This is a genomic window from Listeria valentina, assembly GCF_011800755.1.
Taxonomy (GTDB): Bacteria; Bacillota; Bacilli; order Lactobacillales; family Listeriaceae; genus Listeria; species Listeria valentina.
Genome location: NZ_JAATJW010000004.1, coordinates 1 through 57671, shown reverse-complemented (window position 1 = coordinate 57671; position 57671 = coordinate 1). Strand labels below are relative to the sequence as shown.

The following is a 57671-nucleotide window of genomic DNA, read 5'->3' as shown; positions in this document are numbered from 1 at the left end:
CAGCCGATATTTCGGTGCAAGCGTCTCTGCATCAAATGCCATTCTCGCATTGATAAAGTCTGGATGCGCACCGCCGTAACGCTTAATTGCTTCATAGTGTGTCGAAGCAACCGTTATTCCCCCGCGCCGGTAACATTCCTCTAAAATCGCAACGGCGAGTGCGGCACCTTCATTTGGCTCCGTTCCGCTACCAATTTCATCAAATAAAACAAGCGTTTTTTCATTCACTTGCGCTAGGATTTGCCCGGCATTTTGCATATGTGACGAAAAAGTACTCAGCGCATTTTCTAAGCTTTGATTGTCGCCGATATCCGCAAAAACGCGCTCAAAAATCGCAAGCTCAGAGCGCTCAGCCGCTGGAATGTGGAGCCCCGCCATCATCATTAGCGTAAGTAGCCCAACCGTTTTCAGCACAACCGTCTTTCCGCCCGCGTTCGGCCCCGTAATGATCAAACCACGATAATCTTCGCCTATCGAAAAATCAAGAGGAACTGCAGCTTTCATGGCAAGAAACGGATGTTTCGCTTGTTTCAATTTGATTTGGCCTCTTTCATTCACAAATGGCCTTGTTGCTTCCATTTGCCTTGAAAGCTTACCCTTAGCAAAGATAAAATCAAATTCCGTGAGCACTTCCAAGTTATGCTTGATTCCATCCATTTCAGCAAGAACGGCGCCAGAAAGTGCCGCCAAAATTTGATAAATTTCCGCTTGCTCTTCTGCTTTTAAATTGGCTCGAATCGCACTTAGCTTCGCAATCGTTTCCGGTTCAATAAAAACCGTCGTCCCTTTACTTGAAACTTCGATCACCGTTCCGCGAACAAATTTTTGAAAACTTGCCTTGATCGGAATCGTATCGCGATCGTTCTTACGCGTCACAAAGAATTCTTGAATATAGGATTTGTTTTCCGGATTCTTCATGAATTTATCCAAACGTTCAGCCGTTTTCGCTTGATTTTCCTCCAGCAACTTCCTCGTTTTCCGCAAGTTCGCACTTGCAGCATTATCCACTTCTCCATTACGAATCGCTTGACTGATCGCATCTTCAATCTCGATGAAGCTTTGAATGCTTTGCGCAAATTCAGCAAGCATCGGAGCAATTCCACTATTTTTTTCGAGAAATTGCTTGATTCGCCTTGTGCTCCGCAGAAAATCGGCAATTTCCATTAATTCCGAAGGTATCATCTCAAAGCTTTTTTCTAGTTTTGTGAGCGTTTGTTTCATTTTACTAACACCAAATAAAGGCAAATTCTGTCCGCTATCCAAAATTTTTCGCGCTTCACTTGTTTCTTCTAGCTTAGCTTCAATCGTTCGTTTATTTTTATAAGGTTTTAATCCTCGCGCTTTCTCTTTTGCCGCATCACTGACACAGTTTTCAGCTAGTTCACGAGTAAGTTCTGGGTATTCTAATTTATCAAAAGTAAGAGTATTCATTTCGCGTTCTCCTTTCAAGAAGGAAGACACCTTTAAGCGTCCTTAAGCACAAAAAAACCACAGATTCCCCTGCAGTTTCTAAAAGGTTCATTTTTAGAAAGTGTTGGCATCTTCATTAGGCAAGCAGAAATAAGCCTCGAAACGAGGAAAATTTTTATTTCTACCTATTTAGTTCCTAAATTAAGATCCTACTACACTCACCAAAAGCACCTCGATTAAATTTTTGGACACTTACTTTCTATACTTTTTAGTTTACGGGGCATTGCCGCCGTTGTCAACCCCTTCGTTTCTTGCAAGAAAAAAGGGTTTTTGTTTTCGAATCTTGTTTTTTATAAAAGGGGGTTGCTTTCTTGCCGTATTTGCTTTACTATTGAAAAGGAACTTTTACAATTGAAACACAAATCCTCATCCGCGTTTGGTGAGGTAGAGGTTGCAGCAATCACAAGTAAGTTTTTCGAGGCGCGCGAAACGCCAGTGACAAAAACCGAACAGGAAAGTTGCCGAAGTGAAATGGATTTTTGCGATTCATTTTGCTGGGACAGTTAGCGAAAGCGGCTGGACTGCTACTAAAACAGTCATTTTAGTAGGTGCGCTATCTGACAAGGATGAATTGACGTTAATTAAAATTCGATCCACTCTCTTCTGATAGCGAAGCGAGTGGTTTTTTTATTGACTAATATCCTTTAAAGTGCATGAATAATCGACACAAAAAAGGAGAGTTTGATTGATGAGTAAAAATGAAAATGGCGACGTGAAACGCTCGCTCAAAACACGACATTTATCGATGATCGCAATTGGCGGTTCAATCGGAACGGGGCTTTTCCTCGCAAGCGGAAATGCGATCGCAACAGCGGGGCCGGGTGGGGCGCTTGTCGCCTATATTGCTATTGGATTAATGGTTTTCTTCTTGATGACAAGTCTTGGAGAAATGGCCACTTATATGCCTGTATCCGGCTCTTTTAGCACCTACGCCACTCGCTTTGTTGATCCTGCTTTTGGTTTTGCACTCGGTTGGAACTACTGGTTCAACTGGGCCATTACGCTTGCCGTTGACATCTCAACTGCAGCCATTATCGTCCAGTTCTGGTTCCCTCATACCCCTGCATGGTTATGGAGCACAGTTTTCCTAGTTTTGATTTTCGGATTGAATGCTCTTTCCGTTCGCGCATACGGTGAAAGTGAATACTGGTTCTCGATTATCAAAGTGGCAACCGTTATCGTTTTCCTTATCATCGGTGTCCTTACCATCTTCGGCATTCTTGGTGGTCAGTTTATCGGCTTTAAAAACTTTACGTTTGGGGAAGCACCCTTTAAAGGTGGATTCTTTGCGATTTTAGGAACCTTCCTCATTGCTGGATTTTCCTTCCAAGGAACCGAGCTTGTCGGAATTGCGGCTGGTGAAAGTGCCACGCCTGAAAAAAGTGTGCCAAAAGCAATCAAGCAAGTTTTCTGGCGAATTTTGTTATTTTACATCTTTGCTATTTTCGTTATCGGATTAATTATTCCTTATACAAGTCCAAACTTACTAGGTGGCGAAGCGACAGATGTTGCAATCAGCCCATTCACCCTTGTATTTGAAAAAGCTGGTCTTGCCTTCGCTGCTTCTGTTATGAACGCCGTTATTTTGACGTCCGTATTGTCGGCTGGGAATTCAGGCTTATACGCATCAACGCGGATGCTTTGGTCCATGGCTAAAGATCGCAAAGCGCCGAAATTCTTGGCTAGAGTCAACAAACGTGGTATCCCAATGGCAGCACTTGTTGTGACAACCATCGTCGGTGCGCTTACTTTCGTCACAACGCTAAGTGAAAATGGCACGATTATCTATACATGGTTGTTGAGCGCTTCTGGATTAACAGGCTTCATTGCTTGGGTCGGGATTGCGATCAGCCATTACCGATTCCGGAAAGCCTTTTTAAAACAAGGTCATGATTTAAGCGAATTAAAATATCGCGCGAAATTCTTCCCATTCGGACCAATTCTTGCGCTAATCTTATGTATCCTTGTCATTATCGGACAAGATTATCAGTCTTTCTTAAATCCTGATTTCACGAACCCCGCTTGGTGGCAAAAAATTGGTATTTCTTACATCGGCTTACCAGTTTTCTTGATTTTCTGGTTATCTTATAAACTTGCAAGAAAAACAAAAATGGTTCCACTTGATAAAGCAAAGTTCGATCATCGTGAAAATTAGTAAAAAGCAAGCAGGCTCTTATTCCTGCTTGCTTTTTCATTCTAAATAATAGCCTTCAGAAGTCATCAAGTGAATCAATCGCGTAATAAAGTCAGCACGGTTTTTACTTTTGTTCAAATAAGTAACATTTATTTCTTCCGCTAGCAGTTCAATCATTCTTGGGAAAATTTTATTGAAAGATTCCGAATCATCTTGATCTACCGATAAAGCAATCACTAAGTTCACCGAAGTGCCGTCCCACTCAATCTTTTCGCGCGAATGAATGATGAATAAACCGGTTTGATAAGAAACATATTTAATCGAGTGCGGAACAGCCACACCGCTCGGAAAAGAAGTCGAAGATAATCGTTCTCTCTCCGTAAGTTTTTCTAAAAAATTGGCAGGAACAAACTGTTTTGCGAGGAATCCCGAAGTAATAATCTCGAATATTTCTGCTTTATCAATAACTTCCGTTAGTTCCAAATAAAAGTCTTCACGAATCAATTGTGGTAAAAAATTCTCCAAAAAGGTTTTGTACTTTTCCTGCTTGATCTCCTCAACCGTTTTACGAATTAAATTCAAATCCTTGGTTGTTAGAAACTCCTTCACTGTGACAGATTTTGCTTGAGAAAGGAAATCTCGCTTTTTTTCCTTTGTCATTTGCGTGAAAATAATGAGTTCAGGCTGAATAGACAATTCTAAATCCAGTATATCTTGAACGACTGCTACAACAGTTAGTTCTTCTTCCAGTTCCTTTTTTATCCGATTTTTTATCCGTTCTTCATTCGAATTATATCGAGGCGTTACAATCACTGTTTTTATTTTAGCTTCAGCTTTCTTCTGACTATCTACAAATGATCCAATATGTAGTGCTAGAAAAGCCATTTCATCATCTGAAATCGTTATTTCTAAGTCGTTCGCCAGAATGGAAGATAAATAAATAGCCATATCAAATAAAACCGGGTACTTCACTTTAATCTCAAGCAAACTTAAATTACGAGAAAACTTTTGTTGTTTGGATCGTACATATAAATTTTGAACATGCAGAAGCAAACGTTTTTTAAAAGCATCATCATTAAAATCTAACAGGTATACCTCTTTGATCTCGGCTAGTGCTCGCTCTAGAGATGTGATGACTTGCGGTTCCACGAATTCTAGCAACTCCATATCCGTATGATGAAATTCGCCTTCACACAATAACCGTAATTCCTGACTATCCTCTTGCAGTAATTCAATCCCAAATTGCTCAAATAAGCGCTGACTAATTTCTTGAATTGCATCTTCTGTGATGTCTGTGATTTGGGAACGTAGTGTTGCTCCTTTTGCACGGTCGATAGCAATTGCCAAATGCAAGATAAAGTTTTGTAAGAAATAAGAATTCGGTTTGAGTTGGAATTTTTCAAAAGCCTTAGCCGTAATACTTGTGACTTGTTCTAAAGAAATCTCATCCAGAAATTTTTGGATATCGACTTCAAAGCCATTATCCCCCTGACCAGTAGAGCGAACGAGTTGGACCATCAAACGCCGTTTATTTCGATCCTTTCCTTCCAAGATAAAGCGCCCTTGACGCTGCCTAATGATTAAGTCGTATTTCCCTGCTAAGTTACGCAGTGCAGCTAAATCCGCACGAATACTCGCATCTGATACATAGAGCGTATCTGCCATATCGAGCACATCAATTCCCCGATCTGCATTTTTAAACAGTCTTCGCAAAATATAGAAACGCCTGCCATCAATAGACTGTTCCACTAAATCTGTCGTTTGCACATCTTTATTTTGCACAAAAAGCCGATAGCCTTCCCTACTCGTTTCAATTAAAGGGGCAGAACCCGCATTGACGGTTTTAACATAGTTTCGGATTGTTCGATCAGTAACGCCTAACACCTCGGCTAACTCTCTCGCAGAAACAAATCGTGCACCCGAAATTTTTTTTAAATAAGCTACTAGTCGTTCTTTGTTAGGCATATATTTCACACCCTTACACTAACGAGCGAAAAAACTAGCCGTCCTTCAAATGCTAGTTTTCGCTCTATCTTTTCTTTAAATTTGTTCACCATTTGTCTCGATGACCTCTTGATACCAGTTAAAACTATCTTTTTTAATTCGTTTGCCACTTCCTTGCCCTTCATCGTCAAGATCTACATAAATAAAACCATAACGTTTTGACATTTGTTGCGAAGAGCAACTGACAATATCAATTGGCCCCCAAGCACAGTAGGCAATGACATTTGCGCCATCATAGATTGCCCTGCCAACTTGCTCAATGTGCTTACTCAAATAATCCACACGATAATCATCGTGAATCTCGCCATTTTCCACTTCATCGTAAGTACCAAAACCATTTTCAGCAATGATAATCGGCTTTTGATAGCGATCTGCATATTGTGAAAGCGTATTGTAAAGCCCTTGTGGATCAATTTTCCATCCCCACGGACTTTCTGAAAGCATTGGATTTGGAGTAACAGATTCAGGCTTGTCCACATCCTTACTACTATCTACCATTTGCGAGAAATAGTAAGAAATCGCCAGGTAGTCCATCGTATTTTCTTTTAACAGCCGCTTTTCGTCAGCAGTCACTTCAATCGCTAGCTTATTTTCTGCAAAATAGTTCAGCGCATACTGGGGATAAGCACCATTAAACTGAACATCCGTAAAGAAATATTGCATCCGGTTATGTCGCATTGCTAGAACTACATCATCCGGTTTACAAGAAAACGGGTAAACCGTACCATCCGCGACCATCGTTCCAATCTCTAGATCATAGGGCAGCCCTTTTGCGTGTTCTTTTATTTTTGCACTTGCCACCATTTGATTATGAACGGCTTGATATTCTGCTTCTTCTATATTTTCGAATTGATCGGAGCAAATTGCAAGCGAGAGAAACGGTTCGACTTGAATCATATTAATTTGATTAATGACAATCCAATATTTTACTTTGCTACCAAAACGATCCAACAAAATTTTGCCATAGCGAGCAAACATATCAATCACTTGTTTATTTTGCCAGCCGCCATATTGCAAAGTAATCCCAATTGGCGTTTCATAATGAAGCATCGTAATGATTGGCTCCATATCAAGTGAAATCATTTTATCAATCATGCGCTCATAATAGGCAAGTGCTAATTCGTTTGGCTCCTTTTCATCCCCATTTGGAAAGATTCTTGACCAATCAATCGAAGTTCGAAACGTTTTAAAGCCCATCTGAGCGAGCATCTCTAGGTCTGATTCATAAGTATGATAAAAATCAATCCCATGTCGTTTTGGATAATAATGGGTTGTGTCATTTAGATGCTCACGAACTTGTTTAAGCGTCATCCCTTCCTTTTCTAGCTCCTGAATTTCTTGATTTGACAGTCCTTTTAAGTACGGCTGAACATCTGAAGTATTCGCCTTTTTGCCGTCAGCCGTAAAAGCACCCTCGGCTTGATTAGCTGCAATCGCACCCCCCCACAAAAAATTTTCCGGGAAATATGGATAATTATTTCTTCTCACAACAATCATTCTCCTTCCATTTCAAGATCTTGTTCAACTGCTTGTTTATCGTAAACTTTGAAAAACGGATAATAAATCAGCCATGAAATCACGAATAAAACAACAATAAGTAGAATTCCAGTGATGGACTTTGTCGTCACCCATGCAAGTATCGGCGCTGGCAGATACCATAATTGAAAGGGTTCATACGGAATGGGGACAATCCCAAATTTCATCACAAACCAAGTTATGATCGGACCAACTAAACCATTAATCCACATTGGAACCATTAAAATCGGATTGAACGCAATCGGTGCCCCGAACACGACCGGTTCATTGATGTTAAAAATCGAGGGAATAAGTGACGCTTTCCCAATAATACGTAAGCGATTGGATTTAGCCATGAAAGCAAGCATGATACATAATGACAAAGTCGCTCCACCGCCACCGATCAAAAAGAGTTGTCCAGCTTCAGAAGTAAAGATATTAGTAACCGCTTCTCCTGCTGCGTGATTAGCTTGGTTTTGCGCAATAGCCGGTAAAGCAATCGCAACTTGAACCGGATAAATAACCCAGCTGGAGATCCCGAATGAATATAAAAATGAAAAGCCCAAGAAATAAATAATAACAAAACCCCAAAAACTCGAACCCAGTTGAATGAGTGGTGAAAAGATACTATTTACAACATCATATAAGCTAATTTTCAATTCAAATGTGAATAGCCAGCCCACCAGAAGGACCACAATAATTGGTAAAAGCGTATTAAACCAAACTGCAACAAAATCTGGAATAGGTGAATCATCACTGATGAATTTAAGTTTAGCAAAAAGAGTCATAACTAGACCTACAAACAAGCCAGCGATAAGAGCAGCGATCATACCACCAGTTCCAAAAGCGTTTAAATCAAAGATGATTTTTCCTCCATCATTTGAAAATGTTGGGAAAATCATGATTAAGAAAAAAGCGACACCCGCCAGTCCTGCTTGTTTTTCAACGCCTTTAATCCCTTTATGCTTCATGACCGACTGAGGAATCAGAAAAGAAATAAATAAGGAAAATAACCCGAATGAAAACGTACTAATCGGAGATAAATCTGGAAAAGCGGGCCAATAATTTTTGATGATCGCCAAAATCGTAGCAAACGACCCGATAAAAACCATTGGCATAGCTGTTAAAATGGCATCCTGAATCGAAGCAACCCAGGCGTTTTTAGCAATTTTATTTACTTTTGGAGAAAATTTATCTGTCATCCACGTCATAAATTTATCCATGATGCTTGTCACCTCTCACTTGATTTTTTATACAACTTTATAAATTCTCGAATCAAATTAAATTCCGTTTTTACAGTCATTAGCGTGTCTTGCGCATGCCCAAATAAAGGTGAATAGGGAATTTCAATTCCTTCCGCTTCTTTTTGTAACGTACTCGTTTGCTCGCGGTGGGCTTGATGAATTTCTTCATTCGCTCGTTCCATCAAGCTATCTGCTTCCGCAAAATCCCCATTTGCAGCTTGTTCAATCGCTTTAAAAACAAAATCTCTTGCATTCCCAGCATGTAAAATAACTTCCATAGAAAGCAAATTTAGTTCTTCTTTTTTTACTTTTTCCATACTAATTCCCTTCCTTTAAAACTTCTTCAGCAAATTCAACTAGTCCCTTTCCATCAAGCGAACCATAAACTTTTTGAGGAATAATACCATATTTCACGCCTTTTTCCGTACAGACATCTTTTACTTCGTCGATCATGTATTTCAAATGCGGTGCCACTAAAAGTAAATCCGTAGTATCCAAATTATCATTTAACTCCGACTCACTTTTAGCCTTTATTTCAAAATCAAAGCCACCTTTTTTTGCAGCTTTTCTAGCCGCCGCTGCAACAAACCCTGAAGAAGCTCCTGCCCCACAAACAAGTAAGATTTTTTTCGTCATCGTCCATTCCTCCTTTGTTAAATCAAGCATACCAACTATAGAAAACGCATTCATTTAAATTTTTTTCCTACTAGCAGGAAACGCAGGGAACAGACTTATAAAAATTGATTGAGACTTGTCACTTTAAGACCCTCTGACAATGCTGGATGCTAAAACTTTAAAAGAAATCCCTATTCAGCGAAAAGCGGAACTTAGAAGCTTTTATCAAAAAAACCAATAAAAAACTCGCCTCTCTAAATAATCTAGTGACCCTTTAAAATGCGTAAGAGACCACAATAAAAGTAAAAGAAGAAAAATGCTTATCAAGCCCGTTTCACCTCACAAAAATATAGCCCAAATACGCAATGCTTTTTCTCCTAACGTGGCCGCTTTCTGCATCTCGTTCGTTGTTTGCGCAAAAACATAAAAACACCCTCAACCGTTAAATATCTAACGATTAAGGGTGTTTAGAGAGGCTTCATTCCACAATATGTCCTTCTAATTGAAGCAAGTATTTCTTGCGCCTAACGCCACCGCCATAGCCGCCCAGTTCTCCACTTGTTTGGATAACTCGGTGGCAAGGGATAACAATCGCGATTTTGTTTAGTCCATTGGCATTTCCAATGGCCCGGACGAGATTCTTATTGCCAAGTGCCAGTGCGATATCTTGATAGGACCTCGTTTCGCCTGAGGGGATTTCAAGTAGTGACTGCCACACTTGTTTTTGAAACGGAGTGCCATCCACATGTAGCGGTATCGTAAAACTCGTCCGTTCTTGCGCAAAGTATTCATCTAGTTCTTGCTCGAGCTTCGAGTTTATCTCTGTTTCGCCGACTAATATCCGAGCGTTGTGCTTCTTTCGGAGTTGTTCGATTTCCCGCTCCAAACCACGCCGATCCATGAATTCAAGCAGGTAGAGCGCTTCTTCATCCGTGATGCTGAACATCCGCCCAACTGGTGTTGCAATAATATTCACGTAAAGCGGCTTCACTTCGGTTTTTTTAGGCGGGTTCCCCATGATTTTAGTGAAAGCATCGTTAAAAGCACTCGGAGATTCGTAGCCAAGCGAAACTTGCTGATCGATCACTTTTTCACCTGCTAAAATTTCTTTGAAAGCAATCCCCATTCGTCTGGAGCTCGCGTATTGCACAAAAGTCATCCCGTAAATTTCCTTGAACTTGCGTCGCGCTGTGGCCGAATGAATGCCTAGTTCGTGAAAATCTGCTTCTTTCCAGCGCTTTTCCGGATGAGCTTCAACGGCGGCAACGAGCGTTTCCACTTCCTCTGGGATGCTGTTTGGATAAGAAAGCGGCCTACAGCGTTTGCAAGGCCTGAATCCAGCTAGCAAGGCTTCTTCTGCCGTCAAAAAGAATTCGCAGTTCTCAAACTTAGGCTTCCTAGCCGTACAGCTCGCATGGCAAAAAATCCCCGTTGTCTTGATTCCTGCAAAAAAAGTGCCGTCATATTGTTGGTTTTTTTCGAGCAGCGCCTCATAAAACTCCCGCGCTTTTGCTTCTGAAATCGCCATTTTGTCTCACTCCTTTACCTTTTCTTCTATTATAACGCTTTTTTTCGGAATTACTTTCGAAAAATGAACAACTATTTTTCCACATCAAAAAGAAGCCGCCCGAAAACGACTTCTTTCTTTTTTTTGCAAGAACACAGCGGATTTTGGCGGGTTTTATGCCTTTTCCTCGTAGTCCCCTGCTTTTTTAAGGCTCGTATCGAGTTTCACCTCGTGGCCTTCGCGAACAAATAAAGGTAAACTTAGGAAACTGTGGATTTCTTCAAACCATTCGCCATCTGATTCGACCACATCAGCCATGCCTTCATCCTTAACAAGGCGTGTCCATTTTCCTTTCGGCAAGTAAAATCTCGCCTTGCCTTCCTTATTGAAAATTGGTGCGACCAGTAAACTATCCCCGAGCATATACTGCAAATCAAGCCCGTATGTGTTAGGATCATTCGCAAATTCAAGGAATAGCGGACGCATCAAAGGAATTCCCTCTTCCACAGCCTTGCGCGCTTGCGTATACAAATAAGGCATCATTTGTACTTTAAGCTTCGTAAATTTGCGAGTTACTTCGACCGCTTCCTCATCAAACAACCATGGCACACGATACTGAATGTTGCCGTGGTAACGTGAATGCGAGGATAATAGTCCAAATTGCGTCCAGCGTTTGTACAGATCTGCTGGCGTACTTTCTTCAAATCCGCCAATATCATGGCTCCAGAAGTTGAAACCACTTAATAAGAACGATAAACCGCCACGTAACGTGTCTGCCATCGACGTATAACTTGAAACGTTATCGCCGCCCCAATGAATTGGAAATTGTTGCCCGCCGACAGTGGCACTTCTTGCAAATACAACGGCTTCACTATCGCCTTTTTCTGCTTTAAGCACATCATAAACTGCTTCATTATAAAGATGTGTATAGAAGTTATGCGCGCCTTGCGGATTCGAATCATCATGGAACTTCGCATCATGCATTGGCACGCGTTCCCCAAAGTCCGTTTTAAAGCAATCCACGCCCATGTTAAGCAAGCGTTTTAAATGATCTTGATACCAGCGAACCGCTTCCGGATTGGTAAAATCAACATAAGCATTGCCCGCTTGCCAAAGATCCCACTGCCAAGGCGTTCCGTCTTCATGTGTGATGAAATAGCCCTTCTGAACGCCTTCTTTAAAGAGTGGAGACTTCTGCGCAATATATGGATTGATCCACACGCAAACCTTCAAACCCTTGTCATGCAAACGGCTAAGCAACCCTTTCGGATCCGGGAATGCCGCCTTGTCCCACTCGAAATTGCTCCACTCAAAACCCTTCATCCAGAAACAGTCAAAGTGAAACACATCTAGCGGCAAATCGCGTTCTTCCATGCCGTCGATGAACTTCATCACCGTTTCTTCCGAATAATCCGTCGTGAAGGAAGTCGAAAGCCAAAGCCCAAACGTCCAAGCAGGAGGAAGAGTGCCGCCACCCGTCAATTTGTTGAACTTGCCGAGTACCTCTTTTGCAGATTCCCCTGCGATGACAAAGTATTCCAGATGCTCACCTTCCGTCGCAAACTGCACGCGCTGCACGTTCTCGGATGCAATCTCGAAACTGACTGGCTGACTGTGGTTGACAAAGACGCCATAATAAAGACCGTTTTGCTTTTTAAGCCCAGGCTTGCACGCTAAGTAAAAGGGGATATTTTTATAGGATTGCTCCGAACCCGTTCCGCCATCTTTATTGATAATTTCCACCGATTGGCCATTTTTCACAAACGGCGTAAACCGTTCCCCAGTCCCATAAATTTTCGTATCGACATCAATATTCAACATTTCCCGCATAAAATGCTTCGAACGCTTCAAAATCATCCCTGCTTGACGTGCATCTTGATAGTTCGCTTGTGCTCCCGCAACACTTAGCGGGTAGAGCGATCCAGCTGTGAGGTCATCAATGGATGCTTGCGCTGCTGGCTCTGAAGCCGTTAGCTCGTTTCGATGACCTGATTTGTCTGTAAAATGAAAAGCCATCCTAAAGTCGCCGTGTAGCGGCAGTTCCACATCAAGCCGACCGGAGCTCAGTTTCGTGTTTCCTGCCCGAACGCCCGCGCCTTGCCCGTTTACTTCGCCTTCCTCAATTTCAACTTTCGGCGCCACTGTTTTTTCCGGATAAAGCGTGTAGCGCGGATTTTTGTCATCCACATCGAAGTGCGTCAGCCGAATGCCAATCACGTCTTCCATCGGCGAGAACGCGCGAATCGTAGTATTCCCCACGTTAAGTGTGTTGCCGCGTTCGATAATTTTTCGGTACGTTGCGTAAGCAAGCAGCGAGTCATTTCCGGCTTCATCTTGCACGGCGGAAGCTTCATAGACCTCGACTGGATTTTCAATTTTATACTGCTCTTTATTTAACCAATAGCCATCTGTAAATTTCATCTTCATTCTCCTTTAACGTTGATTTTACTCGGATAATTCTCGAGCGTGTTTTTCGTCTAATTCGGATGCCATTTGGTCTTCAAATTTGTCCAAATTATTGAAGTAAAGGGCAATCGCGGATAGAATGTAGCCAATCAGTGGGATCCAAATGAAGCCAAGCGAAATCGCGTTTAAGGCTGTATCTGGCTGACTCGTCACGTTTGCGCCCGTCGATTCGATGTAGTGCCCCATCGCGAGTACCGCTGAGAGAAGCATCGAACCAAGTCCCATCCCCAGTTTCGCGGAAAAAGAAGAGAAAGAAGTAACAAAACCTTCAGCACGAATGCCATTTTTCCATTCTCCGAAATCCACTGCGTCTGAGAGCATTACGGCAATTAGTGCCCCAATCAAGCCTTGGCTTAAGTAGAAGAAAACGACCGCGGTCAAAATAATAGGAACATTGCCGCCCATTTGTTCGGATAAAAACAGCAAGAGCTGGGACACGATCGTTCCAATCATTCCGATCATCATCGTATTGCGTTTCCCGATTTTGCCGACGAAAAATGGAACTAACGCGGTTGTAGCCAGTTGAAGCGTAGTTCCAAGAAGTGTGAGCGAACCGAGCGCTTCTTGCCCTAGATTATATTTGAAGTAGTAGGGAAGCGCACTTGAACGAATCGCGAAAGCTCCCCAAAAAACAAAGTTGATGAAAATAATGATAAACCATGGATAATTCCCTTTGATTGCCTTAACGCTTTCACGCATGGGGACAGAACGTTTAGAATCTCGTGTGACAACGCGTTCTTTCGTCCCGAAAAAGGCTGTGAACATTGCAATAATCGTAATAATCCCAAGAATAACTGCCCAAATGGTCCAACCAGCAGCTGATTTCGATCCACTCGCGCCATCGCCCATCAATCCGCCAAAGAAAACGACAGCGGGAAGGGTTAATGGCAAGAATAGCGCCGACCCAAAGTTTCCAAAAAATTGACGGATCGTAGAAAGCGTTACTCGTTCTTTTGGATTAGATGTGAGTGCCGGTAAAATCGAAGTTACGGGGATATTAATGGCTGAATAAAGGACTTTCGCGCCAATATAAGCGATATAAATCCACACGATTTTTGCTGTTTCGCTTCCCATAATGAAGCTTGGTGCCGAAAAAGCCATAACACAAAAAATTGCAAACGGAATCGTGAACCAAAGCCAATACGGTCGTGATTTCCCCCATTTTGTGTGCGTCCGGTCGATCAATTGCCCCCAAAAAATGCCGTCCACCGAGTCAATGATAGCCGTTAGCGCGAAAAGCCCCGCAGTCGCTGCCGCTGCAACGCCTAACGTATCCGTACAAAATACAAGGAAATACGTCCCGAGGATTTGAAACACCGTATTACAACCAAAATCACTCATCGCATAAGCAATTCGCTCTTTCCAAGGCACTTGATTCGCCCTGACCGTTTTCGCCGGCGTGCTGATCGCCCCGCCAGCCACGTTTTTTTGATCTAGATTTTGTTCCACTTTGCTCCCTCATTTCTGTTTTTATCGTTAAGTTTCATTGCTAGAACCCGCAAGTGAGCGCTACAACAATTTATTTGCCTTTCTAAAGGTAACGCTTTCAAAAAATGGGATTGACTTTGAATAAAACCTTAAAATCTACTTCTCGTTGATAGCGTTTTCAATTCCATTGCTATTTTACTTCATCGTATTTTCGTCCGAACCAGTTGTACTCACTCACATCCTTTCCATTCAAAGTTGACTTAGGTTTATTTGTACGATAAACTAACTTACAAGAACTAATATAAAAGATTCTAAAATAATTGTCAACCGCTTTCAAAAAATATATGCTATGATTATAGACGAAAGCGAAAGGAGCCACCCTATGATTTCCAGTAAATACACCATTCGTGAACAAAATGAAGCGAAAATATTAAATTTTATTATTCAAAACAAAGAAATTTCGAGAGCGAAACTATCCGAGTTATCCAAACTCAACAAGGCTTCCGTTTCGTCGATCACGAAAAAGCTCATGGATATCGAGCTTATTTTCGAAACCCGCATTGGGGATTCTTCCAATGTTGGCGGAAGAAAACCGATCATGTTATCCTTCAACAAAAAATCTTCCTTACTACTCGCGCTCGACATCGGCTACAATTACATTGAAGCTGCCTTAGCATATATCGATGGGACGATCGTCAAAAGTCTTAGCCAAAAAGACAAGTTGATTACTTCAGAAAATGCGATTTCTGTTATCGAAGAAACGGTGCGCAATTTAACAGCAGATCTCCCAGAAACCCCGCATGGCATTGTCGGAATGACGCTTGCGATTCACGGGCAAGTATCAAATGAAGAAATCATTTTCACGCCTTACTACGATCTCGACCAATTAGACTTATTCACCGAGCTTGGCGCGCGATATGCCTTTCCGATTTACCTTGAGAACGAAGCCAATTTATCAGCACTTGGCGAATACACGTTTTCATCGGAATATGAAAAATTGATCGCGATCAGCATGCACAGCGGAATTGGAGCTGGAATCGTTGAATCTGGCAAGCTTCATCTCGGGAAAGACGGGAAAGCTGGCGAAATTGGGCATACGATTTTCCAACCACACGGCAAAGCTTGTCCTTGCGGGAATAATGGTTGCTTGGAACGCTATGGAGCGAATGAAGTGATCTACGACGAACTTCGCGAATTAAAAGGACTTGAAAAAGTCAATTCGAATGTGCTCGTCCGTTACTATGAAGAAAACGATCCAGAAACTTTCACCCTACTTCGAAAGTATTCGGATATTTTGAGCGTTGGCATCAATAATATCATCATGATGTACGCACCAGAAATTGTCGTAATCAATAGTTCGATTACACGAAAAATCCCGATCACGATTGATTTCATCAAAGACCGCGTCAAAAATCGCCTCGCTACCGATGTCATCATCAAAAATACTTCCCTCGGTGAGAATTCCACGCTTTACGGGGCACTCGCCTTCACCGCACAGAAATATCTGAATATCGAGCGGTTGAAGCTTGGGGAATAACGTTTAGAAAAGCCAAAAAGGCCTTCGCCTTTTCGGCTTTTTATTTATCTGTATTTTCATTTTTGTCTACTTTCTATCCTCAATATCAAAAATCCTACCCTTAAATTTATCCTTCGTAAATTCAATCACAAGCTTAAAACAAAAAACACCCCTAAACAACACAAAAAACGTTCCTACTCTGCCGTTTAAACTAGCTATAATAAGGATGTCATTATCGATTATTCATTTTTATAGGAGGAAAAAATCATGAACGACATGAAAGAAGAACTTTTTAAACGTTTAGACGACAAAAAGGATCGGATTGTGAGCATCCGACGTCATTTGCATGAACATCCAGAATTATCCTTCCACGAAGCCAATACCAAACAATACATCGTCGATTTCTACCGTGACAAAGATTGCGACGTTCAAACCTTTACTGGCGGAAATGGCGTAGTTGTCACGATCGATAGCGGGAAACCTGGGAAAGCCCTCGCTATTCGCGCCGACTTTGACGCGCTTCCAATTAAAGAAGAAACGGGCCTTCCTTTTGCTTCGCAAAACGAAGGCGTGATGCATGCTTGCGGCCATGATGGTCACACAGCTTACATGCTCATCCTCGCAGAAACTTTAATTGAATTAAAAGATCAATTTACAGGTAAAATCAAAGTGTTGCACCAACCTGCCGAAGAAGTTCCTCCAGGTGGCGCGCTTCAAATGATCAAAGATGGCGTCTTAGAAGGCGTCGACAACGTTCTTGGCATCCACGTGATGAGTCCAATGGAAACAGGCGGCGTTTTCTACCGTGAAGGTGCTATCCAAACCGGTCGCTCTTACTTCAACGTGACCATCCAAGGAAAAGGCGGACACGGCTCATCGCCTCACATGGCAAATGATGCCATCGTTGCAGCAAGCTATTTTGTAACCGCGATTCAAACTGTCATTAGTCGCCGCTTAGATCCATTCAGCGTTGGCACCATCACAATCGGATCTTTCGATGGCAAAGGTCAATTTAACGTCATTAAAGATCATGTTACACTTGAAGGTGATGTGCGTGCGATGAACGAAGAAACACGCAAACTAATCCAAACTGAAATTACACGTATTTTAGACGGCATCAAAGCCATGTTTGGCGTTACTTACGAACTCGACTATCAAAATGACTATCCCGTTTTGATGAATGACGAAAAATTGACCGATTTCGTTTCCCAAACACTAAAAGACGCAAACATCGAAGAAGTAACCGAAGTGACTCGCTGTGAGCCACAACCACCTTCCGAAGATTTTGCTTACTATGCTGAAAAAGTGCCAAGTTGTTTCTTCTACGTAGGCGCAAAACCAGCAAACGGCGTATTTTACCCACATCACCATCCAAAATTTGACATTAACGAAGACTGCTTGCTAATTGCTGCTAAATCAATGGGCGCAGTGGTTTCTGAATACTTGAAAGGAAGTGCAAACTAATGCAACAAGAACAAACCACTTATAAAGGAACGAACCGACTGATTATCGGGATCGTATTTGGAGTACTTACCTTCTGGCTCTTCGCTCAGTCCATGGTAAATATCGTCCCCGCAATTCAAAGCGATATTGGAATTTCTTCTGATTTACTCAACATCGCAATTAGTCTTACTGCCCTTTTCTCCGGTATTTTCATCGTTGTTGCTGGAGGACTAGCAGATAAATTTGGTCGAATGAAACTTACTTACATCGGGCTTATTTTAAGTATTCTTGGCTCACTTTTAATCGTTTTAGCGCACGGCCCACTTCTTCTCATTATCGGTCGTGTTATTCAAGGACTTTCTGCAGCTTGTATCATGCCAGCAACTCTTTCTCTCATGAAAACGTACTTTGACGGAAAGGACCGCCAACGTGCCTTAAGTTATTGGTCGATCGGCTCTTGGGGCGGATCCGGATTCTGTTCTTTCGTCGGTGGTGCGATCGCAACTTACATGGGCTGGCGCTGGATTTTCATCATTTCGATTATCATCGCACTTCTTGGTATGCTTCTCATTAAAGGCACACCAGAAAGCAAAGTGGCTCAAACAGAAAGTAAAGGTCGCTTCGATACATGGGGTCTTGTTACTTTCGTTATCGCAATGGTTTGTTTAAACCTTGTCATCACACGTGGCTCAACATTTGGTTGGACAAGCCCAACAACGATCATCATGATTCTTGTTTTCCTTATCAGTGCCTTTTTCTTCTTCCGCATTGAATTACGCCAAACAAGCGGCTTTATCGAATTCAGCCTCTTCAAAAATATGGCTTACAGCGGCGCAACACTTTCTAATTTCTTGCTAAATGCGGCAGCTGGAACACTCGTAGTAGCAAACACTTACGTCCAAGTAGGGCGTGGCTTCACTGCTTTCCAATCAGGCTTACTCACACTCGGCTATGTCGTTTGCGTGCTTGCAATGATTCGTGTTGGTGAAAAATTACTACAAAAAATCGGGGCAAGAAAACCAATGATTTTCGGCTCCCTAATAACGGCAATCGGGATTGCGCTCATGGCCATGACCTTCTTGCCTAATTTGATTTACTTGATCTTTGTCTTCGTAGGATATGCTTTCTTCGGCCTAGGACTTGGCATCTATGCAACTCCTTCGACCGATACAGCCGTATCCAATTCACCAGAAGATAAAGTCGGTGTGGCATCAGGAATTTACAAAATGGCGAGCTCGCTAGGCGGATCTTTCGGTGTTGCCATTTCAGCAACCGTTTATGGCGTTATCGCAGCAAGTGGAAACATCGAAGTAGCAGCTATGGTCGGCTTACTTACCAATGTTGCTTTCTGTGTTCTTTCCCTAATTGCCGTCATCTTCATGACACCACATACAAAAAAAGCTGTTCAAACTGTACAAACGAACGAATAGGAGTTGTTTCGAATGCGTGATAAATTAATGAAGATGCTTGATGAGCGTCAAGATGAAATGGTCAAAATCAGACGCCATCTCCACAATCATCCCGAGCTGTCCTTCCAAGAAGACAAAACGGCTCAGTTCGTGCTTGATTTCTATCAAGGAAAGCCCGTTAAAATCGATCAAGAAGTCGGAAACGGTCACGGCATCATCGTAACCATCGAAGGTGCTAAACCTGGTAAAACAATTGGCCTTCGTGCTGATTTCGATGCGCTTCCAATCGAAGAAGAAACAGGTCTTCCCTTTGCTTCATCCGAAAAAGGCGTGATGCACGCTTGCGGTCATGATGGGCATACGGCGTATTTGCTTGTCCTTGCAGATTGCTTGATCGAACTAAAAGATGAACTAAAAGGTACGATTAAAATTATTCATCAACATGCCGAGGAGCTTCCTCCAGGTGGAGCCAAAAGCATGGTAGAATCCGGTTTACTAGATGATGTGGAACACATTTACGGCATTCATTTTTTCCCATTCAAGAAAGCAGGCGAAGTGGCTTACCATCCCGGCTACGCAATGGCCGGCCGAAGCTACTTCAAATTGCGTGTCCAAGGAAAAGGTGGTCACGGCTCGTCGCCGCACATGGCAAATGATTCAATCGTTGCGGGTTCCCATTTTGTGAACGCCGTCCAAACGATCGTTTCTCGCTCACTAAATCCTTTTGATATGGGGGTTGTGACGATCGGTTCGTTTGATGGTGCGGGACAATTTAACGTCATTAAGGATCATGTGACGCTTGAAGGCGATATGCGCTACATGACAAACGAAGTGGCAGACAAACTTGACGAACGCATTCGCGAAATCGTAAAAGGCATTGAAACAGAATTTGGTGTGACTTGCGAGCTTGAACTTACTCGTGACTATCCACCACTTTACAACAACGAAAAAATTACTATGGAAATTGCCAAAACGCTTGAGCAAAAAGGCATTGGTGACTATCTAACCTCCGTTAGCGAGTTCCCACAACTGTCCGGCTCCGAAGATTTTGCTTACTATCTAGAAAAAATTCCGGGCTCATTCTTCTATGTCGGTGCCGCTCCTAAAGGCGTCGAAAATCCTTACTTCAATCACCATCCGAAGTTTGATATTGATGAAGACGCCCTCCTCGTTGCAGCGAAATCTGTTGCAGATGTGGCGCTTGCCGATTTGTTTGCTTAAACAAAGAAGCAGTTTTTAAGGTTTTAGTTAGAGAGAACCATGCGCGTGCATGGTTCTCTTTTGCTTTCAGTATTGGCTAATTAATTGCTAAAAAGCTAATCTAATTTCGAAACTGACCAAAAAAGTGGAATAAATAGATTTCTTATCCCTTGTTCAGTACAGATAATAAGAAACCTAACTAGTAGGCTTTTTATTCGAGTCTCATTAATTTTGAAACACCATACCTTGATAACCACAAAAAAGCCTAGAATGTTTTTCTAGACTTTCTCGCACTGCACTCTTCCCTCACTAAGCATCTCCTGTTACTCGGTAAATATGAATCGTCAAATAAACCTGCTCATCACGCGTGAGCTCAGCTTGGTGAGTGCTTTTCAAATACTGATCTACTTTAAGCATACAGCGAAACGCTTCCGGGTACTTGATTTGCACTTGTTCATACAAAAAATCATCGCCCGATTCTTTGATCTCGTCCGTCAGCATGCGCTGCGCAAAGTACTGCAAATGCGTCACAAAACGCGTATAATTTAAAGACGTCTCATCAAGAACCATACCATAGTGATACGTCACGATATTTAAAATGTCTTGCACGATCTTTGTCATCTGCACCGTTGTCCGCATCTGCTGACCGTCTTGCCTTGCATTCACAATGTGCAGTGCAATAAATCCCGCTTCGTCTTCGCCAAGAAGCACGCCCAGTTCGTCTTGAACAATTCCGAGCGCCTTTAAGCCGACACGATATTCCGCGTGATAAAATCGCTTAATTTCAAACAATAATGCGTTTTTCATATCCATCCCTTGTTTGTGACGCGAAACCGCAAAATTGATGTGATCCGTGAGCGTGATGTAAATATTGTCGCTCAGCTCTGCGCCCAAAGCTTCTTTCGCATATTGAATGATATCATCCGCAACTCGAAACGTTTCTGGCGAAATTTCACTTAAGAGTTCCGTTAGCCGTTCTGACATTTCATCCGACTGCATCACAAACGTTTTTTCAATTTTTGTCTCATCGACCTCATCTCCGACTTTCTTTTGAAAAGCAATCCCCCGGCCATCACAACAATCTCTTTTGCATGTTCATTTTCTGCCCATACTACATTATTATTCAGTACCTTTTTTATTTTCATGCGGTTTACCCGTCCTTTCAAAAGAAAAAAACCTCAATCAATTTAATCACTGCATACCAAAAACAGCTCTTAAATTAACCCAGGTTTTGCCTGCCGAACAGTAACAATCCTTTTCATTATCCTTCTTTATTATAGTATACCAAGAAACCGTTTGCAAGCTTGTTTTCACTGGTTTTAGCCACTTTTTGTCCGTTACTTTTTTATTTTTGGGTTTCGTTCTTTTTCCTTCGGGTATATCAAGACTAGTTCGTAATTTTAAGGAGGATTTTAACGATGAAAGATGACTTAAAACCCAACTTGAAGGATTTACCGAAGGAAAAGAAGCAGCAGCCGGACATTAAGGATATTGCTAAGCAAAATGAGCGGGAAGATCCGCATGCTGAGCAAAATCAAATAAAACAAAAGCAACAGCAAGAAGCAAAACCTCATTTTCACAGACGAATATTAGATTAAATAAACTGCCCCGGATCATTTCGTAACAGATTGACCGGGGCTTTAAAATTGGAGGAGAATAGTATGGCACGACGTTTTGAAAATATCTTTGTCAATTTGCCTGTTAACAATCTCGATGAATCCATTGCTTTTTTCACAGAACTTGGTTTTGAATTCAACCCGGAATACACCGATGAAAATGCAACTTGCATGGTGCTCGGCGATAATTTATTCATTATGTTGCTGACAACTGAATTTATGAAACAATTTACGAAAAAACCAATCGGCCCGTTTGACACTGAAACATCTGTGATCACGGCTTTAGGCGCGACCTCCAAAGAAGAAGTAGACGAACTTTATGAAAAAGCCATTGCAGCTGGAGCAGAACGCGGCATGGAAATGAACGAAGGCGGGATGCTGAGCAAGAGTTTTTACGATCCGAATGGGCATTTGTTTGAAATTATGTATATGCCAAAAAATTGACCCTGACACCGTGTCATCCTTTATACTAGTCTTAAGGAGCTGATATAGATGGCACGACCGAAGACAAAAACCGAACTACTAGATGCTAGCAAGAAACAGTTTGATGGTCTTTTTAAAGAGATCGACACGCTCGGCGCAGAAGCGAAACGGGGAACCTTTCCATTTGAAGACCGCGACCGCAACATTCGCGATGTCCTCATCCACTTGCACGAGTGGCACAATATGATGGGGACTTGGTATGAAGTAGGCATGAGCGGCCAAAAGCCCGCCATCCCGAAAGAAGGCTACACGTTTAAAACGCTTCCTGCGCTTAACCTTGAAATTTGGAAGGCTTATCAGGATACGGACCTCGAAAGTGCTGAGCGTTTGCTTAAGGAAAGCCACCTTCGGATGATGGAATTAATCCGCGCACATACGGATGAGGAACTATTTACGAAGCGTTACTATCCTTGGACAAACACCACTTCACTCGGATCGTATTTGATTTCGAGCACTTCAAGTCACTATGACTGGGCAATTAAGAAAATTAAAAAGTATAAGCGGGAACTTGCGTGATCGTCAGGACGATCGCGCAAGTTCTTTTTTTGGATGGGTATTGATTCACGATTGGAGCTTTCTTCGTTATACTTAGAGAACAGTCATTATTCATTTTTCACAAGCCCTCTAAAATGTAAATGGCAAATGGATTCTCCCCCTTAGACTCTCTCCATGATTCCTTCCCATTTTTTCTGTCATTCACATGATTTTGTCCATTTCAATTGCTTTTTTTTGGACAAATTGGCAATTTGTTTATATTGCTTATTAATTAGCGCGGTCATAAGATATAAATGTAGAATAAAGCAGCCAAGTCTACACCAGCAGTTCTTGTAAATGGCAGAATGACCGGCGTTTTGGAAAGGAAGAAACCTGATGTATTTGTCCGCAAGAGCACGCATTATTCTCGAGAATATACTTTCTAAAAAACAGGATTTAAGTGTTTCTGAGCTTGCTCACTGGTTAAATGTTAGTGAACGCACGGTTCGCCGCGATCTAGAAGAGGTGCGCCAAACTTTGGCTCAATTTGAGCTTGTACTCGACAAGAAAGGTGGCCGTTTATCTGTAACAGGTGCCGATGAAAACCGTGAAGCGATTCTTCGGACGTTGCTTCAAAATGGTAAACATGAATTTACGCCTTTCGAACGAAAGCAACAGTTGCTCCAGATTTTGCTGAAAAAGACGGAACCGGTCAAACTCGTTTCGCTTGCTTATGAACTCAGCGTTACGGTAGCAACTATCAGCAGCGATCTTTCTCGTATGGAAGAAGATTGGCACGGCAAATTGCAAATTAAACGGCGGCGCGGAATCGGCGTAGTGCTTGAAGCGTCCATTGCGACAAAACGTGAGCTTATTCGTGAATTGATTTTTCAAGTGATTCCTAAAACGAAGTTGCAGCACTATTTCAGCGATTTAAAGGCATCTGCTTCGTCATCTGAGGAATTCACTTTTTTAAGCGCTTTCATTAACTTTGATTCGCTTAAAAAAACAGATTATGTTTTGACGCGCTGGATGAAAAAGCTCCCCTACGAAATCCAAGAAGATTCTTATCTGCATTTACTGCTTTATCTACTGATTGCTGTGAAACAAATTGAACTCGGTCAGTTTGCAGCGGAAAAGGACGATTCACCCATTTTTATTCAAGATTATCCAGAGTATGATATTGCCGAACGAATTTTGCAAGATGCCCTTCCGGAATTTTCTATTCCTGAAACAGAAAAAACGGAATTGACGATGCAAATTCTCGAATCGGAAATTCATACGGGAGAAGCGGTTTTCTATCGTAACGAAAAGGTTCAAGCCATTCGGATTGCTAAAAAGTTGATTTCACGTGTGACGCGTGAACTAGGGCTTCCACTTGCTGAGATGCCACTTCTTTTAGGGCTTTCTGAACACATTCAATACTCGCTTGTGCGGCTGAAAAAGAATCTGCCGCCAAACAACCCGCTACTCAGTTTGATCCGCTCCGAATTTGGCGAGTTGTTTGCTTCGGTACACAAAATTGCGTCAGAACTCTACCCGTTTCCTGACTTGCCAGAAGAAGAAAGCGGCTTTATCGTTTTGCACTTCGAAGCGGCGATTTTGCAGGCGGAAAACTTGCGTCCGTATAGCGCGCTTGTTGTGACTTCAAGAAGTAACGGCGTCGCTACTTGGATACGTGCCAAATTTAAGAAATTGCTTCCAAAATTCCAGAAAATGAAATTTGTCACGCCACTTGAACTCACGAAAGAAACGGATTTTGAGAAATACGACATCATTCTTTCTACAACGGAGTTAAGCGACTTTACGATGGATTACGAGTGGATTAGCATTTTCATTTCTGATGAGGAAATTGCAAAAATTGAAGCGAAACTTGAGCAAAAAGTAAGCACGAAAAAAAACAAGCAAGCTGTTCAAAATCACTTATTTGACACAAGTTTACCAAGTACTATTGCGGAACTGAAGCGTGTACATAATTATTCTGAGCTCGTTCTCTCGTTTCTTGAGTCGATGGTATTTGAGCAAGAAAGCTCCATGACGCGGAACGCGGAAGACAATCTTCGGAAATTAAGTGGGCGCATCGCGGAGTTGAACGAAAAGATCGATGGAACTGCACTTTTTAAAAAGCTAAACTCGCTTGAAGCGAAGCGGAAAATGATTTCTGCGGGGATGAACACGGGGATTTTTGTTGTGAATGCAAATGTGGACCGAGCCGCTCTTTTCACCTTTAAATTAGCCCATTCGATTGATTTTCAGGTGAGTGCCGAAGTGAAATCTGGAGTTTCGCTCGTGATGATTTTTGTTTTACCTTTTGAGCTTAATGCGGCGGAACTCGAAATTGTGACTTATTTGCTAAATATGCTCACAGAAGATGATAGTCTCGTGCCTCTAGCTGAGTCTGGCGGCAAGAAAAGCTTGGAAGCCTTTTTTGCGGTTAGTCTACGTGAATTTCTGGAACAAAAAAAGACACCAAACTTTTTTCATAAATCATATTTCTAAATAAATAGGAGGAATTTAAAAATGACAAGCTCAACGTTACATGATTTTTTAGCACCAAATTTGAAAGCGCTTCGCGAACAAGGATTATACAATGAAATTGACTCGCTGCAAGGTCCAAACGGTGCAGAAATTGAAATCAATAATAAGGACCTTATCAACTTATCATCAAACAACTATCTTGGTTTTTCAAATGATTCTCGCCTTAAGAAAAGTGGCATAGAAGCAACGGAAGAATTTGGGGTCGGTGCGGGCGCTGTACGTACGATCAACGGAACAATGACAATTCACGATCAACTTGAAAAGCGCATCGCGGAATTCAAACACACTGAAGCAGCTATCGCTTTTCAGTCTGGCTTCAACTGTAATATGGGGGCCATTTCTGCTGTCATGACGAAAAAAGATGCCATCATTTCGGACGAGCTGAACCACGCTTCGATCATTGACGGTTGCCGTCTTTCTGGGGCTAAAGTCATCCGCGCACGCCATCAAGATATGGATCATTTGCGTGAACTGGCAAAACAAGCAACGGAAAGTGGCGAATACGAAAAAGTTATGTATATCAGCGATGGTGTCTTCTCTATGGACGGCGATGTGGCTAAAATTCCAGAAATCGTTGAAATCGCACAAGAATTCGGGTTGATTACTTATATTGATGATGCACACGGTTCAGGCGTTATGGGTGGCGGTGCTGGAACAGTCAAGCACTTTGGTTTATCAGACAAAATCGATTTCCAAATTGGAACTCTTTCAAAAGCGATTGGCGTTGTTGGCGGTTATGTTGCGGGCTCTAAGGAACTCATCGACTGGCTTAAAGTTCGCGCTCGTCCATTTCTATTTTCTACTTCGCTTACTCCTGGTTCGGCTGCAGCTTGTATCACAGCCTTTGACTTGATGGAAAAAGAACCAGAAACGATTGACAAGCTTTGGGAAAACGGAACTTATTTGAAAGCTGGCTTAAAAGAGCTTGGATTCGATATCGGTCACTCGGAAACTCCGATCACACCTTGTATTATCGGAGACGAAAACTTAACACAAAAATTCTCACGTCGTTTGCTCGAAGAAGGCGTTTATGCAAAATCAATCGTCTTCCCTACTGTGCCTAAGGGAACAGGTCGTGTACGTAACATGCCAACTGCGGCGCATACGAAAGAAATGCTCGACCAAGTACTCGCGATCTATGAAAAAGTTGGAAAAGAACTTGGTGTAATTAGCTAATTAAAACACAAAATAAAGTTAAGCAAGAAAAGCAAGTTAAACTTGGAGGAAATTTGAATGAAGAAAATTTTAATTACCGGATGCCTTGGACAAATTGGTTCAGAATTAACTACTCGCTTGCGTGAAGACTATGGAACAAATAACGTGGTTGCAACAGATATTCGCAAAATCGATAGCCCTGTTTGCAATGAAGGAATTTTTGAAATCTTAGATGTGACAGACAAAGAAAAAATGCAAGCTTTAGCTGAAAAATATGAAGTAGATACTTTAATTCATTTAGCAGCACTTCTTTCAGCAGTTGCTGAAGCCAAACCTCAACTTGCTTGGGACCTTAATATGGGTGGTCTTATGAATGCACTTGAAGTGGCTCGCGAACTCAATTTGAAATTCTTCACACCGAGCTCGATCGGCTGTTTTGGACCAGGAACACCAAGTAAAAATACGCCACAAGATACTTTGCAACGTCCGACAACTATGTATGGGGTAACCAAAGTAGCTGGTGAACTTCTTTGCGATTATTATCATACAAAATTTGGCGTTGATACACGTGGCGTTCGCTTCCCGGGACTTATTTCTTACAAAACACTTCCTGGCGGCGGAACCACTGACTATGCTGTGGATATTTACTACGAAGCGCTTAAAAAGGGACATTATGATTCCTTTATCGGAAAAGGGACTTTCATGGATATGATGTACATGCCAGATGCAATTGATGCGATCGTTCAGTTGCTTGAAGCTGATCCAAGTCGCCTTGTTCACCGTAACGCTTTTAATATTACGGCAATGAGTGTGGATCCAGAACAAGTGGCCGCTTCGATCAAAAAGGTAATGCCTGACTTTACGCTTGGATATGACGTTGATCCAGTTCGTCAACAAATTGCTGATTCTTGGCCAGATTCGCTCGATACAAGTTGCGCAAAAGATGAATGGGGATTCGCACCGAAATATAATCTTGATCGTATGACACAAGATATGCTTGAAAAATTATCAAAAAAAATGCAGAATACTAGTATGGCAAATTAAATACGTTTTGCTTACAGCATAAAAAATGAGCTGGGGAAGCAAAATCAACTTGCTTTCCTAGCCAGTTAGGGGAATTTATGGAACAACAAAAACTAAAAAAAGAGATTGGGTTTTTCACGGCACTGACTGTTGTTGTCGGAACTGTAATTGGGTCGGGAGTATTTTTCAAACCAGAAGCCGTATTTTCTGCAACTGGAACGGCAGGGCTCGGACTTCTTGCTTGGATACTCGGTGGTGTCATTACGATTTGTGGTGGTTTGACGGCAGCAGAATTATCGGCAGCAATTCCTGAAACTGGCGGAATGGTCGTTTATCTTCGCAAAACTTATGGGAAGCTTGCCTCATACATGTTGGGGTGGGCACAGACGATCATTTATTTTCCAGCAAACATCGCTGCCCTCTCGATTATCTTTGCAACACAGGTAGCCAATTTATTTGGTACAAGCGACAACATTATCATTCCCGTTGCGATAGCAGCAGCCGCATTTATTATGCTCATGAATTTTCTCGGAGCCAAAATTGCGGGTTCTTTCCAGGCGATCACAACGATTTGTAAGCTCGTTCCTTTAGCACTTATTATTATTTTTGGGTTATTCCATCAGGGCGATGTAGCATTTCGTTTGTTTCCAATGAGCGTTGAGGATCATCCGTTTCTCACGAGTCTCGGTTCGGGGCTTGTAGCTACAATGTTCGCGTATGACGGCTGGATTCACGTTGGAAATATTGCGGGCGAAATGAAAAATCCGAAAAAAGACTTGCCAAAAGCGATTGTAATTGGGCTAACAAGCGTCATGGTCGTTTACTTACTGATCAACATTGCATATCTAATGGTCATGCCAGCAGCATCTCTTGCCGCAACGGCAACACCTGCAGCAGATGCAGCTAACTTGATCTTCGGTTCTATCGGCGGAAAACTGATCACAATAGGTATCCTTATTTCCGTGTTTGGAACGATCAATGGGTATACAATGACAGGAATTCGGATTCCATATGCGATGGCGTTACAAAATCAACTGCCATTCAGCGGCTGGTTCCGTAAACTTGGAAAAACAGCGGTTCCTTACAACAGCGGGATTATTATTTTGATCATTTCGATCATCATGATTTTCTCTGGTCAATTTAACCAATTGACTGACATGTTGATTTTTGTTATTTGGATTTTCTATACGTTGATTTTCATCGCTGTCTTTATTTTGAGAAAACGCGAACCAGATCTTGCACGGCCATACAAAGTCCCTTTCTATCCGATCATTCCGATCATCGCGATTCTCGGTGGAGCTTTCATCGTTTTAAACACACTATTTACGCAACCTGCTAATGCCGGCATTGGGCTCTTGCTCACTGCAATTGGGCTTCCAATCTACTTTTATAAGAAGCGCAAAGGGCATTTGAATGATTAAGAGACAACCTAAAAAATGATTCTAGAAGCCAGAAAAACAGAAATTCGGGAGTAAAATACTTCCGGATTTCTGTTTTTTTACCAACTATCAACTTTTGCTTCGCTTCCGGCTTCTGATGACGAAAAACATCAGGATTCCGACCACAGCAACAAGCCCGCCCGCTGCAATCAAGCTGCTTTTTAAAATGGAATGTTGCTCTTTCGGAAGTAAAAGCGCCTCTTTATTAAGCTCCTCGTCTTTCTCGCGGATCACAAAGCCCTTCCGAAAATCCCACTTGTGCCCTGCCCCGTCGTGTGCCTTCAGTCGCAGTAAGTATTTCCCTGGCGTAAGTTTTTCACCGTCCCACGGAATCGTAAAATCATAATTGGAATTTGGCGCCATCGCTTGATTGTCACGACTCGCGCTATGAAGTACACGCTCTTCTCCGCGCTTTAAAACCTGCGCCTCTACATGCAAATCTGAAAGAATCGTCGGCGCAGTGTTTTGAATGTTTGCCGAAACCATCGTCTGATAATTCTCAAGCCCCGGCTTCACTTCATTTAATCGCAAATCTGGCGTCACCGGTTCATCCGATTCCGTTAATTTCACCCCGATCACGTAGGAAAAATCATTTTTCACTTGAACCTTTTTCGCTTCCGACGTATCTGGATTCGCCTCTTTTTTGTGCACATAAAAACCACCCAAAACCATTCCAGAAAACGGCCGCGCCGGCATTTGAAGCGTGAAATCTACCTTTTTCTCCTCGCCTCGTGCTAGCTTCACTTCTTTTTTGCTAGAAATCAATTGTTCAAAGTTTACCTCGAGCGAATTATCCGGCTTGTCATTTGATGCCCCGTAATTGATCACACCATTTCGATTCGTCGTCGCCCGGTTCGGCTCCACCAAAATGGTTGCCGATTCTCCCGCCTTATTTTTAAGCGTTAGCGAAATTATTTGCTTTTCTCCCGACTTCATCCGCAAATCAAAAAATGTTTTCGTTTTATCCAGTTGATTAGCAGGAATATTCGCTTGGACACTATAATTCATATTGCTTGCCTCTGCATGTACCATTAACTCTAAAAAAATCCCGATCCCGATGACTACACCACTTAAAACCCGATTTATACCCATCCTCATTTCCTTCCTATTTCAAATGGCAATTAATCTAAAAGAGACTAATTGCCATTTAAATTTGTTTGATTTATTTTGTTGGCGCGTCAAACAAGCTCCAGCTTAAAGTTGCGCTATATTCCCCCGAATAATTACCAGCAGGCACTGAAAGTTTGATTCCTTCCCCGTCTAATACATCTGCCCAAGAACCCATCCCAGAATCCTTGTCCGCTTGCATCAAAGTAGCCGTACTTTGCCCGTCCGCTTCCAGTTTCACTGCAAATTCTTCCGGTTTTTTCGAAACGTTCCCAGCAGTCGTTTGCAAATGCCCATCCGGAATCACAAGCTCCGCACCTTTTAGTACCTTATCCGTATCCTTCGCATTCGAAAACGCAGAAAGTCCTACTTGAAGCGCCCATCCTTGTCCTTCACCACGACGGTCCGAAACTTGGATATTGGGATTTTTTGCCGTGATCGAAAAAGTTTCCGCGTCTTCCGTCAATTCATGCTCGCCAAATTCAAACGGCGTCACCTTATCAATTGTGAGTAAGCCCACATCCCCTGTTTCCCCCGTGTGATCGTTTGGGTCTTCATTCGGAATAACTGGATCTACTGGTTTATCGGCATTGCCCGGTTGAAGTTTGACCTGTACTTGTGATGTTGCTGCATCTCCAGCCGCTATACTCGTTTGTGCACCAAGTGAAAGCACCGCTACTCCGCCAAGAATGGCTACTACTAATTTTTCTTTTTTCATGTTAATTTCCTCTTTTCTTTTTATTTTCACAGCAAGTTATGCCGGGGTGTCTTCAAGTACCCACTCAACCGTTCCGCTGTATTCTCCACTATAATTTGCTGGACTAAGTTCAATACCAAGCCCTGCTTTTTCGCCCCACTCTAAACTTTGGAGCGGACTATCCGTCGTTTTCCCCGAGCGAATTTGAATCAAATTATCCTGTTCCAACTGATGAGCTTCACCCGTTTCATCTAAATAATAAAACTGGTCGATCTGATGACCTTCCTTCGAAGCGAGCGGTTCCTTCAAGCGAGCCTTTAAATTCCAGCCGCTACCTTCCCCGCGTGTATCCAAAATCGCCATCTTTTCCGCAAACTTGGCACGAATCATCGTCGGTTTATCCATCGGAATTTCGCTCAGTTCAAATTTAAAATTCGGCAGTTCCGCAAATTTCAAAGTTCCTCGCACAACAAGGACGAGCTTGTCGACATTCGACTTTGCCCCTTCCTTATCCACCGCGTAGACCATCATTTGATGAACACCCAGCTTCAAATTTTCCGAATTCAGATCAATACTAAAATTATGATTGACATTCTTCGGATTATTTTCCTGTCGTTCCAGTTTTTGCAGCTCACCGTCATCAATTTTATAGTACAAATTGACCCAATCGCTGTCTGGATCCGTCCATCCGCCAAGAATTTGCGGCTTCTGAATACCCAAGTTTTCAATATCCACAATCCCGCCAGAATTCCGCAATTTCACAACAGGCGCCACATTACTTTTAACCGTATACGTAACTGGGCTAGAATGGGTGATGAGGTTTTCGCCAACTGAAGTTGCTTCCTCCGTCACCGTGTGGTCTTCCGGAACTTGATGAGGCTGAACCTCAAAACGAATTTTCTTCTTTGCCCCGTCCTGCTTCAAATCGCCAAGCGGGACTTGCAACTGACTACCTTCAAAATAGCTTTCATCAAGACCGATTTCTTCACCGTCCTCGCCAACAAGCCGAAGCGAGCCCGCCACATGACTGACAAACTCATTCAACTTCTTCTTCAAGATAATATTTTTCCAGTTATCTTTCCCTGTAAAATAAGACGTATCAATTTCATAAGTGAGCATTTCGTCTGCATAAACGTCGCCTTTATCAACCGACTTTTTCGACCGCGTATCAAAAACACGTTCCGTCGTTTCGCCTTCAATCCGCCCCGGCAGCTCCTCGAAAATCGCTCTACTTTCCGAAAACTGTGTCCCCGTTGCGCCAGTAAAACCCCAATAAACTTGCCGCGTTCCAAATGTTTTTAATACATCAATCGGCACATGAACATCGCGCAAGTTATCAAATTTATACGTCAACTGCGACAAATCAGCATCCCAGTTTACCGTGAACAAATGCCACTTTCCATCTGATAAATAATCCCCATTTGGAAAAACGGGATCCCCGTGAATAAGTGAACGACTGGAACCAAGTAGTGACCACTCATCCTTGTAGGTCTCCTCTTGATCCGGATACCCCCAAGCGATGTGATTACGATCCTTCACAAGCATGCCATCAAACTTGCTATCATAATGCGTATCAAATTCCACTGCAAAAGAACGCTTAATCGCAAGCCCAAACTTCTTATAACTGAGCGAATCCCAAACTCCAAGCCGCGCGCTATCACCCGTTCGGAAAGCATCATTTTTAAACGGATCCGCCTGCATCACAAAAGCAGCACCATCCGCAGCTCGCTTCCCTTTGTTTCCAAAATTTAGGTACATCGACGTCTTAAAATTCTTCGTGAGATCCATCTCGTAGCCATCCAAATTCCAGATAGCCCCTACTTGATTTTTCTTGTTCGCCGTAATTTCAGCAATATCTTGATTTTCCGCTTCAGTCACCGAACTATTTGTCCCTTGCGGCGCCTTAAAAACATCTTTCAGTTTGATTCCTTCTGGTGGTGTACTTTCTCCACTTGCATAAGCCACAACAGGCATCCCCATACAGATTACGAAAGCAAATAAAAAAAGCATCCAAGCTCGTTTCACTCTTGCACCTCCTTAGTCATTCCTGAATTCGGTACGGCTCTTTTTGCCGCGAACTCTATTCTTGCATGCTTGCGTAATTTTCAGGTGTGGCTAATGTGTAGTTAATGTAAATTTTTCTATCTTTCAATGACGAGGCGAATTTAAATACCTAATATCTCTTCAACGTGCCTGCTTAGATTCAGATAGGACAACACATAAATTTGTTCCATTTTCAAAACGATATTTTGATTGACCAAATAAAGTAAAAACTTCTCTTTTTCCTTATTTGTCAGTGAAGTTGTACAAAATAATCGAAGAAATTCTTGTTCATCCATTGTTTCAATGGATTTTTTGGTTTGTTGCATCCGAATGATCAATTGCCACAAACCTTTCTGAGCTATTCTTTCTTGCTTCTCCGCTAAGCCTAACCACCTGCTGTAACGCTCTGCATCTCGACAGGAAATCCTTACTAACAGACTCATTGGACAACTTTTAACTGCAAACTCAAGTGGAATTTTCCAAAGTACTGCATCTGTCACTGGCTTGTAAATCTTTTTTTCCTCAGAATGAAAGCCAAAATAATCACCTTCACCGATAAACGCATGATGTTTCTCTACATTCATCTCCCAGAAAAAAGCTCCCTCATCAATCAAATAAAGCATTTCTTTACATGGAATAAAGCTTTCGTTTTTCGATAAATAAATTAGTTCAGCATCATTCAAAAAATCTTGATGATCCATAAAGCAAGGAAAAAATTTCTTTTTAAATTTATTCATTTTCTTACCTGCCTTGACCTATTTATCTCAAAATCAATTCTTTTCCTTTGCCTATCTCTTCATTGTTACGATTTATTGTTTCACATTCCTATGATTTTCAAATGAGGTCAATATGTAATTTATGTAAAAAATATATTGTTTTCTACTATTCCTTTTGACTATTAAAAAATTATCGTTTTTAAGTCTATCTTAACTAAAAGCACTCTGTTATAATCTTTATGCGCGGAAATACGATTACAAATTTAAAAACGCACAAGAGGACTTTCCAATTGTTGTAAAAATACCTTTTGGAGGAGATAATTTTGAAATACCGAATTTTAGTGGTAGAAGATCAAGCTGACATTTGTACGGCTATTCAAGCTTCGATGACTCGGATGGGCTATGACATCGTTGCAGTAGAAAATGGCGAAGAAGCTTGGGATTTATTCCGAAACGAAGAGTTTCACGTCGTCCTAACCGACATGATGCTACCTGGAATGTCTGGTGAAGAGCTGATCAAGCGAATCCGCGAAAACAGTGATATCCCAATTATTGTTATCAGCGCTTTAACTGATGAACTATTCCAAATCAATGTCTACGAATACAAAATTGATGACTACATCAGCAAGCCTTTTTCCATGAATTTACTTGCTTACAAAATTGAAGCCGTTATTAGGCGCACTTATACAGAAAGCCTGACAGAAATCGACTACAGAGGCGTTCACTTGATCGTCAACAATTATGAAACTTTTTATCTAGGAAAGCTTGTTGATTTAACAGCTAAAGAATTCGAATTACTTCAAACTCTCTTACTCGGAAAAGGGAAAATCTATACACGCGAAGAATTGCTCGATATTATTTGGGGCTATCATTATTTAGGAGATACAAGAACAATCGACATGCACATCAAAAATATCCGAAAAAAGCTTTTCCCAGAATTGATTACAACCGTCAAGGGAGTTGGATATCGTATTGAAAGAAGCTAATCGTCGCACACCAATAACTTTATTTTATCGAAATTGGTTCACGAACTTCATTAGTGTCGGTCTGACTTTATTTCTTTTCTTTCTCATTATGGCCTTACTACTGATTACAAATATTCAAAAACAGCAGCAAGAAGCCTTCAAAAAAGAATCTGAAAAAATTTTTTCTATTTATAAACAACAAGATATCGCTCAAAATATCGACAATATGTCGATTAAACAGGACTATATTATCTTTATTTTTAAAAACGGCAAGCTTGATTACACAAATTTAAACATCAAAAAAGATCCAAATGGCAATCAATTGACCGTTTCTAGTTACAAAAATTATTTTAATTCGCTAAACTCCGATTATTTAAAATATGAAAAAACCGAGTCACCCTATCACATCTTCATTTCCACCATCAACGATCTTTCACCTCACGCCATACTAGCGATATCAAAAGAAGTTATTCTTTACGGATTGCTTTTGGGCATTCTTGTTTCCTTTGTACTTTCAGCCATTTACTCAAGAAACTTAAAAAAACAATTTAACGAATTAAACACATTCATTGACTCCTACAAAACCATTTCGCCCGATCAGCCATCCAAAAAGCGGACGTTAATTTCCGAATTTCAAGTCCTCGAAGAAAACATCTCAGAAATGTTCCGCAAACTCGACGAAGCTTCGCGCAATCTAGAATCTCAATACCAAAAAGAACAGAAAAAGCAAACCGATCGGATTGACTTCATTCGCGGGAGCAATCACGAACTTAAAACGCCAATCATGTCGCTCCGCCTCATCTTGGAAGGCATGCTAAACGATTTCCCCGAATACGCCGATAAGCCCTATCACATGCAAGTGGCAATCAAAAAACTGGATGACATGACTAGCCTCGTTAACGAAATCATGGATGCTTCGCGGCTTGAAATCGAATTTACAGAAGGAAAAACCGACTTAGCGGAAGCGGTCAAGAACACGCTGGAATGGTTTGAGCCAATTAGTTTGGACCAAAATATCACGATGGACTTGAGCAAATTAGATCGCGAAATGACGATCAACATTCCAGATAAGCATCTCAAGAAAGTCTGCTCCAATTTGATCAGCAACGCTTTAAAATACTCCCCGAGCGACTCCACCATCAAGATTGGCTACCGGCCCAGCCGCAATATTTTTTATATCAAAAACAAAATTAACAGTCCCGTTCAGCTGGACGTAAAAGAAATTGTCCGACCTTTCCACACCCAAGATTCTAGCGAAAACTTCCCTAGCCACGGTCTTGGCTTGTTCGTCGTCGATAATATCCTCGCCAAATATGATTATCGCTATCAAATTGTGCAAAATCCTGACGAGTTTATCTTTATGATTAAACTCACGCAAAACAACTCGTTCTGAAAAACTCAGTTCGGGTTGTTTTAAATTTGTAAGCCTTACACACTAAAAAAGCAAATAACGCCAATTTTTGATTTTCATTTACTAAAAATCCATGTTTTCCGTGAATTTAGTTATGGTATACTTTTTGGATGAAAGCACATTGCAAGCTGAAAGGCGGCGGAAAAATGAGTGAAATTAAATCAAGTTTGACTGAGGCGGAACAACTTACAGGGAAATTACAGGCAGCTTGTGATGAAATCCAACATACGAGTAAGCTTTTTGCGATCGGAGAGTTTTCGACTGTGGTTCCCGCTCAGGAAATGAAAAATGCATTTAGCAACAGTTTGCTTTACACGGAACAATACGCCAATCATTTGCAGGAAAGCATTGAAAAAATTCGCGCAACGGCCACAAGCTTTTCTGAGCAAGATCAAGCGCTCGCTTCTGAAACACCACGAATGAAATAAGGGGGATTTTTTTGAATTCGCGGTCGGAGAATACCTACGAAAAATTACAAAGAATTCGCTACCAGTTGCAAACAGCCGAAGAAGACTATGAAAAGCACAAGAAAGAGATGGAAAACTTAAAAGAAGCACAAGAAAATCATGCCCAGTTGTTAAACCGCAGCAAACAATTACTTGATGAACTGAACACGTGTTGGCAAGGGGATAGCGCTCAACAATTCCTGATTGAATCTCAGGATGCTATTTTTCAAGAAGAAAAAAAGATGAATGAAAGTTTCTACAACCGTTATGACGAGATGCAAAAAGAAAAAAAAGAAGCGGAGCGCCATATTCTGGAAATAGAAAACAACTACAGAGAAACAGCAAGGGAGGACAAAAAATAATGGGATTAAAAATTGACATGACCGAGATTAACACGCAAATCAAAAGCATCAATGTCATTTTAAAACAAAAAAATGCCGCTAATCATCGACTAGAAGCTTCCATAATAGACTTAGGACAAGCAGATGAATTAAGCGGTCAAGCTTACGAACGAATGAAAACACATTTTCTGGACTATCACTTGCCCATCGTCAGGGGGATTATCGCCGCAAACGAAGCGATTCTCGAAGCAAATCAAATTTTCAAGCAACAATTTGCGCTACAAGTAGACACCTCGGAAGGAGCTCGAATAGACGAAGATCACTTGCAATCCCTCGTTGTGCAAATGAATTCCTTATCGAATTATTTAAATGAAGCCCAGTCAAACAATCAAACTTACATGACTGACTCTCAAAATCCGCTTTTACATACTCAAAAAATCATCGAACAAATCCAAAAGCTCCATGATTTTAATTTTAGTTGTGCTCAAATCTACAACCTTGCTAACCAATTGCTGGAACAAGTGGCAGCTGGTATTACTTATTTAAATAATGGGACTTATAATGTGAAAACACAAACTTTCAAGCCTGCCCCTGGTGCTTCGACAAGTTGGCTAAACAAATTGAGTCAATTAAATACGGTTTCGAAAGCAGAAATTGAGACGATCGCGAAAAGAATCCCGAATTTAACTAAACAAGATCTGCGACAATTAAACAACTATCTCGGACAAAATCCTAGTAGCCAACTGCCCGAGTCGATACTGGCTCATTTGCGAGAAAATCAAGTAACGGTTGCCGCTGACCCTAAAAATGAATTACTATTAGTAGCGCTGAGTCGCTCCGGCAAATTTATAAATGTTAGAGCGGCAGAAGCTGAATCCATTCATTTTCAAAAAAACTTGGGAAAAGTCACAAAGCACAGTAAATCTTCCATAATCGCAGCCAAAATGAGCAAGTCTTACTTATCCGAGGGAACAAACATTGGGCAAGGAATCACGTATGACGTTGGCATTGCAAGTAGCGAAGCAGTCATTGCCAGCTTATTTACCAAACATTCTCCCTTATCTTTTCACGTTGGAATCGCAATAATTGCAGATATTGGTCAGCAAAATAGCTTTGGCGAATGGAAGCATGACGAAGTTGGTCAGGGAATCTCTGGACACTGGGAAAAATTCCGTTTTTTGAGACCGTTTGAACCAATCGGATAGGGATGGACTCATTTCGTGCTAATGAATAAAAACAAAGTAACGCCCTTAAATGAGCAAGTTCGTATAAGAAAATCCAATTTTAAAAAGGAGAAACGCCATGTTAGAACTCGGAACAATCATTTACTTAAAAGAAGGCAATAAAAAAATCATGATTATCGGTCGTGGCCAAACGATCGAAAAAGACGGCGAAGAAGCCTTTTTCGACTATGCTGGCTGTCTTTATCCCGAAGGCATAAATCCGAAAGAATCGCTCTTTTTCAACGAAGAAAACATTGATCGCGTGGTTGCACTTGGCTATTCCGATGAAGAAGAATTGCGATACAAAGAATTAGTATCCGAATGGAAAAAGACAAACAGCTTCACGCAATACCGAATTCAATAAAAAACAAAGCCGGATTTCTAACGAAAGCGTTAGAAATCCGGCTTTTAAAATCCACGGACAAGTAAAAATCAATTGACAGAAAAAAACGTATAGAACAAGCGACATCACAAACTTTTTTTCAAAAAATATTTAACCAAGTATTTACGGACATTTCCGCGCGGTACTTCTGAGCTTCAGGTTGAATCCTATCAAAGAGTTTCGTCAGCGCTTCTGGTGATTGCAACTTATGCGTTACTAAGTACCGAGAAATCGCATTACTAAGTTTCACACAAACGAGTTTATGTTCCGCCCCCTCTTCGAGCATTTTCGCATACTTTAAAAGCAGCTCAGCTAATTCAGTATTACTTTGAATTTTTTTATCCGAATAGGCCTCACTAATATAATGAAAAATCTTGGTTTCCTTTTCATTCATAATAATCACCTTCAATGGTACCTGATATTCCTAGGTAACACTCTCGTCGAGAAAGCAAACAAATGCAATCAGTAGCTACCTTTAAATTAATTTTTTTCATGATGTATCCGCCACCTTTTCTTTTGGACTATCTTGGTTGTACTGATTAACTTTAGGGGATTTTTGACAGTAACAACTTTTTCATGTGACTTGGCATAATGAAAAGTGCAACGATTTTCTATAATCTTTTCACTAAAAATTGAAGCCCGTGCCTAAGAAATTGAAAACATTTAGAATAGCACAGGCATCAGTGTAGTATAGCTCTTTACAATAGAGACTAATCGGGAACAACCTTGACTCCCTTATCTTAATTTAATTGGCGAGGAATATAAAGCGCTCTTATAACAACTCATTAAGAGGACAGTGCTTCCTCAAATAAGGCTCACCTAATTCTACGAATAAAGCTTTCATTTCTCCTTCTTTTGGAACAACCACTACTTTAATTCTTTTAAAATATGGCGCAAATATTTCTTGAACGAATTCATTTATTTCTTTTGTCATCTTTCGACAAATTGGAAATATTGTTGCCATGTCCTCTTCCTCTAAGTGAGGATGTTCATTCGCAGACATATCATACTCATATAAAATTTGATCTATAAAAAAAGGAATACTCTTTTCTAGATCAGATAATAAAACCTCTTCTTTCAATACTAACCATTTATAAAACGCAGCATACCCTTTCGGGAGTCTTTGTGTTTTAAACAAATCATTCAATTGCTCTATAATATCCTGTTTAACATCTCTTACACTCAACAATTCTATGTCTTCAACAATTTCCACTTCTTTAAAAAAAGTCTGCCAATACAAGAAAGATTCCGAAACATAATTCTTAGGAAGTGGGTATTGAAAAGTTACTGTTGCTTCATGCTCGATATCTATAGGTGTCAAGTTCCTTTGCTCAACCACCATTATAAATAATGAAAAAAAGATAAAAGGCTTTATTTTATTTAATTGAATTAAATCCTGATTTACCTCACTGGAATCCATATTGTTTTCGCTCCTGAAACAATCATCGCAGGACCTCTTGTTGTATAAGCTTGTCCTGTGAATTTAACTTTATATATACCCGGTAATTTATAGTACCATGATTTTGAAATGTTTAATTTAGGGCTATTCTGTCTTACGGTATCAGTAACAAATTGTCGTCGATTATTATCATAGTTTATATATATCCTATAGTCAACTTTAGTAATCTTGCAATTCTTTCCAGAGCCAGTAGCCCTCATTGTGGCTCTCATACCAACTTTTGATACGTTATAAGTTCCCATTGCAATGATAGGTGCTGACCTAGCTCTTGATTGAAGCTCAGGTTCAATGACAAAAGGAACCGGTTCATTTGAATTACTCGGGATTTCGACTTTATTAACTGCTTTTCCCAGTGAAGTTTTAGGGCGATGGTTCACCGCTTCATCAGCATTTGCAGTGAAAGTTGGTGCCAATACTAAAATCCCTGCTATTATTGGTGTTACAATCTTTAATGCTTTGTCTTTTTTCATGCTAGATTCCTCTTCTCGTTGTTGTTGTTTTATTGCACCATGAGTATAGCATGAAATGTTTTTGTAAAACCAAAAATGTAATGAAATGTCTGATTCTTATCGCGAATGACCAAAAATCTGTAGTTTCTCTATTTTTTTGAATCATATAGAGAATATTCAAATTTTAATTCTAATTATTTTAATTATCGGGTATAAAAACACCCCACTCAAAATGTAGTGCCCCAAAAGAGTAAGGTAAAGATTCAGCTTTTGCTTTAGATCATTCAGAATAGCATAGCTCTAAAACCTCGGAAAATTTTTCCGAAATTTCGTAATCGCGCCACTCGTCCCTAGCCAGGTCCTCATCCTAATGGTTTTCTATCAATTCACAAAAGCCACAACTATTCCACACATAAATTCATTTCCGCACTTGCGTCTTCACTATCTTTCCTACCCATCATAAAACTTTAACAAGCTCCCCTGCATCACGCTCAAAAACAAAAAACTCCCGAATTGCTTAACACCAAGCTTTCGGAAGTTTCAACAGCAAGTATCCTGTTTTAAAATATGGAGCTGGCGGGAGTCGAACCCGCGTCCAGAAATATCGGCACCCAAGCCTCTACGCGTGTAGTTGCAGTATTCGAATTTCGCTTGAAGCTCGGCCCCGCAACAGGCTTCCTTTCAGCTAGCTTGATTGATCTCTTCCTAAAGACTACAAACGGAAGCCTTTAGTCGTATCCCACTTCGAGTAAGACCCTTACCGTAGCACATGGGCGATGCACGGAGGATCAGCTTAAGCGGCTATTACGCTGCGAAAGCTAAAGATTTGTTTTCTTTGCCAGTTATTATTGGCTTTTGCGTTGTTAACGAGGACGACACCCCCGACGCGCAACCTGAGCTCGACCTATCCCTGTCGAATCCGTAACAGCCCCGAACTCATTAATTATACTAAAAGACTGCTTTAGTTTCAAGAAATGCCGGCGAATTTTTTTCTTGCCGCCCGCATGTTTCTCCTATACGAATTAGCGCTGCCTTTCCTTAAACGCCCGCTCAATATCGCGTTTCGCTTCTTTCCGCTTCAAATCTTCGCGCTTATCATATTTCTTCTTACCCTTCGCAACGCCAATCAAGATCTTCGCATAGCCATCCTTGATGTACATCTTAAGCGGCACAATCGAATACCCAGCTTCCTTCGTCTCACCGATCAAACGGCTAATTTGCTGTTTATGCAGCAAAAGCTTTCGTGTCCGGAGCGGATCATGGTTAAAACGATTGCCCTGCTCGTAAGGACTAATGTGCATGTTGTGCAAAAATACCTCGCCACGGTCAACGCGTGCATAAGCATCCTTCAAATTCACACGCGCATTCCGAACCGATTTAATCTCTGTTCCCTGCAGAACAATTCCCGCCTCAAACGTCTCCTCAATCGAAAAATCATGACGAGCTTTCTTGTTCTGAGCGATGAGCTTTCCTTCACCCTTTGGCATCTAAAAACGCCTCCTTCCTATCTGCGTTTTTTCTTCTTCTTATTCTTCGGTTGGTTCCCTTTCGCTACACCTTCATAAAAAGCTTTCTTGCGTTTTTTCTTCTTCGGCTTCGTGTACCATTCCTCATCAGAACCCGCTTCTCTTTTCGGTTTGTTACTTTCCTTCCCTTGATGCTTCTTGTTCACAGACTTATAACTGCGCGTCTTGTTGATAGGCTTTTTCTTCTGCCGACTTCCTTTCGCGCGCTCCGAATCCTTGCCTTCACTAAGAAGCTTAAAGTCAATCTCGCGACCATCCACATCCACTTTTGCCACTTCGACCTCAACCTCATCACCAATCCGGTAAGCCTTCCCGGTGCGTTCGCCGATCATCGCTAGCAGATTTTGGTGGAATTGATAATAATCGCCCTTCATCGCACTAACATGCACCAAACCTTCAATCGTGTTTGGCAGTTCAATAAACAATCCAAAATTTGTCACCGAACTAATAATCCCTTGGAATTTCTCGCCAACCTTGTCAACCATGAATTCCGTTTTCTTGAGTTCATCCGTTTCACGTTCCGCATCGACCGCGCGACGTTCCATTTTCGAAGAATGCTCCGCAATTTCAGGAAGCTGTTCCGCCCGTTTTTCAAGCGTTTCAGGTCGGACATCTCCTTTAATCAAGTATTCCCGAATCAAGCGGTGCACAATCAAATCCGGATAACGCCTAATCGGCGAAGTAAAGTGCGTATAAAAGTCCGTCGCAAGCCCAAAATGCCCCGCCGAAACCGTATCATACTTCGCTTGTTGCATCGAACGCAGCATTACCGTTGAAACCACCATTTCTTCCGGTTTCCCTTTCACTTCATCAAGCACTTGTTGAAGCGCAGCCGGGTGAATTTGATTGGCGGTCCCTTTCACGATGAGCCCAAAGTTCGTAATAAATTCAAAGAACCTTGCCAATTTGTCTTCCTTCGGATCTTCATGAATCCGGTAAATAAATGGCACATCCATCCAGTGGAAGTGTTCCGCAACCGTTTCATTCGCCGCAAGCATAAATTCCTCAATTAAACGCTCCCCAGCTGAACGTTCCCGCATCACAACTTCTTGCGGATGCCCTTCTTCATCAACAATCACGCGTGCTTCTTTAGCGTCAAAGTCAATCGCGCCACGCTTTTCACGTTTTGCATGCAGACGCTTCGAGAGCTCAAGCATTTGGTCGAGCATCGGCACGATTTCCTGATATTTCTCACGCAGTTGTTCATCCCGATCCACAAGAATCGAGTTGACATCATCATAAGTCATCCGTTCCGTCGTCTTAATCACACTTTCAAAAATCTCATGATTCACAACGTGCCCATCCGCATCAATTTCCATCGTGCAGCTAAGCGTAAAGCGATCCACTTGCGGATTAAGCGAACAAATCCCATTCGAAAGCTTATGTGGGAGCATCGGAATCACCCGGTCCACCAAATAAACACTCGTTCCGCGTTCAAAAGCTTCCTTATCAAGCGCCGAATCTTCCGTCACATAATACGAAACATCCGCAATATGAACACCCAGTTCAAAATTACCATTCGGAAGTTCGCGCACCGTCACCGCATCATCAAGATCCTTCGCGTCTGCACCGTCAATCGTGATAATCATTTGATCACGCAAATCGCGGCGTTCCCCGATATCCATACCCGAAAGATCACTTGGCGCTTCCGCTGCTTCTTTCATGACCTCTTCCGGGAAAGTCGATTGGATCCCGTATTTATGAATCACCGATAAAATATCCACGCCGGGATCATTACGGTGCCCGATGATCATCTTGACAATTCCGCGAGCCCGCGTGTTACCATGCGGATAAGCCGTAAGTTCCACGATCACCTTGTGCCCATCCACCGGCTTTAAGCCATCCTCAAGATCGACATCAATTTCGCCTGAAATACGCTTATCATCTGGAATCACAATCCCAGCTCCGGCAAGATCTTCCATATAAGTACCGACCACTTGTGCCGTTTTCCGCTCCACAATTTTTTCAATGACACCTTCCGCAAGGTTATCCCCCTTACGTTTCGTGATTTTCGCAAGCACGACATCATCATTCATCGCATCCCGCACTTCATTCGGCGGAATAAAAATATCATCCAAGTCCTTATTTTCCGGCATCACAAACCCAAAACCGCGTTCATGCGCCCGAAACGTTCCTTGAATCAAATCCGTTTGCGCCGGAATCCGGTACCGATTTCGCTTCGTCCGAGCCACCGCTCCCTTGTCCTCAAGCCGCACAAGCGCCTTCACCATTTCCTTAAAACTTTCCGCATCTTCCGGCTTCAGGGCGAGCTCAAGTTCATCAAGCGAATAAGCCGTATCCTTGTGCTCCTTCAAAAAATTTAAAACAAGCTGCTCCATTTCTAATTCACTCACTCGGATCCCCTCCTTTCCATTTTCCTTATTCCTCTAAACTTGCCAGTCTAATCCGTCAAGAAACTGAAGGATATCGTCTTGCAAAATCTTTCGCTCCTTGTCGATCGTAATGACATGCCCAGAGTTCTCATAATATTTGATGTGCTTTTCATTCGACTGCACCTCGTCATAGATCCACTTAGCGCCGTCCACGTCCACCATATCATCTAGCCGGCCTTGCACTACAAAAAGCGGCGCATAAATCATATCAATATCCTGCATCACCGAATTGATTTCATCTTTCAGCTTGGCAATTTGATCCGTGGATTTCCCTGCATAATCCTGCATCTCAAGCTCGATCGTTTCAGCAGATTTCCCTTCAAGCCGCTTATAATTGCGTACATAATCCATATACCCCGAAATGATCGGCGATGAACTATCCATTTTCGTCGGTGCACTCATCGACACAATCCCCTTAACAGGCTTCATGAATCCCAATTTTAGCGAGAAAAGCGCACCAAGCGACAATCCACAAACGGCAATTTCTTCATAGCCAAGATCCTCAAGATGCTTGTATGCATCAAGCACATCTTGCCACCAGTCACTCGGCCCTGTCTTTAAAAGTAAATCCGGCGAAACACCGTGCCCCTTATATTGTGGCGCATAAGCCGTGTAATTATTTTCCTGCAAAAATCTGCCAAGCATCCTAACATCGGCAGAACTCCCCGTAAATCCGTGCAACAGTAAGACTGCCCTTTTTCCCGTCTCAAATAAAAACGGTTTTGGCGGTGTGAATTTCATCTTTAAACGCTCCTTATGACATTGTTTCTATGTCTAGTGTACGAGAAAAACCGCCTCCCCGCAATCAAAAATGTTCCTTCTGTAAAAAAAAGCGCCCTTTCAAAAAGGCCGCTTCCTCTTAGCTTTTGGCAAATCCAATCATCGTTCCGCCAACAATCACGAGAACGACGCCAAGTAATACAAACACCAATTCTTTTTTCGTTTTCTTTTCACCAAGAATCAAAATCCCGCCAAGTGTGGACAGGACAACGCCCATTTGCGAAAGCGAAAACCCAGTTGCAACGCCAACCATTCGGTTTGAGAACAGCAATGCCAAGTTCCCCGTTGCCCACATCAGCCCCGGAATAATCGTCAAAAACGTTGCCTTCGTGAAACGTGATTCATCTCGTCCACCGATCGTGAAGATAAACGAAGCAACAACCATCCCAACAGCTTGCGGTAAAATCGCATCCCAGCCGCTAATATCAAAAAAGCGTGTTGTAACGACGTAACCAACATAACCAACCGAAGAAATCAGCAAGGTGATGATTCCTTTTTTCATATTCTGTTCCGAGCTATCGTCTTTATACTGCTCGTAGCTCGTCATAAAAATTCCAATAATAATCAAAGCAAGCGCACTAAAACCAAGAACTAATTTCGCGGTCGTTTCCCATTCATGAAACGCAAACACGCCAAAAAGTGACGTCCCGACAAGTTGCATCCCCGTTGAAATCGGCATCGTCTTCGATACCCCAACTTGCGTAAACGCGCGGAATTGATTCATCTGTCCTAAGCACCAAAAAGCCCCCGATATAAAACTCGCGATTAAAATCGTTGCTGTATAATGCGGTTCAGTAAATAAAAATACAAAAATAGCAAACAGTAATGCCCCAAAAGCTGTTCCGATAATCTGCTGTTTTGGCTTACCACCACTTTTCGCAACAACAAGCGGCATTAGCCCCCACATCACTGCTGGAACAAGCGCAACCAAAATATTCATTCATCCATTCCTCCCACCAAGTTTCTTAAACCCACAAATATAATATATATCACGTTCTCAGCAAAAAAGAAAACCATTTGCCTTTTTTCGGGCAAGAATACGGGATGAGGCTTTCCCCCATTTAATCTCTCAAACGGGCAGAATCCGTCCAAACAAAAAAGCATTCCTCTGCCATTTTTTTAGACAGGAATGCTTTTCACATTCATTTATTCCGCTCTTACAGCTTTAGCCTTACTTAACAAAAAAGCCAAGTGTAACTAACAAAGCAAAGAAAATAATAGATAAAACAATCGTCGTCCGATGTAAAATCAGTTCTAATCCTCTTGCTTTTTGCTTCCCGAATAATTGTTCAGCCCCACCTGAAATCGCACCGGATAAACCATTGCTTTTCCCTGGTTGAAGAATAATCACTGCTACGAGAAGTACGGATACAATCACCAAAATGATCGTTAAAACTGTACTCATTATTTTTCCTCCTAAAACCGTCCAATTTGACTAATTTTAATCTTATCATATTTCGAAGAAGCGCACAATAGTGGCTAGCGAAATACTTTGTTACAGTTTTGTGAAGATCAGGCATCCTTTTCGCCAAGCGCATTTAGGATCTGCTTCGTCGATGCCACCGAAATTTGTCCCGGAGCCGAATTTTCTTCTGCGGCTGCATAGGTAACGGCAGAACCCGAAAAACGTCCTGAAAGCCGCGAAAGTATCCCAAGTTCTCCCATCGCAATCGCAATAAATGGAACTTTCGCTTCTTGATTCATCACCGCTGCCGTGTCGAGCAAGGCAAGCGTATCTGTTCCATCTTGTGGCATCACAGCAATTTTTGTAACATCAGCGCCTAACTCTTCCATTCGCTTCAAGCGTTTTAGTAGCTCATCTTTAAGCGGCGTTTTCTTAAAATCATGACTGCTCATCACGACTTTGATTCCCGCTTGATGAGCTTCGCTAATTAACCGATTTAGATGCTGTTCCTCATGAAAAAGTTCCAAATCAATCAAGTCCACTTCTTTGGTTCGAATAATGGCTTGATTCAGTTCAAAATAGAAGCTTTCTGTTATTTCCGTTTCGCCACCCTCAGCCTTTGAGCGGAACGTAAATAGCAGCGGAAGTCCATTCAAAAAGGGCTTGAATTCGCGTAAAGCCCATTTCACCGTTTCCAGATCCATGACTTTTGCAAAATAATCTGCGCGCCATTCGACGAAATCAATTCCAAGACTTGCCACAAGTTTCGCTTCGCGTTTTAAATCCGCAATCGTTTTACCGACTAGCGGAACACAAATTTTTGGCTTTCCGCTTCCAATTTCCATTTGTTTTATTTTTACCGTTTCCATGTTCAGTCCCCCTGCTTAGAAGAAAATACTATGTGCGCTCACCGCTTGGTTAAAGAAATAGAGCCCCGCTTCGTTCCGTTCAATAAATGGAAGCAAGACGATGTAAGATTCAAACACATCAAACGGTGGCAATGCCTCCCGATATGCGGCACTAGCGATCGCCTCATATAACTCCTTAGCCGTAAAAAATTCTGGTAAAAAATCACTCATCTTCGTCGAAAGTAGCAATTCCCGTGTAATTTTTTCCATCGCATCGCTTAAAATCGTTTTATGGTCAAAAGCAAGCGCCAAATCGAAAGCTTGACTTACGGGAATTAACTCCACTTGTGCCGCATCATCACCTGCGACCCGTTTAAGCAATGCCTCAAGCGGCACAAACGCGTAGTGCGCGCGCGAAATGATCCAACCGCGCGGATCACGTCCCGGCTTATCATAGACGCCAAACGCCGTAAGCGGAATATCCGTTAGCCCCGTTTCTTCTTCAAGCTCACGAACCCCAGCTTGATACGCATCCTCATCTGGATTAACGAACCCACCTGGAATCGCCCACTTGCCGCCTTCCACATTGGGCTTTCCTTCCGCGTTTGTCTTACTACGCTGAATCAAAAGCACATGCAATTTTTTCTCTTTCATTGCAAACAATAAAATATCACTCGTATAGCCATCTGGCGTCCGAAAAGCACTGGCCTTGTAGCCTTTCAAAGCCTCTTCATTATTGATAAATTCTTCACTCATCGCCGTGCCTCATTTCTGTAAAATTCGAATCCACATATCTTTCTATCTATTTTATCATGTGCAGTATAAAAAAAATACCCATCTTTCGGAAGAAAAAACGCCTTCTCGCCAAAATGGGTAACTAAATCTTAATCAATAATTTGCTTGCCGTTATAAGAACCGTCCGGCGAAATCCGATGACTCATACGGTACTCGCCCGTTTCCTTGTCAAGAACAAGTCCCGGAACCGAAAGTCCCTTATGCGTCCGCCGTTTATTTTTCTTCGCCTTTGAAGTCCGTCTAGCAGGTACTGCCATAGTTTCGCACCTCCGTCTCAAAATACTTACTCATTGTACGTCAAGAACCCGCAAGTTGCAACCCCGTCACTTAAAGTTCATGAAAAAAATCCTTCAGCTCACGCCGTGGTTTCGGATCAGGCTTCTCTTCTGGAAGAAGCGTGAGCGGCAAAAGCCCCATCACCGTTTCCTCTTCGCCAATTTGAAGCGCCTCGCGGAACGCCGGTTGAAACAAAAATTTCGGCGTCCGCCAAATCGTACCAATTCCGCTTTCCCACGCCGCCAACTGCAAATTCTGAATAAAAGCACTCGTGGCCGCAACCGATTCAAAATCCTTCTTCGCATCTTGAAAGACAGCCGAAGTGACCATCAAAATGACAGGTGCCGTCAAGAACTTCCGCTCAAGCATTTCCTTCACTTGTCCAAGCGATGCCCCATCATTCTTGGCAGCAGCAACCGCTCGAACGAGTTTCTCTTTCTGTTCCGCATCTTGGATCAAATAAACGTGCCACGGCTCCACCTTGCTATGAAATGGCGCAAACGCCGCCAGTTCAAGCATTTCTTCCACAAGCGATCGGTCAATTGCTCGCTCCGAAATTTGCTTCACCGAACGCCGCGCGCGCATCACTTGTTTTAGTTCACTCATGCGATACACCAGTCTCTTTCGCAGGCACCACATGACGAACTTGATATTGCGTAATTTTATTTTCGAGAATCCCCTTGCGATCGCGATTTTGTTCCCGAGAATCTTTCGTACGGCCGTGCGCTTTTTTAAATGCATCACTTTTCACCCAAGCACGCTGCGCCTCCGCACTTTCCCATTTGCTCATCACCGTAAGCTCCTCATAATCCGCATCCGGAAGATCCGTCTCCCAGAGCTCAAAACAGAGAAAGCCCTCTACATTTTGAATATGTTGCGATGCACCACCGTGTCCGCCATCCGTGCCCGTAAACTGACGAACCACATGTTCTAATGCACCTTTTTCAACCCGAATCGTATTCGTTACAATAATCAATCAGAGTCCCCCTCACTACTTACAAGATTCACTCTGATTATAGTGATAATGATTCTCATTGTCAATTAAATCTTATCTTGCAACCATCCCATCAGAACTGTCACTTGATTTTCCGTTTCATTTTTCGCAGCAAACAAAAGCGTCACATCTCCTTTTGCCAGTTCCTGTTTCAATAAATCAATAAAAGCTTGCGCTGACGCATTTTGCTTCAACTCTTCTAAATACCGTTCCTTAAACGTTTGATAATCAATCTGTTCGGAGTGAAATGCTTTCCGCAAGTCATTTGTCGGCGCGATGTCCTTTTCCCAGTAATCCAGTTGAGCCTTCACTTTTGAAATTCCTCTTGGCCAAAGACGATCCACAAGAATCCGACAACCGTCATTTTCAGCCACGCCTTCATAAATCCGTTTCATTTTTAGCATGTTCATCACCTCACCTGTTATTTTCCCTGAGCTCGAAAAAACTAACACTATTAAAAAAAGAAATTGGACTTCAGCCGAATTTATTTCCGCTCAAAAGCCCAATTTCTACTTTCCAAATTAATATCCTGTTTTCCGAGTACGACGATATGCCGTTACGTTCCAAAAAACCCCTATACCTGCTAGCAAAACCCCCACTAAAAGAGACCATTTTCCATCTGCATCACCCGTTTTAGGAAGCTGTTTTGTCTTTTCCAGCGGCGAGACAGCGACAGAATTTTTCGTAACACGAGGCAATGCCGCAGTTATTTTTTCCACCGCCGAGCGCTCATTCGAATAACCACTAAAATCGTTAACCAAATGCCCCTCTGCGTTTTCATTTATTTGTCCGTTTGAATCTCCATCTGTAGTTCCGTCCACACTCCCGTCAGGTCTACTATCAGGAAAATCATCTTCCTGATCATCTGGTTCAGGTATTGCTGTTTCTTCAAGCACATTTATGATCGTATAGCCACTTACCGAATAATCGTAATCAGCTGGCACATTACCTTCATTTACCGTATATACATAAGGTTTTCCATCCGCATCGAACTGTGGCACATCCGTAAAATCAAAATCCCAATCACTATCTAGATCTGCATCAACCTCTTGCGCTCGAAGCACTTTTCCATTTTGAAACAAAATGACTTTAGCATTATCAGGACGTGTATGGTATTCATCATTCTTATCTTTCCAGATGACATCTCCTTGAATATTTTTTAACGGCTTTTTCGCATACGTATTCGTAATCGTCGTTCCTTCTACTGACTCCACATAACCTTCTGGAACATCCACTTCATCTACCGTATATGAATAAGCTTCACCACTCGCATCATACTTAGGGAGTCCTGAAAAAGAAAACGTCCAATCCCCATTTTCGCCCGCTTGAATTTGTTTCGTTTGATATACTTCATCATTTTGGAGTAACTCGATCATGATCGCATCTGGACGGGTATTTAATTGATTATCAAAGTCCTGCCAGACTTTCTTACCAGAAATGGATGTTTGTGTCGAATTTTGATACGTATTCGTAATCGTCGTTCCATTCACACTTTTCACGTACCCTTCTGGTACTTTTTCTTCATCAACCGTATATGAATAAGCCTTGCCATTCGCATCCGTTTTTGGCACCCCAGAAAAGTGATAGAGCCACTTTCCATCGTTATTAGCCCGCACTTCTTGCGTGTCAAAAACCTTCCCATTTTGCAATAATTTCACAGTAATCGATTCTGGACGCGTATCCCATTTGTTATCCAAGTCTTGCCAAACTTTCTCTCCCGAAATTTCAAGCGTTTGCTCAGTCGGTTTAGGTAATACAATCGGATTTGGATCCCAGCGATTAGTAGAAGCTTGGATTGACACATCTTTCCCGATAATCGAACCATCCAAGTTTTGCGTTACCGTAATGGAAGCATTCGGAGCAAGAACAGTTCCTTGAAATGGTGCATGAAAAGCTAAATGAGCTAATTCGGTTCCAAAATTCCAAACCACATTCGCATCATCAAAGTTTTCTGTTTCGTGATTGACCCGATCATTATAATGAATTTGTGACTGAACCACCAAATCATCCGAACCATGCACAACATTGAACACAAGATTTACACCATTTGGATTTTTAATTGTAAGTGGCGTGTCTTGAGTTAGAACAGCTGCATCTAGATTAATGGTCACTGTGTTTGCTTTTTCCTTCACATCCGTCAAGTCAATTTCTCGCTTGTTCCGATTCGGAAAATCAGCTACCGTATAATTTTTGATCGCGCTTGTTTGCCTTAACTGTTCTGCCACACTTCCTAAACGCGCAAATTCCGCTTCAAAATCGATGTAGTGATTCCCTTCTTTTTCTTTATACAAATTATCTAGAGATAAATGGTCTAATCTCGTTCCGTTTACAACTGGGTGCCCATCTGCTTCCCCGACTGCAATTTCAGATCCCACAACAAACTTATCTGTTCTCGTTTTCGTATCACTAATCTCAGAAGAAGCAATCAGTTGGTTGGTTTCTTGTATATAATTTACTTCAAATGGCAACGTTCCTTCCACAATATCCGTTCCAAAATTGTTATACGCCTCAAGCGCTTTCGTTGCAACGTTACCATTCACGTGTGCCGTTAAAATCGTTTTGTCCTTCGCAAAAATATGAAATTTAGAAGCCACTCCAAGTAAGCCATAGTTTCCACTAAAATCATCATATACGTTTCCAGGATTTTTCGGAACATATGCTAACTCATCTGCCGCAAAAGAACTTGTTCCAGAAATAAATGATCCTCCAAAAATGACGAGCGCGACTAAAAGCTTCGTACTCTTTTTCCACATAAAAAAACTTCCCCTCATTTTTATTCATTAGTTTCTGACACTGCCTACAAGAACCCGCAGAAACCCTCCTAAGCTTCATGACGCCTCCTGTTTAGTGTGTTATTTTGCGCCCGGAAAAAATGTATAAAAAATCACAATTAATTTTATAAAAGTAACATAATATACATATTTATTTCGAACATTTCCTATCATACTATAAAAGCCATCATTATGTAAATACATTCACTTACTTTTTTTAACCAGCAAAAAAAACCTTCAAAACTACTCTGAAGGCCATATTCCTATAAACATTCTATTATTTTTCAAAAACCATTTCTGCAAACGGACCGAATTGATGAACCTCTTTCAATTTAAACCGTTTCATACCTTCTTTTTGTGTAAAAAGTGGAATTCCATCACCAAGCAAAACCGGCGCAACCTGAACATAAAATTCATCTATCATATCATGATCGAGTAGCTCCGCTAAAATTGTATTTCCACCGACAATCCAAATATTTTTATCTTGCGGCATATTTTTTATCCTTTCAACAACATCACCTGAAATGGGAATAAAATTCTTCACTGAGAGACTATCTGCATGTGTAAAGACATAATTCTCAGTCGTTCCATAAAACGATTCGCTACCATCCATATCAGCAATATCATCAAATGTTCTTTTTCCCATTACAGTGATATCCATGCGCTTATAAAACGCATCATAATTTGTCTCCTCAGTTGTCCCTGTATCAAGAAGCCAGTCAATTTTATGATCCTTATCTGCTAAGTAACCATCCATTGAAACGCATCCATAAAAATAAATTCGCATTACTATCCCCCCACTTCTTTATACAGGAAGTTACAAGATATCTCAATAAAAAGAGACTCAAGCATCAACTGACTAAAAAACACTTGCTTTCCTGTTTCTCAAACAGAAAGGCAAGTGCATTTCAAAATGTATCACTGATCCGTCGCACGGCGAAAAACGGGAATATCTGTATTCTTTCCATAATCAAGTTTTTTAAGCTCTTTCAAAGCCTTCATATCTTCACTTAAAATTTCGAAATCAACATCGGCGTTGTTCTCCATATGTGCTTTATTCAGTGTTTTAGGGAGCGGTAGTAAATCAAGTTGTAACAAATAACGAATGGCGAGTTGCGGAATAGATACCCCGTATTTTTCAGCCATGTTTGTAATTTCTGCACTTCGCATCATTTCACCGTGAGCAATCGGTGAATAAGCTTCCACCAAAATACCATTCTGTTGTGAAAAAGCAATAACATCAAATGGCGTATACCCGATATGTGCCAAAATTTGGTTGACCATAGGTTTTATTGTGCCATTTTCAAGAAGGCTTTCTAAATCCACTTGTTCAAAATTTGAAACCCCAATTGCACGAATTTTTCCAGCTTGGTAAGCTTCTTCTAGCGCTTTCCATGCTTCCAAGTTTCCTTCAAAGAAATGATCTGCATCACTTTGAAATTCCGCCCATGGTTTTGGACTATGAATAATCATCAAATCAATATAATCAAGACCCAATTTTTCAAGCGAACCCTCAATTGCTGCAACCGCACCAGCATAATCTTTAATTTCAGCTGCTAGTTTTGTTGTTAAGAAAATTTCTTCCCGAGCAATGCCTGAGTTTCGGATTCCTTCGCCTATCCCAGCTTCATTTTTATAAGCTTGTGCTGTATCGATATGGCGATAACCGACTTGAATGGCTTCTTGTACAGCTTTTGCCGCATCTTGATTATCAATCATCCACGTGCCAAACCCAAGTTTTGGAATCTCGTTACCATTTGCTAAACGATAAGTTTCTTTTAACATCATGATTCTCTACCTCCATTTGTCTAACATCTTACAAGTGAAGTATATACCCTGAAGTCCACTTCAAGTCAAACAAAAAGATTTTTAGTAAACCAACCATTCTAAATAAAAATTAGAGACTTAGTTCCTCTTTCTATTTTAAAATTTGCACAACTTTTTTCGGATCTATTTTTTTACCGAGAATTTCTTCTGCTTTCTTTTCTAACAACCCGCTAACTAAGATTGCAGCTAATACAAAAAGAATGGTCCACACAAAGCCATCTAAATTAGCGAATAGGATAATGGATAAAAACCCGATGACAAAACTTAAGATGCTAGCCGTTAAATATTGCACGGCTTTTTTTCTTTCAGCATCCTTAGCTCCAATCAAGAGGTTTCTCACTTCCTGATTTGTCACGAACTGAACAAGATCATGTGAAAAACGCCCCCGTCTTAGGACCACAATTCCCAAAATATTCACGACGCAAATCACTAAAATGACCAGAATTAAAAAACTATTCATAACGGTTTCATTCATATTGTCCTTCTCTCCCTTTTGTAAAAAAGTCCGCTTTTTTACAAAAAGCGGACTTCCATCATTCGTTTGATTATTTAACCGTGGAAAATTCATACATAATATCCAAGATACTTTGGACATCTTTTGGAAATTCTGCATCCTTCCCTGTACGATAATACTCCATATAACCTTCAAGACCTCTTTCAATGACAGCAAACTGTGCCGGATGTCTCTCACGTTCCGTACATTTAATGACATGCGCTGAGAGATCCGAGGCATCTCTTTCACTGAAACCAAAAACATGAACCAGCGAAGCTACAAGACTTGCCTGAATTTCACTTCCGTCTGCGTTCATCTCCGAACCAAGCATCGTAAGCAAACCAAATAAATAAGAAGTGACAACTTTTGATTCTAACCGGTCACTCTTTTCAGGATTAAATTGTAAAGCTTCACAAAATCGTTCTGCACATTTTCTTGCTTCTGCAAAAAAAGATTTATTCAATTTCGGCACCCCTTTTTACGAATAAAAAACGAAACAAGCAGCCTTAAACAACTGCTTGAAAAGCCATAATTCCTTTACGACAAGATCATTATAACACTTTTAAAAAGAGTTGCAAGTAAATTTTTTACACGCTTCAAATAAGAAGGCAACAGATCTTAACCTGCTGCCAAAAAATCTTACAATTCCTCCCACGGTCCCCATTTTTCAGTCCCCGGAATATTCCCTCTCGTCCACCATTTTGCTCGGTATCTTTTTCCTTTGTAAAAAACGGATTCTCCCGCTGTATAAATTTGTGTCGCATCCCAAGTTGTAAGCTGTTCAGGCAAATCCCCCGGCTGTTCCGAAACGGGCTCAAGCGTCTTTACCATTATCTGAATCCCCGCTGAAACAAGCCCTGTTTCGCCCACTGCCTTCACTTCATAGTTATGCGTCACACCCGCCTGTAGCCCTTCATCCAAAAAGCGCAGCGTAGGCACCATCGCCACTAGGACACCATCGCGATACACGTTAAATTTAATCCCCGCTTCTTGATCCGGGTAGCTCCAGCCAATTTGAACCGCATCCGAAGTAACGCTCACGACCTGACCATTTGTTGGCGCAACCGGAGGAAGTTTTTCCGCAGGCGTTTCCGTTTTGATCTGGATGTTCCCTTTATACTGATTTCCTTCCGGGAAACGCTTATTTTCGGCCACAAGCGCATCCGAATTTTTCCCAGCTACCATAATGAAGCAATCCGCGTTATCCAAATAAAATTCATTGTCGCTTACCTCGTTGTTCTTGCCCCAGCTATCAATTTGATTTGACGACTGCACAGCCGCTACAATTTTTTCGTTGCCTTGGCGATAGCCTTTATTCCGCCGAACGAGCGCTCCATTCCCCTTCAAATCCAGAAAACTATCCGCATAATTCGCACCGCTGATTCCCGCGCCGTAAAAAATATTATCCTCAATAACGGTTCCCGTCGTGCCTTCTTTCACATCAATGTGTTCCGCCGCAACATCTGGACCGATCACAGTTTTACGAATAGTATTCGCATCCGCATCTGGCGCGTACGTTTTCCAGCTTCCTTTCGCGCTTCCCACATAAACGCCTTCCCCGTAGTTTGGATTCGCCAGGCCGGTTCCAGAGATCGTGCTATATTCAAGTACATTGTGACTGCTTCCATCCCGAAAATGCACGCCTTCCATCCCAATTTGATGCACAGAAACATGGCTCAGCTTCGAGTAGTGGCTATGATCGAGCATGATTCCTTTTTGCCCATTTGTCACTTCCAAATCAGAAATGATCCAGTAATCCCCAGTGATCCGAAGTATGTTCCCCGAAGTGAGTCGTTGTCCTTTTAAAATGGCAGGACTATCCTTAAATTCACTACGCATCTGAATCGGCGCTTCGCGTGTTCCACTTTGATCGGAATTAAAATAAGATGATGAATGACCGCTGTTTGAGTTCCCCATTTTCCCTTCATATGTCCCAGGTGCTAAGAGTATTTCGTCTCCCGGCAACGCGGTTTTCATAGCTTGTTGAAGCTCCTTTGTTGTTGTAACGTGAACTTCGCGTGCACTAACTTTATCTGTTATTCCAAATAAAATAATCATTCCTAAAAACACGCCTAAAGCCGCATAAGTGTTTATCAAAAGTTTCTTTTCTCTCACTGATCTAAAACTCTCCTTTTTAATTTATCTTTATAACACGGCTTTTTGATCGGTGAAATCTTGCCGCCTTTTTGACCTTATTATAAGTTAGCTTCAGATTACGTCATCGTTTACTTTCCCTTCACCCGGGTTTGCTGTGAATCCAAATCGAAAAACAAACATCGTATACACTGAATAATATATCGGGATACATTCAACCAAAAATTGGATACATATAATTCTAGTAAAATCGTCATTTTAACTAGCCCTTGTTTTTAGAGTAGCAGGTACGCTAGTAATTTAAACGGTACTTAGTTGCTAAAATACAAGAAAAATTTGAACATTTTATGATTGCTAATTTTTAACCTCTATTGCTTTTAGTGCAATTATGCTATGAAGAAAAGTCGGCATGAATCTTCAAACCGTGTTAAAACTCTTTTTTAAGCTTATTTTTAATATTTGTTTTACAACTCGTCAGTTATCTCAACTGGTTACTGATCGATCAAGGCGTGATGGATGGTGTCTTGGATAAATATTTATTGTTAAAAACCCCGCATTTATCACGAAAATAAGTGAAAATCAAAACTGTCCAGCAAATGACCATTTTTATGGACAACAAAAACGAATCATTCTTATTGAATTTTCACCGTATTCCTAGCTTATTTTAAATTCCAGACGATAAACTAGTTTTATCAAATGAAAAACATCCATTTTTACTCCCTTTTTTTTGGATGCTTTTCCAACTCCCTTTTTACCAGTATGGTTTCCTCCCTTTTTCCATACTGGTTTTTTTATGTTCATTTTTCACCTGAAATCTCATTCTCCTTTTGCCTCTTTTAATTAGCCCACTGAAAACGGCTGAAGATACCCAAAAATAAAAGAGGCTGAGACATAAATTTTAACTAAACATAAAAACCGGATAGAAAATCAAAAAAAGATTTTCTACCCGGTTTTATGGCATTTATAGCCACCTTTGGCGGCATATTTTCGTAAGTTAACCGCCATATCATGGCAAAACCTAATTCGTTTCTCACCGCGTCTCGCCCTCGCACAGATAAACGAGTGAAACTCAAATGAGCCTTCAGATAGGCGAACGCTGGTTCGACATCAACTTTTCGTTGTCGATACAGGTGTCCTGTTTTTTCTTCTGAAAGCTTGTGTTTGGCGTAGACTTTAAAATATTCCCAATTTCTATTTTTTGAAGTGTACGATTAGGTTCTTTTCCTTTCATACATTGCGAACGCAACATACAAGTCGAACAGTCTTCACATTCATAGATTTTCAGTTGCCGTTTAAAATCATACGCATCTTGCCTCGTTTGATACCTCTTAAAAGGGACCCTTTGTCCGTTTGGACAAAGAAAAGTATCCTCCTGCTCAAGATAAGGTCAATTTTCACTTGATTGGGATTTATGTCCCAAACTCTTGGTTCGAATGTGATGGTTATTCATTTTCAACCTGAAGAAAAACTATATTTTTATATTCAAATGAGGAGTAAAAATACAAACTCCAAAGTAATTTAATATATCTAGTAGCTTATTGGATATAATGA

At 41.6% G+C, this 57671-nt stretch carries 51 protein-coding genes, 1 other RNA gene, 2 pseudogenes and 1 riboswitch (1 of these 55 running past the window's edge); of the genes and pseudogenes, 18 read left to right on the top strand and 36 right to left on the bottom strand.

Annotated elements, in window-relative coordinates; genetic code table 11:
* Positions 1 to 1431, bottom strand: partial view of an endonuclease MutS2 gene (locus tag HCK02_RS02025; RefSeq protein WP_167628480.1) — the 5' portion only. The gene continues 468 nt to the left of window position 1, outside the view; only the first 1431 of its 1899 coding nucleotides appear in the window; it begins with the start codon at positions 1429 to 1431; its stop codon lies beyond the left edge, outside the window.
* A 416-nt stretch (positions 1432 to 1847) separates the two neighbouring features.
* Positions 1848 to 2034: riboswitch (Lysine riboswitch) on the top strand.
* Between the two features lie 124 nt (positions 2035 to 2158).
* On the opposite strand from HCK02_RS02025, the gene HCK02_RS02015 reads away from it, so the two are divergent.
* A complete protein-coding gene (locus HCK02_RS02015; protein WP_167628478.1) occupies positions 2159 to 3625 on the top strand; it encodes an amino acid permease in 1467 nt (488 codons plus the stop codon).
* Positions 3626 to 3661: 36 nt separating this feature from the next.
* Here the strand turns inward: HCK02_RS02015 and HCK02_RS02010 are convergent, their stop codons facing one another.
* The 8 genes from HCK02_RS02010 to HCK02_RS01975 all read right to left on the bottom strand — a co-directional run bounded on the left by HCK02_RS02010 (position 3662) and on the right by HCK02_RS01975 (position 14404).
* Entirely contained in the window at positions 3662 to 5569 is a 1908-nt protein-coding gene (locus tag HCK02_RS02010) for a BglG family transcription antiterminator (RefSeq protein WP_167628477.1), read from the bottom strand.
* A gap of 75 nt (positions 5570 to 5644) precedes the next feature.
* Positions 5645 to 7096, bottom strand: coding sequence for a glycoside hydrolase family 1 protein (locus HCK02_RS02005; protein WP_425482833.1), 1452 nt, complete (start codon positions 7094 to 7096; stop codon positions 5645 to 5647).
* Between the two features lie 5 nt (positions 7097 to 7101).
* Positions 7102 to 8346, bottom strand: a complete 1245-nt coding sequence (locus HCK02_RS02000) for a PTS sugar transporter subunit IIC (RefSeq protein WP_167628475.1) — start codon at positions 8344 to 8346, stop codon at positions 7102 to 7104.
* Between the two features lie 8 nt (positions 8347 to 8354).
* Positions 8355 to 8684 (bottom strand): PTS sugar transporter subunit IIA, encoded by a 330-nt coding sequence (locus HCK02_RS01995; RefSeq protein WP_167628474.1) that lies wholly within the window; start codon positions 8682 to 8684, stop codon positions 8355 to 8357.
* A gap of 1 nt (position 8685) precedes the next feature.
* Positions 8686 to 9003 carry a PTS sugar transporter subunit IIB gene (locus HCK02_RS01990; RefSeq protein WP_115751773.1) on the bottom strand — a complete coding sequence of 106 codons (318 nt, stop codon included), beginning with the start codon at positions 9001 to 9003 and terminating at the stop codon, positions 8686 to 8688.
* Between the two features lie 457 nt (positions 9004 to 9460).
* The gene (locus HCK02_RS01985) at positions 9461 to 10510 is read right to left on the bottom strand and encodes a bifunctional transcriptional activator/DNA repair enzyme AdaA (RefSeq protein ID WP_167628473.1); all 1050 of its coding nucleotides are present in this window, start codon (positions 10508 to 10510) and stop codon (positions 9461 to 9463) included.
* 153 nt (positions 10511 to 10663) lie between these two features.
* The gene (yicI, locus tag HCK02_RS01980) at positions 10664 to 12910 is read right to left on the bottom strand and encodes an alpha-xylosidase (protein ID WP_167628472.1); all 2247 of its coding nucleotides are present in this window, start codon (positions 12908 to 12910) and stop codon (positions 10664 to 10666) included.
* Between the two features lie 24 nt (positions 12911 to 12934).
* A complete protein-coding gene (locus tag HCK02_RS01975) occupies positions 12935 to 14404 on the bottom strand; it encodes a glycoside-pentoside-hexuronide (GPH):cation symporter (protein ID WP_208970426.1) in 1470 nt (489 codons plus the stop codon).
* Between the two features lie 361 nt (positions 14405 to 14765).
* On the opposite strand from HCK02_RS01975, the gene HCK02_RS01970 reads away from it, so the two are divergent.
* The 4 genes from HCK02_RS01970 (at position 14766) to HCK02_RS01955 (ending at position 19972) form a co-directional block, all read left to right on the top strand.
* Entirely contained in the window at positions 14766 to 15920 is a 1155-nt protein-coding gene (locus HCK02_RS01970; RefSeq protein WP_167628471.1) for an ROK family protein, read from the top strand.
* A gap of 255 nt (positions 15921 to 16175) precedes the next feature.
* Complete coding sequence (locus HCK02_RS01965) at positions 16176 to 17363, top strand: M20 family metallopeptidase (RefSeq protein ID WP_167628508.1); 1188 nt, start codon at positions 16176 to 16178, stop codon at positions 17361 to 17363.
* Positions 17363 to 18772 carry an MFS transporter gene (locus HCK02_RS01960; protein WP_167628470.1) on the top strand — a complete coding sequence of 470 codons (1410 nt, stop codon included), beginning with the start codon at positions 17363 to 17365 and terminating at the stop codon, positions 18770 to 18772. The genes HCK02_RS01965 and HCK02_RS01960 overlap by 1 nt, the downstream gene beginning before the upstream one ends.
* A gap of 12 nt (positions 18773 to 18784) precedes the next feature.
* Positions 18785 to 19972, top strand: coding sequence for an amidohydrolase (locus tag HCK02_RS01955; RefSeq protein WP_167628469.1), 1188 nt, complete (start codon positions 18785 to 18787; stop codon positions 19970 to 19972).
* A gap of 288 nt (positions 19973 to 20260) precedes the next feature.
* Here HCK02_RS01955 and licT read toward each other — a convergent pair.
* A pseudogene (licT, locus tag HCK02_RS01950) lies at positions 20261 to 21096 on the bottom strand (BglG family transcription antiterminator LicT).
* A 273-nt stretch (positions 21097 to 21369) separates the two neighbouring features.
* Here licT and HCK02_RS01940 point away from each other — a divergent pair.
* The 7 genes from HCK02_RS01940 to HCK02_RS01910 all read left to right on the top strand — a co-directional run bounded on the left by HCK02_RS01940 (position 21370) and on the right by HCK02_RS01910 (position 28661).
* A complete protein-coding gene (locus HCK02_RS01940) occupies positions 21370 to 21549 on the top strand; it encodes a hypothetical protein (protein WP_167628467.1) in 180 nt (59 codons plus the stop codon).
* Between the two features lie 63 nt (positions 21550 to 21612).
* On the top strand, positions 21613 to 22011 hold the full coding sequence (locus tag HCK02_RS01935) for a VOC family protein (protein ID WP_167628466.1): 399 nt from the start codon (positions 21613 to 21615) through the stop codon (positions 22009 to 22011).
* Positions 22012 to 22059: 48 nt separating this feature from the next.
* Positions 22060 to 22566, top strand: coding sequence for a ClbS/DfsB family four-helix bundle protein (locus HCK02_RS01930; protein WP_167628465.1), 507 nt, complete (start codon positions 22060 to 22062; stop codon positions 22564 to 22566).
* 354 nt (positions 22567 to 22920) lie between these two features.
* Entirely contained in the window at positions 22921 to 25023 is a 2103-nt protein-coding gene (locus HCK02_RS01925) for a BglG family transcription antiterminator (RefSeq protein WP_167628464.1), read from the top strand.
* A gap of 21 nt (positions 25024 to 25044) precedes the next feature.
* A complete protein-coding gene (locus HCK02_RS01920) occupies positions 25045 to 26238 on the top strand; it encodes a glycine C-acetyltransferase (protein ID WP_167628463.1) in 1194 nt (397 codons plus the stop codon).
* A 57-nt stretch (positions 26239 to 26295) separates the two neighbouring features.
* Positions 26296 to 27261 carry an L-threonine 3-dehydrogenase gene (locus tag HCK02_RS01915; RefSeq protein ID WP_167628462.1) on the top strand — a complete coding sequence of 322 codons (966 nt, stop codon included), beginning with the start codon at positions 26296 to 26298 and terminating at the stop codon, positions 27259 to 27261.
* Between the two features lie 77 nt (positions 27262 to 27338).
* Positions 27339 to 28661, top strand: coding sequence for an APC family permease (locus HCK02_RS01910; protein WP_167628461.1), 1323 nt, complete (start codon positions 27339 to 27341; stop codon positions 28659 to 28661).
* 87 nt (positions 28662 to 28748) lie between these two features.
* On the opposite strand, the gene HCK02_RS01905 is transcribed toward HCK02_RS01910, so the two are convergent.
* The 4 genes from HCK02_RS01905 to HCK02_RS01890 form a co-directional block, all read right to left on the bottom strand.
* On the bottom strand, positions 28749 to 29771 hold the full coding sequence (locus HCK02_RS01905) for a WxLIP family cell surface protein (RefSeq protein WP_167628460.1): 1023 nt from the start codon (positions 29769 to 29771) through the stop codon (positions 28749 to 28751).
* Between the two features lie 70 nt (positions 29772 to 29841).
* Complete coding sequence (locus tag HCK02_RS01900; RefSeq protein ID WP_167628459.1) at positions 29842 to 30504, bottom strand: WxL domain-containing protein; 663 nt, start codon at positions 30502 to 30504, stop codon at positions 29842 to 29844.
* Positions 30505 to 30540: 36 nt separating this feature from the next.
* Positions 30541 to 32508, bottom strand: coding sequence for an L-type lectin-domain containing protein (locus tag HCK02_RS01895; RefSeq protein WP_167628458.1), 1968 nt, complete (start codon positions 32506 to 32508; stop codon positions 30541 to 30543).
* Positions 32509 to 32648: 140 nt separating this feature from the next.
* Positions 32649 to 33263, bottom strand: a complete 615-nt coding sequence (locus tag HCK02_RS01890) for a cyclic nucleotide-binding domain-containing protein (RefSeq protein ID WP_167628457.1) — start codon at positions 33261 to 33263, stop codon at positions 32649 to 32651.
* Positions 33264 to 33565: 302 nt separating this feature from the next.
* Here HCK02_RS01890 and HCK02_RS01885 point away from each other — a divergent pair, with 302 nt between their 5' ends.
* The 6 genes from HCK02_RS01885 to HCK02_RS01860 all read left to right on the top strand — a co-directional run bounded on the left by HCK02_RS01885 (position 33566) and on the right by HCK02_RS01860 (position 37992).
* Entirely contained in the window at positions 33566 to 34228 is a 663-nt protein-coding gene (locus HCK02_RS01885) for a response regulator transcription factor (protein ID WP_167628456.1), read from the top strand.
* Positions 34215 to 35600 carry a sensor histidine kinase gene (locus HCK02_RS01880; RefSeq protein ID WP_167628455.1) on the top strand — a complete coding sequence of 462 codons (1386 nt, stop codon included), beginning with the start codon at positions 34215 to 34217 and terminating at the stop codon, positions 35598 to 35600. Before HCK02_RS01885 ends, HCK02_RS01880 begins: the two co-directional genes overlap by 14 nt.
* Positions 35601 to 35764: 164 nt before the next feature.
* Positions 35765 to 36046 carry a TIGR04197 family type VII secretion effector gene (locus HCK02_RS01875; protein WP_167628454.1) on the top strand — a complete coding sequence of 94 codons (282 nt, stop codon included), beginning with the start codon at positions 35765 to 35767 and terminating at the stop codon, positions 36044 to 36046.
* Between the two features lie 11 nt (positions 36047 to 36057).
* Complete coding sequence (locus HCK02_RS01870) at positions 36058 to 36426, top strand: DUF3958 family protein (protein ID WP_167628453.1); 369 nt, start codon at positions 36058 to 36060, stop codon at positions 36424 to 36426.
* Complete coding sequence (locus HCK02_RS01865; RefSeq protein ID WP_167628452.1) at positions 36426 to 37610, top strand: T7SS effector LXG polymorphic toxin; 1185 nt, start codon at positions 36426 to 36428, stop codon at positions 37608 to 37610. The genes HCK02_RS01870 and HCK02_RS01865 overlap by 1 nt, the downstream gene beginning before the upstream one ends.
* 97 nt (positions 37611 to 37707) lie before the next feature.
* Entirely contained in the window at positions 37708 to 37992 is a 285-nt protein-coding gene (locus HCK02_RS01860) for a DUF4176 domain-containing protein (protein WP_167628451.1), read from the top strand.
* A gap of 118 nt (positions 37993 to 38110) precedes the next feature.
* Here HCK02_RS01860 and HCK02_RS01855 read toward each other — a convergent pair whose 3' ends face one another.
* The 22 genes and pseudogenes from HCK02_RS01855 to HCK02_RS14255 all read right to left on the bottom strand — a co-directional run.
* Positions 38111 to 38404, bottom strand: a complete 294-nt coding sequence (locus HCK02_RS01855; RefSeq protein WP_167628450.1) for a bacteriocin immunity protein — start codon at positions 38402 to 38404, stop codon at positions 38111 to 38113.
* Positions 38405 to 38782: 378 nt separating this feature from the next.
* On the bottom strand, positions 38783 to 39430 hold the full coding sequence (locus tag HCK02_RS01850; RefSeq protein WP_167628449.1) for a hypothetical protein: 648 nt from the start codon (positions 39428 to 39430) through the stop codon (positions 38783 to 38785).
* On the bottom strand, positions 39412 to 39939 hold the full coding sequence (locus HCK02_RS01845; protein WP_167628448.1) for a hypothetical protein: 528 nt from the start codon (positions 39937 to 39939) through the stop codon (positions 39412 to 39414). Before HCK02_RS01845 ends, HCK02_RS01850 begins: the two co-directional genes overlap by 19 nt.
* A 544-nt stretch (positions 39940 to 40483) precedes the next feature.
* Positions 40484 to 40850: a transfer-messenger RNA gene (gene ssrA / locus HCK02_RS01840) on the bottom strand.
* 90 nt (positions 40851 to 40940) lie between these two features.
* Complete coding sequence (gene smpB / locus HCK02_RS01835) at positions 40941 to 41405, bottom strand: SsrA-binding protein SmpB (RefSeq protein WP_167628447.1); 465 nt, start codon at positions 41403 to 41405, stop codon at positions 40941 to 40943.
* A 17-nt stretch (positions 41406 to 41422) separates the two neighbouring features.
* Positions 41423 to 43783, bottom strand: a complete 2361-nt coding sequence (rnr, locus tag HCK02_RS01830; protein ID WP_425482835.1) for a ribonuclease R — start codon at positions 43781 to 43783, stop codon at positions 41423 to 41425.
* A gap of 48 nt (positions 43784 to 43831) precedes the next feature.
* Positions 43832 to 44578: an alpha/beta hydrolase gene (locus HCK02_RS01825; protein WP_167628445.1), complete on the bottom strand. Its 747-nt coding sequence runs from the start codon at positions 44576 to 44578 to the stop codon at positions 43832 to 43834.
* Positions 44579 to 44696: 118 nt separating this feature from the next.
* A complete protein-coding gene (locus HCK02_RS01820) occupies positions 44697 to 45557 on the bottom strand; it encodes a GRP family sugar transporter (RefSeq protein ID WP_167628444.1) in 861 nt (286 codons plus the stop codon).
* Between the two features lie 231 nt (positions 45558 to 45788).
* Complete coding sequence (secG, locus tag HCK02_RS01815; protein ID WP_167628443.1) at positions 45789 to 46022, bottom strand: preprotein translocase subunit SecG; 234 nt, start codon at positions 46020 to 46022, stop codon at positions 45789 to 45791.
* Between the two features lie 107 nt (positions 46023 to 46129).
* Positions 46130 to 46891: a type I 3-dehydroquinate dehydratase gene (gene aroD, locus HCK02_RS01810; protein ID WP_167628442.1), complete on the bottom strand. Its 762-nt coding sequence runs from the start codon at positions 46889 to 46891 to the stop codon at positions 46130 to 46132.
* Positions 46892 to 46906: 15 nt separating this feature from the next.
* Positions 46907 to 47626: an NUDIX domain-containing protein gene (locus tag HCK02_RS01805; protein WP_167628441.1), complete on the bottom strand. Its 720-nt coding sequence runs from the start codon at positions 47624 to 47626 to the stop codon at positions 46907 to 46909.
* Positions 47627 to 47754: 128 nt separating this feature from the next.
* Positions 47755 to 47922, bottom strand: a complete 168-nt coding sequence (gene rpmF, locus HCK02_RS01800; protein WP_115751718.1) for a 50S ribosomal protein L32 — start codon at positions 47920 to 47922, stop codon at positions 47755 to 47757.
* Positions 47923 to 47992: 70 nt separating this feature from the next.
* Positions 47993 to 48547 carry a nitroreductase family protein gene (locus HCK02_RS01795; protein ID WP_167628440.1) on the bottom strand — a complete coding sequence of 185 codons (555 nt, stop codon included), beginning with the start codon at positions 48545 to 48547 and terminating at the stop codon, positions 47993 to 47995.
* Positions 48540 to 48917 carry a heme oxygenase IsdG gene (gene isdG / locus HCK02_RS01790; RefSeq protein WP_167628439.1) on the bottom strand — a complete coding sequence of 126 codons (378 nt, stop codon included), beginning with the start codon at positions 48915 to 48917 and terminating at the stop codon, positions 48540 to 48542. Before isdG ends, HCK02_RS01795 begins: the two co-directional genes overlap by 8 nt.
* Positions 48918 to 48982: 65 nt before the next feature.
* The gene (locus tag HCK02_RS01785; RefSeq protein WP_208970425.1) at positions 48983 to 49339 is read right to left on the bottom strand and encodes a DUF488 domain-containing protein; all 357 of its coding nucleotides are present in this window, start codon (positions 49337 to 49339) and stop codon (positions 48983 to 48985) included.
* Between the two features lie 117 nt (positions 49340 to 49456).
* On the bottom strand, positions 49457 to 51688 hold the full coding sequence (locus HCK02_RS01780; RefSeq protein ID WP_167628437.1) for a Cna B-type domain-containing protein: 2232 nt from the start codon (positions 51686 to 51688) through the stop codon (positions 49457 to 49459).
* A 295-nt stretch (positions 51689 to 51983) separates the two neighbouring features.
* A complete protein-coding gene (locus tag HCK02_RS01775) occupies positions 51984 to 52493 on the bottom strand; it encodes a dihydrofolate reductase family protein (RefSeq protein WP_167628436.1) in 510 nt (169 codons plus the stop codon).
* A gap of 131 nt (positions 52494 to 52624) precedes the next feature.
* Positions 52625 to 53494, bottom strand: coding sequence for an aldo/keto reductase (locus HCK02_RS01770; RefSeq protein WP_246215505.1), 870 nt, complete (start codon positions 53492 to 53494; stop codon positions 52625 to 52627).
* A gap of 130 nt (positions 53495 to 53624) precedes the next feature.
* Positions 53625 to 54008, bottom strand: a complete 384-nt coding sequence (locus HCK02_RS01765) for a hypothetical protein (protein ID WP_167628435.1) — start codon at positions 54006 to 54008, stop codon at positions 53625 to 53627.
* Between the two features lie 70 nt (positions 54009 to 54078).
* A complete protein-coding gene (imm48, locus tag HCK02_RS01760) occupies positions 54079 to 54489 on the bottom strand; it encodes an Imm48 family immunity protein (protein ID WP_167628434.1) in 411 nt (136 codons plus the stop codon).
* Positions 54490 to 54665: 176 nt separating this feature from the next.
* A complete protein-coding gene (locus HCK02_RS14260) occupies positions 54666 to 56141 on the bottom strand; it encodes a carbohydrate-binding protein (protein ID WP_281348864.1) in 1476 nt (491 codons plus the stop codon).
* An 881-nt stretch (positions 56142 to 57022) separates the two neighbouring features.
* A pseudogene (locus tag HCK02_RS14255) lies at positions 57023 to 57420 on the bottom strand (transposase); the annotation flags it as partial.
* Positions 57421 to 57671 lie beyond the last annotated feature (251 nt).

Excerpts from the sequence above, each read along its gene's own strand:
- HCK02_RS02015 (WP_167628478.1), top strand. The coding sequence starts at position 2,159 with ATGAGTAAAAATGAAAATGGCGACGTGAAACGCTCGCTCAAAACACGA.
- HCK02_RS02010 (WP_167628477.1), bottom strand. The coding sequence starts at position 5,569 with ATGCCTAACAAAGAACGACTAGTAGCTTATTTAAAAAAAATTTCGGGT.
- HCK02_RS02000 (WP_167628475.1), bottom strand. The coding sequence starts at position 8,346 with ATGGATAAATTTATGACGTGGATGACAGATAAATTTTCTCCAAAAGTA.
- HCK02_RS01995 (WP_167628474.1), bottom strand. The coding sequence starts at position 8,684 with ATGGAAAAAGTAAAAAAAGAAGAACTAAATTTGCTTTCTATGGAAGTT.
- HCK02_RS01990 (WP_115751773.1), bottom strand. The coding sequence starts at position 9,003 with ATGACGAAAAAAATCTTACTTGTTTGTGGGGCAGGAGCTTCTTCAGGG.
- HCK02_RS01985 (WP_167628473.1), bottom strand. The coding sequence starts at position 10,510 with ATGGCGATTTCAGAAGCAAAAGCGCGGGAGTTTTATGAGGCGCTGCTC.
- yicI (WP_167628472.1), bottom strand. The coding sequence starts at position 12,910 with ATGAAATTTACAGATGGCTATTGGTTAAATAAAGAGCAGTATAAAATT.
- HCK02_RS01970 (WP_167628471.1), top strand. The coding sequence starts at position 14,766 with ATGATTTCCAGTAAATACACCATTCGTGAACAAAATGAAGCGAAAATA.
- HCK02_RS01965 (WP_167628508.1), top strand. The coding sequence starts at position 16,176 with ATGAAAGAAGAACTTTTTAAACGTTTAGACGACAAAAAGGATCGGATT.
- HCK02_RS01960 (WP_167628470.1), top strand. The coding sequence starts at position 17,363 with ATGCAACAAGAACAAACCACTTATAAAGGAACGAACCGACTGATTATC.
- HCK02_RS01955 (WP_167628469.1), top strand. The coding sequence starts at position 18,785 with ATGCGTGATAAATTAATGAAGATGCTTGATGAGCGTCAAGATGAAATG.
- HCK02_RS01940 (WP_167628467.1), top strand. The coding sequence starts at position 21,370 with ATGAAAGATGACTTAAAACCCAACTTGAAGGATTTACCGAAGGAAAAG.
- HCK02_RS01935 (WP_167628466.1), top strand. The coding sequence starts at position 21,613 with ATGGCACGACGTTTTGAAAATATCTTTGTCAATTTGCCTGTTAACAAT.
- HCK02_RS01930 (WP_167628465.1), top strand. The coding sequence starts at position 22,060 with ATGGCACGACCGAAGACAAAAACCGAACTACTAGATGCTAGCAAGAAA.
- HCK02_RS01925 (WP_167628464.1), top strand. The coding sequence starts at position 22,921 with ATGTATTTGTCCGCAAGAGCACGCATTATTCTCGAGAATATACTTTCT.
- HCK02_RS01920 (WP_167628463.1), top strand. The coding sequence starts at position 25,045 with ATGACAAGCTCAACGTTACATGATTTTTTAGCACCAAATTTGAAAGCG.
- HCK02_RS01915 (WP_167628462.1), top strand. The coding sequence starts at position 26,296 with ATGAAGAAAATTTTAATTACCGGATGCCTTGGACAAATTGGTTCAGAA.
- HCK02_RS01910 (WP_167628461.1), top strand. The coding sequence starts at position 27,339 with ATGGAACAACAAAAACTAAAAAAAGAGATTGGGTTTTTCACGGCACTG.
- HCK02_RS01905 (WP_167628460.1), bottom strand. The coding sequence starts at position 29,771 with ATGGGTATAAATCGGGTTTTAAGTGGTGTAGTCATCGGGATCGGGATT.
- HCK02_RS01900 (WP_167628459.1), bottom strand. The coding sequence starts at position 30,504 with ATGAAAAAAGAAAAATTAGTAGTAGCCATTCTTGGCGGAGTAGCGGTG.
- HCK02_RS01890 (WP_167628457.1), bottom strand. The coding sequence starts at position 33,263 with ATGAATAAATTTAAAAAGAAATTTTTTCCTTGCTTTATGGATCATCAA.
- HCK02_RS01875 (WP_167628454.1), top strand. The coding sequence starts at position 35,765 with ATGAGTGAAATTAAATCAAGTTTGACTGAGGCGGAACAACTTACAGGG.
- HCK02_RS01865 (WP_167628452.1), top strand. The coding sequence starts at position 36,426 with ATGGGATTAAAAATTGACATGACCGAGATTAACACGCAAATCAAAAGC.
- HCK02_RS01860 (WP_167628451.1), top strand. The coding sequence starts at position 37,708 with ATGTTAGAACTCGGAACAATCATTTACTTAAAAGAAGGCAATAAAAAA.
- HCK02_RS01855 (WP_167628450.1), bottom strand. The coding sequence starts at position 38,404 with ATGAATGAAAAGGAAACCAAGATTTTTCATTATATTAGTGAGGCCTAT.
- HCK02_RS01850 (WP_167628449.1), bottom strand. The coding sequence starts at position 39,430 with ATGGATTCCAGTGAGGTAAATCAGGATTTAATTCAATTAAATAAAATA.
- HCK02_RS01845 (WP_167628448.1), bottom strand. The coding sequence starts at position 39,939 with ATGAAAAAAGACAAAGCATTAAAGATTGTAACACCAATAATAGCAGGG.
- smpB (WP_167628447.1), bottom strand. The coding sequence starts at position 41,405 with ATGCCAAAGGGTGAAGGAAAGCTCATCGCTCAGAACAAGAAAGCTCGT.
- rnr (WP_425482835.1), bottom strand. The coding sequence starts at position 43,783 with ATGGAGCAGCTTGTTTTAAATTTTTTGAAGGAGCACAAGGATACGGCT.
- HCK02_RS01825 (WP_167628445.1), bottom strand. The coding sequence starts at position 44,578 with ATGAAATTCACACCGCCAAAACCGTTTTTATTTGAGACGGGAAAAAGG.
- HCK02_RS01820 (WP_167628444.1), bottom strand. The coding sequence starts at position 45,557 with ATGAATATTTTGGTTGCGCTTGTTCCAGCAGTGATGTGGGGGCTAATG.
- secG (WP_167628443.1), bottom strand. The coding sequence starts at position 46,022 with ATGAGTACAGTTTTAACGATCATTTTGGTGATTGTATCCGTACTTCTC.
- aroD (WP_167628442.1), bottom strand. The coding sequence starts at position 46,891 with ATGGAAACGGTAAAAATAAAACAAATGGAAATTGGAAGCGGAAAGCCA.
- HCK02_RS01805 (WP_167628441.1), bottom strand. The coding sequence starts at position 47,626 with ATGAGTGAAGAATTTATCAATAATGAAGAGGCTTTGAAAGGCTACAAG.
- rpmF (WP_115751718.1), bottom strand. The coding sequence starts at position 47,922 with ATGGCAGTACCTGCTAGACGGACTTCAAAGGCGAAGAAAAATAAACGG.
- HCK02_RS01795 (WP_167628440.1), bottom strand. The coding sequence starts at position 48,547 with ATGAGTGAACTAAAACAAGTGATGCGCGCGCGGCGTTCGGTGAAGCAA.
- HCK02_RS01785 (WP_208970425.1), bottom strand. The coding sequence starts at position 49,339 with ATGCTAAAAATGAAACGGATTTATGAAGGCGTGGCTGAAAATGACGGT.
- HCK02_RS01780 (WP_167628437.1), bottom strand. The coding sequence starts at position 51,688 with ATGTGGAAAAAGAGTACGAAGCTTTTAGTCGCGCTCGTCATTTTTGGA.
- HCK02_RS01775 (WP_167628436.1), bottom strand. The coding sequence starts at position 52,493 with ATGCGAATTTATTTTTATGGATGCGTTTCAATGGATGGTTACTTAGCA.
- HCK02_RS01770 (WP_246215505.1), bottom strand. The coding sequence starts at position 53,494 with ATGATGTTAAAAGAAACTTATCGTTTAGCAAATGGTAACGAGATTCCA.
- HCK02_RS01765 (WP_167628435.1), bottom strand. The coding sequence starts at position 54,008 with ATGAATGAAACCGTTATGAATAGTTTTTTAATTCTGGTCATTTTAGTG.